Genomic DNA, 57,671 nt, shown 5'->3' on the forward strand with positions numbered 1-57,671 from the left:
CTCGGGGACTGGGCAGACATCGGTAGCTCCGATTTTGTAATTGGAAGAGACAACAAGAATCCAGACCGACGATTAAACAACGCCTCCCGTGCCTGCTGTCAACGGGCGCTTGAGTTATCTACTGCCTGACGCCCTTCGCCGTCCATTACGGTGTGTCGCGACTCCGTCACCAGCCTGTTTGGGCGTGCCCCAACGAGAATAAAAGTTCAATTGATGCGCAATTGCCATGAAGGCTGTTCTCGCCCTCGGTCTCGGGAGGTTAGAATGTGGGAAATCAGGATGAATTAATGACCGAAAAGTCTGCTTTAGAAGCCGAATATGACGCCATCACCGACGCCGCCGCGCATTGGTGCATGCGCTTGCATGCAAGTGATTGCACGGCGGACGAACGACAGGCCTTTCAACAATGGCACGATGCTCATCCGCTGCATGCCTTCGAATACGCGGCGATGCTGGAAATCTGGGACGTGGCCGATCACTTGCCACGCCATGCGCCGCTCATAGCGCCGTTCAGACCGCGTCGCCGGCTGCGCGATTACGCGGTGGCTGCCGCAGTGTGCTTGGCCGCGCTGCCCCTGGCGGCGTTCACCGGCTGGGAAGCGGGCTGGTTGCCGACTGCCTATGAACGGTTCGAGGCCAGCAATGGCCTGCGCCAGGTCACCCTGGCCGATGGCAGCCAGGTTGAGCTCAACCTGGGCACCGAACTGGTCTACGCCGATTACAAGGACCAGCGCCGGGTCACACTGAGCAAGGGCGAGGCGTTTTTCAAGGTCAGCCATGACAGCACCCATCCGTTTGTCGTCAAGGCCGGTGAAGGACAGGTGCGCGTGACCGGCACCCAATTCAACGTGTGGAAATACGAAAATCAGGTGCGGGTGATGCTGCTCGAAGGCTCGGTGCAGATTTCCAGCGACCCGGCGCACGGCAGCGTGCCGCTGACCCCAGGCATGCAAGCCAGCTATCAACCAGGCGATGCCACCCCAAGCGTGCGCCCGATCAACCCCAACGACAGCGCCCTCGCCTGGCGCCAGGGCAAATTGGTCCTGGACAACCTGGCCCTGGCCGACGCGTTACCGTTGATCAACCGCTACCTGAACAAACCCGTGATGCTGGCCGATATCGGCACCGGAACGATCCGCATCGGCGGCATCTATAACATCAGCGAGGTCAACAACCTCGTTCCCTCCCTGCCCAAGGTTTTGCCGGTCTACCTGACCCAGAACCAGGATGGCAATCCCGTCCTCAACTCCATCCCACGTAAAGCGCCCAAGGGCTGAGGCTTCTGCCTGTCCCTGCGGGCCTGATTGCGCCCGCAGTGTCCATTTCTGAAACACCCTCCTCCTCTGAGCGGCCCTGACAGCGCGGCTTCATCGTTTTGTCATACGCAGTGTTACATCACTGATACAACCTCCCGAAAGCATGACCTGCGGGCCGGCCATCGGGCTGGCATCGGCGCGGTGTATCAGCGCTGAAACAGCATGGCCATCACTTAGCCTGCTATGTTTCATATCTATCTGATTAACAACAACAAAACAAAAGCGGCACGCCTTCTGCTCTATTCCTTACAGCGCTGTTTAGGGTCAGCGCAACGAAAAAGGAATGCCGCCGTGATCACACTCACTCAAGGTTCGATGAATGTACTGCTGGTCAGCTGTGTACTCAGCATCGGCGTCAGCGTTCCGAGCTTTGCTGCCGACGGTGTCATCGTGACCGGGCGTGAAGTGCAAGGTCATATGTACGGTCGCGCATCGTTCGGTCCAGACCCCTACCCCACCACTGCCAACGCCAATCCCAGCAGAGAAATCAACAGTGCCACCTCAAGTGAACTCAGCGATTTGGATATCGGCGGCATCAGCAGTGGCTCGAGCATCGCCCGTTCCATACAGACTGCGGGGAACTTGTCTGGCGTGACCTCCACGCAAAGCAGCATGTCGACACTGGGTACCGGTGCAACGGCCGGCCACGGCGCGGGCAGCAGCATGGGCGGCCAGATCAGCAACTCGATCCAGCGCGGCATGGCCCCCCTGAACAACATTGGCAACATGATGGGGGGCAAGTAATGAATCGCACTCTTCTGATCCTCGCCCTGCTGAGCAGCGCCACTGCATGGGCAGACGACTCCGCGGTGATCAACAACAGCGGAAAAAACTACAACGGCAACTTCTCGATCAACCAGTCGGCCGGCATCCAACAGCAAACGGCCAACAACCGTGCCATCACACTGGGTGGACAAGCCACCACCGTCAATATCCAAAACCTGAACGGCAAGGTCGATCCGTCGCTGAACGCCAAGGCCGCGATCGCAGGAACCTCTTTTACCAATGGCAACGGCATGCTGGGCATCAACCAGACAGCCGGGGCGAATAACCAATCAATCAATGCCGTGCGGGTCAGCATCAACCCTGGCCCGCAAAGCATCGACGACAGCGTCCTGTTGCAGCAGAACACGACGACGCTGGCAACCGACTCAGGGTTCACCCCTACCACTGGCAGTCGCCAGGTCGTCACAAGCGACCAGGCCTTCACAGGCAGCCGAGGAGTGATTCAGGTGAACCAGAGTGCAGGGGTGGGGAACCGAGTGGCTAACACCCTGGGCATCACTATCAAGTAAATGCTTGGTAGTACTCGCTAGACCGTACCAACACTTAACCAACTAAATTAGAAGCAAGGAGAAACACCATGAAACCTCAAATGGCTCTGAAACCAATGGTTTTCGCTCTGGCCGCGCTGATGGCTGCTGCTGCACAAGCAAATGGTGGTGGCTGGCATCCGGCCCCTCAACCCACCGGGGTTGTGGCCGCTGTTGTGACAGACGTACAAAATAGCGCTGGCAACAAGTTCGACGACACCAAAACCGAAAACAACGCTTCGGCCGATGGCTCGGTAAACAGCAACAGTGGTAACACTGGGGTCAACGTCCAGGCTGGCAGTGGCAACCAAGCAGACAACTCTGCTGCCATCTCCAGCGCCAAAGGCGACTTCGCGTCGGTATTCGCCGTGGTCGATGTCAATCAAAACAGCTTGCTGAACACCTACTCCAACAAAGGCACGCAAAACAACGCCTCCTTGGACAAATCGCTTAACAGCAACTCTGGCAACCTGGGTTACAACGGCCAGGCCGGTCAAGGCAACCAGGGTAAAAACAACATGGCAATCACTACCGCTGACGGCAATAACATCGCGGCAGCGGCCAACACCGAGCAAAACTCGCTCGGCAACAGCTACCTGAACGCTGCTGCTACCAGCCACGGTTATGGCTATGGCTATGGCGGCAAACCTCAGTATGTGTCCAACAACTCGAGCCTCGACAGCTCGGTTAACAGCAACTCCGGCAACGTAGGCGTAAACCTGCAGTCGGGCTTGGGCAACCAAAGCAGCAACAGCCTGTCCATCGGTCAGGGTTGCAGCAGCTGCGCCAGCGGCGTTCGCTTCTGATCCAACGGGGCCTTGGCAACAAGGCCCTTTTTTATTCCAGTGTCCAACAGGTCATTCGATCATGCGCCTCGCGACCCTCACCCTCCTGATGTTGCTCACCGGCCCAACATGGGCAGGCACGATGGCGATCTCCGCCATGCCCGGCGGTGCAGTCATCTATAAAAAGGTCGAGAGTATCCGTGAGCGTCGGTTCGCCAACCTGGTGGAACAGAAAACCGATTTCAGCTGCGGTGCTGCGGCACTTGCCACCATCCTGCGCCAAGCCTACTGGCTGGACGTCGACGAAGAACACATCATCAAAGGCATGCTGGTCAACGCCGACCAGAACCTGGTACGCACCCAGGGTTTTTCCATGCTGGATATGAAGCGCTATCTCGAAAGCATCGGCATGCGTGCCCGGGGCTACAAGATCGCACCAGACACTCTGGTGACCGTGAAGATCCCTGTGGTGGTGCTGCTGGAAATCCGGGGCTACAAGCACTTCGTGGTGATGCAACGCGCAGACAAGGACTGGGTATACATCGGCGACCCGGTGCTGGGCCACAAACGCTATTCGCGCGACGATTTCGTCAAGGGTTGGAATGGCATCGTATTTGCGGTGTTGGGCGAAGGTTATGACAAGGCCAATGTCCTGCTTGACCCGCCTACCCCTCTCAGTGCCAAGAACAAACTGAATGAATTCAGACCCGTGGGCGATGCCGAGCTGATGGACTTCGGTTTTATCCAAAGCGACTTCTTCTAAGAAGCGCCATTAGGGGCAGGAAGCTCCAGGAGCGAGAGATGAACACTTCCCGTTGGCTGACGGTCTTGTGTCTGGCAGCCTCAATGCCCGCTTATGCTTCATCGGGGTTCAAGCCTATCGAACTGAAAGACTCGGAAATGGCCGAGTTGCGTGGTCGTTATGTGATGCCGGGGCGGATCATCAGCTTCGGCATCGTCATGAGCAGCACCTGGACCAACTCGGTGGGTGACTCGATCACCGGCAAAGCCAGCATGCAGATCGACAAAGCGACCATCACCCCGCAGTTTTACGTACAGACCGTCGGCGTCAAAGGCACGGGCACCAACCAGACCACAGGCACCGGTTCGGTAGTCGGCGGCGCGGGCCTGGGCAGCGGCCAAGGCGTGACCCAAAGCGTGCGTGCGGCCGGCGATGGCAACACCGCTTACAACAATGTCGGCATCAACGTCACCGAAAACGGCCTCGCACCGGGCAACCTGGTGCAATCAGGCCAGGTGCTGGTCGCCGGAGGCGTGGTCACCGGCAGCAGTGCGGCAGGCGATGTTGCCGTTTCGGCCAGGAACGGTGGCTTGCAAATGGCCATTCAGGCCAATAACAACCAGGGCAACAGCCTTCAACAGATCGGTGCTGGCAATGTACTGCAAGGTACGGTGCTTACCGGCAACACGAATTTTGTCAACAATATGACCCAGCTCAACATTGTCATGGGCAACAGCCTGAACAATGGCGCGCTGAACTGCAATCTTGACCAACTCAAAGGCCTACGCACTCTCGGATATTGAACTACGCTGAGCCTCGACACTTTACGCATTAAAAAAGGACGGCTTATTTCATGCATCGATCGCTATCATTACGTGCGGTTGTTTGTTTAAGTACGCTCTTACCTGCGTCCATGTTGTATGCCGCGCCGGACGCCGATATCGAGACGCTCAAACAAGAACTCTTGGAACTCAAACAGCGTTACGACGTGCAGCAAAAGGCCCTGGCGGTGCTGGAACAACGGGTGCGCCAGGTCGAAGACCAGCCGGCGACTCCAGCGCCCAAACGTCTGGCAAAATCCCCGTCGGACTTCAAAAAAGGTGGGACCACCGTCGCAGGTACAGGCGCGGCAGCTGCCTCCGGGGGAGCGGGTGGCGGCGGCAGTTCCTATGGGCAGTCGCTTAAGGACGACTCGGCGCCTGCGCAAAGCGTCAGCAACCTTTACAACGAAGCCAGCGGCTTCTTCGGCAACGGCAAATTCAGCTTCGAAACCGGCATAACTTATGCGCGCTACGACGCCCGTCAGTTGACCGTCAACGGTTTCCTCGCTCTGGACTCGATTTTCCTGGGTAATATCAACCTTGACCGAATCAAGGCGGATAACTGGACGCTGGACCTGACCGGACGCTACAACGTCGATAACCGCTGGCAATTCGACGTCAACGTGCCAGTGGTCTACCGCGAGTCCACCTACCAATCCGGCGGTGCCGGCAACAATGCCCAGGCCACGTCGGAAGCGTCAGTGACCCGCGACCCGACCATCGGCGATGTCAACTTCGGTGTCGCTTACAAGTTCCTCGACGAAACCGCCAACTTGCCGGATGCAGTCGTGTCGGTGCGGGTCAAGGCGCCAACGGGTAAAGAGCCGTTTGGCATCAAACTGGTCAAGCAAACCACCAACGACAACCTCTACGTGCCGGAAAGCCTGCCCACCGGCAATGGCGTCTGGTCGGTCACGCCGGGCATTTCCCTGGTCAAGACGTTCGACCCGGCGGTGTTGTTTGGCTCGCTCTCCTATACCCATAACTTCGAGGACTCATTTGACGATATCAGCAGTGACGTGAATCAGAAGGTCGGCGGCAAAGTCCGCCTGGGTGACAGCTTCCAGTTCGGCGTCGGTGTCGCCTTCGCCCTCAACGAGAAGATGAGTATGTCGTTCTCGGTTTCCGACCTGGTCCAACGCAAGAGCAAGCTCAAGCCAGACGGCGGGGATTGGCAATCGGTGGTCTCCAGCGACGCCAACGCCGGTTACTTCAACGTGGGCATGACCATCGCGGCGTCGGATAACCTGACGATCGTGCCGAACCTGGCCATTGGCATGACGGATGATGCGCCGGACTTCACCTTCAGCCTGAAATTCCCGTACTACTTCTAAACCGCGCACAGGGAAAAGCCCCGCAACGATAAGGGTCGTTGCGGGGCTTTTCGGTTTACCCGCCCTAGCGGATCTGGTGTTTGTGCAACAACCGGTAAAACGTCGGCCGGGAAATCCCCAGCACACGGGCCGCGACACTCAGGTTGTCGCTGTGCCGGTTGAGCACATCGCACAGCGCCTGGCGTTCGGCGCGGTGTTTATAGTCTTCCAGTGTAGCCATCGGCGACGAAATTGCCTGCTGACTCTGCAAACCCAGATCAACGGCTTCGATTTGCCGCCCTTCGGCCAGCACCAGGCCTCGGCGCACGCGGTTGGCCAGCTCACGCACATTGCCCGGCCAAGGGTGGTGCCCCATGGCCACCAGGGCGTCTTCGCTGAAGCTGCGGGGGCGGCGCCCGGTTTCCTGGCTGTAGAAGCGCGCAAAGTGGTTGGCCAGCATGGCGACGTCACCGTGGCGCTCGCGCAACGGCGCCGTGACTACTTGCAGCACATTCAAACGGTAATACAAGTCTTCACGAAACGTACCCTTCGCCACGGCCGCTTCCAGGTCGACGTGGGTCGCCGCCAGCACTCGCACATCCACCGGGATCGGCTGGCTGCCGCCGACGCGTTCGATCTGTTTTTCCTGCAGGAATCGCAGCAGGTTGGCCTGCAGCTCCATCGGCAAATCGCCGATCTCATCAAGAAACAACGTGCCGCCATTGGCCGCTTCGATCCGCCCGATCTTACGCTGGTGGGCGCCGGTAAACGCGCCCTTTTCGTGGCCAAACAGTTCGGATTGGATCAGGTGTTCCGGGATCGCGCCGCAGTTGATCGCGACAAACGGCTTGGCATGGCGCTGGGATTGGCGGTGCAGGGTTTTGGCCACCAGCTCTTTGCCGGTGCCGCTGTCGCCGCGGATCAGGACCGGGGACTCGGTGGGCGCCAATTTGGACAATAACTTGCGCAGCTCGCGGATCGGTCGGCTGTCGCCCAGCAGTTCATGTTCAGGCTCGTCCACCGCGGTGTAGCCCTTGCCCCGCAGCCGTGCCATGCCAAAGGCGCGGCCGAGGGTGACCTGCACCCTGGACACATCGAACGGCAAGGTATGGAAGTCAAAAAACCATTCGCAGACAAAATCGCCGACATTCTGCAAGCGCAACACCTCTTGGGTGAGCACCGCGATCCACTCGGTGCCGCTGCGGCTGATCAGTTCCTTGACGGCTTCGGGCCGCTCCAGGTGATACGGCTGCAAGCGCAGCAAGCCGACATCGCAGGATCGCTCCCCCACGGCCGCCAACGTACAACTGTCCACCTCCCACCCCGCCGCACGCAAACCCGGTAACAACTCATAGCAGTCATCACAGGGGTCGACCACGAGCAAGCGGCGCTGCACAGGTGTAACAATCATGACTATTCCTTGGCGCCAGAATTGCTAAAGTTATTTATAAACAAAGGTTTGTGACGCCCGGCAATTACAGTATCAAAATCTTGACAGTTGCCTTGTATCGTTTTGCTATATGTCTTGGCAAAAAGCCACTCGACCGTCACATCCCAGCAAAAAAGTTGTACCTGCCGAATCGCGTATTCAGCTTTCAAAACAGCCGCTTACATGACGTCAATCACAGAAAGTTGAAAATTGTTGCTCTAACATGTGACCCGTACCCCGCCATCGCGCATCAGTACAAGTAACTCGCCGCACGGTCAGCCCAGCCGACGGCACTCACTTGATTGGGCATTTAGAGAGAAGACCCACATGAACGCCCCGCTCCGCATCAACGAAGCTCTTTTGATCGCAGACCGTGCCTTCCAACCCTTCCAGTGCGTGGCCTGGCACGATGGCAACGGTGCCCTCAGCCTGAGCGTCATCGACCGCACCAATACCCGCATCGGCACTAAACAACTGTCGTCGAGCGCGTATACCGACCCGGCACAACTGGAAGATTTGTTGTTGCAGGCGCGCGCCGAGCTCGATAAAGATGGCTACCAGTTGCAGTCCTGGGCCATGCCGAAGTAATCCGAAACTGCAACTTGCGAGCACCGTGTTGTAAAAGACAGGGCTCGCAAGTTCAGTATTAAACGCCGATGGTCTAACTTGGCGTATCGAACACTTTGTGTGGCACCTTGAGAATAAACCGCTCGATCGCTTGCGCCGCACCGTCTTCGAGATTGCTGCCGGTGACCACATCGGCCTGGCGCTTGACGGGCTCTTCAGCCTGCCCCATGGCAATCGACAATCCGGCCACATGAAACATTGCCGGGTCGTTGCCACCATCGCCGATCACTGCGGTCTGTGCCAACGGCACTCCGAGGTGCGCGGCCAAGGCTTTCAAGGCCTCGCCTTTGTTGGCTTTCATGGCGGTCACATCCAGGTAGATCGGTTGCGAACGCGAGACCTGGGCCAAGCCCTGCACCTTGGGCTGCAATTGCGCTTCCAGCTCCATCAATAATTGCGTGTTGCGACTGGCGGCGACGATCTTGTCGACCCGATCCAGGTACGGTTCAAAACTCTCCACCACCAGCGGCCCATAACCCAAGCCAGCGGTTTCAACCGCCACCATGGGCCCAGGCGGATCGCGCCGCAGCCATTCACCATCGGCAAACAGCCAGACTTCCACGTCCGGCTCGCCGGAAAACAGCGCCAACGCCACCAGCGCCGCCTCCGCCGGCAGCCTGTGCGCGACCAGCACGCTGCCGTCAGGGTTGACCAGTGTGCCGCCATTGAAGCCCGCCACCGGCACGTCGATGCCAAACGCTTCGACCATGTGCATCATGGCCTTGGGCGGACGCCCGCTGGCCAGGCTGAATAACACGCCGGCTTCACGCAAGGCGCGAACCGTTGAAAGGGTGCGTTGGGTCGGGGTGTGATCCGGGCGCAACAAAGTGCCGTCCATATCACTCAACACAAACCGGATGGGATGCTTCGCAGTATCACTCATCCGAGCGAGTGCCAGGCACGGCCATCGCGGGCCAGCAACGCATCGGCCGCCGCCGGACCATCTTCACCGGCCTTGTAGGCCTGGATCCCGTCGTCTTCCTTCCACGCATCGAGAAACGGCTGCACCGCACGCCAGCCGTTTTCGATGTTGTCGGCGCGCTGGAACAGGGTCTGGTCGCCGGTCATGCAGTCGTAGATCAAGGTTTCGTAACCCGTCGACGGCTGCATTTCGAAGAAGTCTTCGTAGGCAAACCCCAACTCAATGTTGGCCATGTCCAAGGTCGGCCCAGGCCTTTTCGCCAGCAGGTCGAACCACATGCCTTCGTTGGGCTGGATCTGGATCTTGAGGAACGTGGGCCGCAGCTCATTCACTTCGGTGTCGCGGAACTGCGCATAAGGCGCCGGCTTGAAGCAGATCACGATCTCGGTATCGCGAATGCTCATGCGTTTGCCGGTGCGCAGATAGAACGGCACACCCACCCAGCGCCAGTTGTCGATCATCACTTTCAGGGCGACAAACGTTTCGGTGCTGCTGTCGGGCGCGACGTTGGCCTCGTCGCGATAACCGGGAACCGGCTTGCCACCAATCTCTCCGGCGCTGTACTGGCCACGCACCGAATTGGCCCGCGCATCCTCTGCGGACCAAGGGCGCACGGCACCGATCACCTTGGCCTTTTCACCCCTCACAGCGTCGGCACCAAACGCCGCCGGCGGTTCCATGGCGACCATTGCCAGCAGTTGGAACAGGTGATTAGGCACCATGTCACGCAGGGTGCCGGTTTTTTCGAAGAAATTGCCCCGGGTTTCCACGCCGACGGTTTCGGCGGCGGTGATCTGTACGTGGTCGATGTAATGGTTGTTCCAGAACGCCTCGAACAGCACGTTGGAGAAACGGCTGATCAGGATGTTCTGTACCGTTTCCTTGCCCAGGTAATGGTCGATGCGATAGATCTGCTTCTCGCTCATCACTTTGAGCAAACAGGCGTTCAAGGCTTCGGCGGTGGCCAGGTCGGAACCGAACGGCTTTTCGATCACCACGCGGCGGAAGTGATCGTCGCTCTCCGTCAACAAACCGGCACTGCCCAGGCGCTGCACCACGTCACTGAAGAAGCGCGGCGCGGTGGCCAGGTAGAACACCGCATTGCCGGTGCCGCTGTCGGCGATTTTTTCGGCGATGTCCGCGTAGGTGCTGTCGTCGAGGAAATCACCCTCGACGTAGCTGATACCTTTGGCCAACTGCGCCCACAGCTGTGGGTCCAGTGCGTTGTCGGCATTGCCCTTGACCTTGCTCGCGGCTTCGGTGCGAATGAAGTCCTCGAGTTTCTTGGCAAAGTCGGCATCGCTGATGGCGTTGTGATCAACGCCGACAATGCGCAAGCCCTCGCCCAGCAGCCCGTCACGACTCAGGTTGTACAGCGCCGGCATAAGCAGGCGCTTGACCAGGTCGCCATGGGCACCAAACAGAAACAGTGTGGTGGGAGGAGCGGGTTCGGCCTTGGGTTTCTTGCCGTTGGCGGTCATTTTTTGGACGTCTCCACGTGACCACCGAAGCCAAAGCGCATGGCAGACAACATCTTGTCACCGTAGGTGCTCTGCTGGCGCGAGCGGAAACGCGCAAACAACGACGTGGACAGCACCGGCACCGGCACGGCTTGTTCCATGGCGGCTTCGATGGTCCAACGGCCTTCGCCGCTGTCGGCAACCGAGCCGGAGTAGCCCTCGAGTTTCGGGTCGGTGGCCAGGGCGTCGGCAGTCAGGTCCAGCAGCCAGGACGACACCACGCTGCCACGACGCCAGACTTCGGCGATATCGGCAACATTCAGGTCGAAACGTTGGTCTTCTGCGAGGTTTTCCGAGTTTTTGGTCTTGAGGATGTCAAAGCCTTCGGCAAACGCCTGCATCATCCCGTACTCGATACCGTTGTGAATCATCTTCACGAAGTGCCCCGAACCTGCAGGGCCGGCATGAATGTAACCGTGCTCGGCGCGGGGGTCTGCGGCGGCCGAGCGGTCCTTGGTACGCGGGATGGAACCCAGGCCCGGCGCCAGGCTGGCGAAGATCGGATCAAGGCGCTGCACGGTCGCGGCGTCGCCGCCGATCATCATGCAGTAGCCACGCTCCAGGCCCCAGACGCCGCCCGAGGTGCCGACGTCGACGTAGTGCAGGCCTTTTTCCGACAGGGCCTTGGCACGACGCACGTCGTCCTTGTAGTTGGTGTTGCCGCCGTCGATGATCACGTCACCGTGGTCCAGCAGGTCGCTCAGTTCATTGATGGTGTTTTCGGTGGGGTCGCCTGCCGGCAACATCACCCACACGGCGCGAGGCTTCTGCAGCCCGGCGACCAGCGCCTTCAAATCGGCAACGCCGGTGGCGCCCTCTTCGCTCAGGCCTTTGACAAATGCTTCGTTACGGTCGTAAACAACGGTGGTATGCCCATTGAGCATCAGGCGCCGCGCAATGTTACCGCCCATGCGGCCTAGTCCAATAATCCCCAGTTGCATGTGCTGATGCTCCTAACTACTAAAAAATGTGTGACATAGTTTATAGCGCAATGAGGCTAATGAGGGTTAGTTCAGAGCGGATCGGTATAGTTTCATGAGAAAAAGTAGCCAGCATTTCACCATTACCGCCGCAAAAGTCACACGACCGCCAAAAATAAAAAAGTTCCCTTGATACATAAAAGAATTCAGAATTGCTTCCGACTGATGCCCAGAACCTCCAATCATGCGTTCTGGCACCGCGATCTACCGGCTATTTGCGAGGTAAGCAATGAGCACAGCACAGATGACCCGCCCGCCACAGACCCTCTACGTCAGCATCCGTCGCGACGAGTTGCGCCAATTGAAGGCCGAACGCGACCAACTGCAACAGGAAGTCTTGCGCCTGCGCTCGCACCTGCAAGGCCAGCTGGATCAGCCTTCCAGCACACAGCCCGCCCTCTGCTGAGCGGTTTTGTAAGGTAACTCCTACAAAAAACTCACAAAGTTTTCACATCTCCTTCACGATACTCGCGCCCGAAGGGCCGCCTTACACAAGGGCGGCCTCTGCTGCGTGCGTCCCTGCGCGTCAGCTGAAAAATTATCGGGTTGGAGCGCTGGATGGCGATGTTCAAACGCAGCACTACGTCTGCGAAAGGTTTTGATTGGGCCGGCCTGGGTTGGCTGTTCCTGTTCTTCTGGTACTTCTCGGGTATTACCCAACTGCTGATTCAACTGACCGGTACTTCCGGTTTCAGTGGCTTTCGCCAAGCCTTCTTCATGAGTGCGTTGTGGTTGGCGCCGATGTTGTTATTCCCGCGCCGTACTCGCCTGCTGGCCGCCTTGATCGGAGTGGTGCTGTGGGCTTGCTCCATGGCCAGCCTGGGTTATTTCTTCATCTATCAGCAGGAATTCTCCCAGAGCGTCATCTTCATCATGTTCGAGTCGAACATTTCTGAAGCGGGCGAATACGCCACCCAATATTTCGCCTGGTGGATCGTGCTGGCATTCATTGCCCACACCGCCTTCGCCATCTTTCTGTGGACGCGCTTGCGCCCGGTTTACCTGCCTCGCGGCCAGTCGATACTGGCAGCGGTAGCCATTGTGCTGGCCGTCGTCGGCTACCCGTTGGTCAAGCAGATCGCCACGAGCGAAACCATGGAACTGGCCATCGACCGCTTTGAAACCCGCATCGAGCCGGCTGTGCCGTGGCAGATGATCGTCGCCTACCGCCGCTACACCGAGCAACTGGACAACATGCAAGGCATGCTGACCAGCGCCAGCCAGATCCCGCCGTTGAAAAACCTCAAGGACAGCATGGCCGGCCAGCCTTCGACCCTGGTGCTGGTGATCGGCGAGTCCACCAACCGCCAACGCATGAGCCTCTATGGCTACCCGCGCAATACCACGCCGGAGCTGGACAAGCTGCGTGACCAGTTGGCCGTGTTCGACAACGTCATCACCCCGCGCCCCTACACCATTGAAGCGCTGCAACAGGTGCTGACCTTCGCCGACGAAGAGAACCCGGACCTGTACCTCAAGACGCCGTCGATTGTCAGCGTGATGAAACAGGCCGGTTACAAGACCTTCTGGATCACCAACCAGCAGACCATGACCAAGCGCAACACCATGCTCACGACCTTTTCCGAACAGGCCGACGAGCAGGTCTACCTGAACAACAACCGCAACCAGAACGCCCGCCAATACGACGGTGACGTGCTGGCGCCATTCGCCAAGGCCCTGACCGACCCCGCCGAGCGCAAGCTCATCGTGGTCCACCTGCTGGGCACGCACATGAGCTACCAGTACCGCTATCCGCCAACCTTCGAGAAGTTCACCGATCGCCAGGGTGTTCCGGACGCTATCACCGATGCCCAGTTGCCGATCTACAACAGCTACGACAACGCCGTGCTGTACAACGACTTCGTGGTGTCGAGCCTGATCAAGGACTACGCCAAGACCGACCCCAACGGTTTCCTGCTGTACCTGTCGGACCACGGTGAAGACGTATTCGACTCCGCCGGCCACACCACCCTGGGCCGCAACGAAGGCAAGCCGACGGCGCCGATGTACACCATCCCGTTCATGGCCTACGCCTCACCGAAATGGCGCGAAACCCACGACTGGAAATTTGCCGGCGACCTGCAACGGCCCTACAGCAGCTCGCAGCTGATCCACACCTGGGCCGACTTGGCCGGCCTGAATTTCGATGAGCTGGACCACAGCAAAAGCCTGGTCAGCGACAGTTTCAAACCGCGCCCGTTGTTGATCGGCAACCCCTATGAGCGCCAGCAGAAAGCGCTGATCGACTTTAGCCTGATCAAACCGAAGACGGCCGAAAACGACGGCGTGGCACTCAAGTAAATACCGCCTTGTAACAGAACGATAACAATCATTCTCGTTTACACCTAAAGTTCCACGCCTCCTTTCGTCTTTGAGCCAAGGCCTTTTCATACTGAGAAGGCCGCAAAGACGACAAGGAGTCTTCCGCGATGTTCGCGCCCTTTACCCGTTCCATGACCGTTACCCTCGGCCTGTTCAGCCTGGCGCTGAGCCCGGAACTGCTGGCTGAAACCGACCCCGAACAGACACCCGCCACCGCCCTGGAGCTGGGCAGCACCCACATCAGCGCCGAAGGCCTGGGCGCCAATACCGAGCATACCGGGGCCTATACCACCGGCTCGATGAGTACCGCCACCCGGTTGAACCTGTCGATCAAGCAAACGCCTCAATCCATTTCGGTGGTCACCCGCCAACAGATGGACGATTTCAATCTCAATACCCTGACCGACGCTTTGCGCCAGACCACCGGCGTGACGGTCCAGCATCTGGATTCGGACCGGGCCGGGTATTCCTCCAGGGGTTATTCGATCAATAACTTCCAGGTGGACGGCATGCTCAATACGTTCGGGCGCATGAAGTCCGACTCGGACACCATCATCTACGACCGTATCGAAGTAGTACGCGGCGCCACCGGCCTGACGACCGGCGCCGGCGACCCCTCGGCGACCGTCAACATGATCCGCAAGCGCCCGACCGCGCAGTGGCAAGCCAAGACCGGCGTCAGCGGCGCCAGCCATGACAACTACTACAGCTACCTGGATGTGGGCGGCCCGCTGGCCTTTGACGGACGGCTGCGCGGGCGCACGGTGATGGCTTACCGTGACAGCCAATCCTTTCGCGACAACTACGCGCTGCAACGGGAAGTCGGCTACGGCATTCTGGAGGCCGACCTGACGGACGACACCATGGTAGCCGTCGGCTTCGACTACCAGAACAAGCATGTGCAAGGCAGCTCCTGGGGCACCCTGCCCTACTGGAACAGCGACGGCAGCAAGGCCCGCCTGTCGCGCTCGGCCAACCTCGCGGCCGACTGGAGCTCCTGGCCCCTGAAGGACAAGACCACCTTCGCCTCCATCGATCACACGCTGGCGACGGACTGGCGCCTGAAAGCCGCCTACACCCATCGGCAAAGCGATACCGACGGCAAGGTATATTACGGCGGCGCCGGTTTTCCGAATGCCGATGGCAGCGGCATGACGGCCTGGACCAACCAGATGGTCGGCACCTCGAAAATGGATGTGGTCGACTTCAACCTGGCCGGCACCTACGCGCTGTTGGGGCGCGAGCATGCGTTGATGCTGGGTTATGGCGAATCCGAGCAGCGCGACACGTCACCCTTCCAACGTTTTGCAACGCCCCAAGGCTACGAGACCATCGAAGACTGGAAACACATGGGCGGCATCGGCAAGTTCCCCGACCGCACCACCGGCCTCAAGGGCGAACACAGCAGCAAAAAACAAAAGGCCGGCTACCTCGCCACACGCTTGAGCTTGACCGACACGCTGCATGCGGTACTGGGCAGCCGCTATGGCAGCTGGGAAATCGAAAGCGCCTCGCCCACGTACAACCTCGACAATCAATTGACCGCCTCAAGCAAATCCAGCCAGACCCACACAGACATGTGGACACCTTACGCGGGCCTGCTCTACGACCTGACACCGGAATACACGGTGTACGCCAGCTACACCGACATCTTCAACCCGCAGGACGAGCGCAACGCCAGCAAGCAATACCTCGAACCAGTGGTTGGCAGTAACTACGAAATCGGCCTCAAGGGCAGCCTGCTCAACGAACGCTTGAACCTGGCCACCGCGTATTTCTGGAGCACCCAGGATAACGTCGCCGAACTCGACAATGCGGCCCCGCCGGACCCGATCACCCGCGAGCAGTTCTACAAATCCGGTGGCAAGGGCAACAAGGTGCAGGGCTTTGAAGTGGAGGTGTCCGGCGAAGTCATGCCGGACTGGAACCTCACGGCGGGCTACACCTACACCCATTCGCTCAACGGCGATAAACAACGCAACAACACTGGCCAGCCGATGAATATGCTGAAGGTGTCGACAGCCTATCGTTTACCGGGCGAATGGCGCGGGTTGACGGTGGGCGGCGCGGTGAACTGGCAGAGCGACTTCTACGACTTCGCCGAGCGGCCGATCGGCGGCCGGGACCAAGAGGGTTACCTGCTCACCGAATCCACCAAGATCACCCAACAGGCCTATACCGTGGTCAACCTGATGTCGCGCTACCAGTTCGACGAGCATGTTTCGGCTTCGATTAACGTCAATAATCTATTCGATGAAAAATATTATGAACGCGTCGGTTTTTATAATGGCGTGTACTGGGGCGACCCGCGCTCGATAACCTTGGCTCTCGACTGGAAACTCTAACCGCCCTCCGCCGAAGTTAACAACATTGTTAACTTCGGGAGTTCTCCACGTTAATACCCACTTAATAAGCTGCCCGCACAATCGCCCCATGAATCTGATCAAGGACCGAGCGGATACCGACCACACTGAATGGGAACACCTTGATGAAACCCTCGATTTTGATGCTTGCCGGCCTGCTGACCCTGACTTCCGCGGCGGCTTTTGCAGAAGGCGGCTCGGAGCGCTCGAAGGAGTTCTACAATAACTTCACCTTCACGCAGCAGAAACTCCACGGCAGTAATGAACAAACTGCCTCCGCTGACGGTAAAACTTTAAAGCGCGACACAGCTGATCAATCCAGCACCGAGGCACAACCTAAAAGTTAAGTTAACTTTTATTTAACTCGCATCCCCCTGTGCCAATCCGCTCTGTTGGCAAAGGTTAACTTGGCGCCATTCAATGGCGCCTTTTTTTGCCTGTGCCTTATTACAGTGGTTTGTTCCAGAACAACATACGCCCATGGGCCGGATCAAATACCGAGTCGTCAAAACCGAACTTGCGGTACGCCGACTGCGCCACAGCATTGCCCTCGAGCACTTCCAGGGTGATCTTGCAGCAGCCACGCTGACGGGCGATTTCCTCGACCTTCTGCAGCATTTTCTGGCTCAGCCCCAGGCCCCGGAACCGATTCATCACGGCGACATCGTGGACATTGACCAACGGGCGACAGGCGAAGGTGGAAAACCCTTCAAAGCAATTGACCAATCCCGCAGGCTCGCCGCCCACGAATGCCAGGACACTGAACGCATGCGGGCGCTTGGCCAGTTCAGCCGGCAGTTGTTGCAACAGGTCGGCGGGCAAGCTGTGGCCGCCCCCCATTGGGTCTTCAGCGTAATGATTGAGCAGCAGGGCAATGGCCTCGGCATGCACAGGATTGGTGTAGCTGGCTTGCAGCACCAGGATTTCAGGGGTATCCATTTCCGTCCTCGATAACGACAAACAAGGGAATCAGTTCCCTTTGAGGAGGACGATTGTAAGCGTGGAGCAGGCGCTAGATGAAGGAGATTAACTACAAATAGCTGCCGGAAGGCGCGAAGGTTACCCGCATCAAAAGCGGCCATAGGACTTGCACCAGGCTTTTTCCTACCCCCCAAAGCGCTGCAATTGCATCTCCTGCAAGCGGCTCAAGGTTCGTCGGAAGGGGAATTCCAGATAGCCTTCGGTGTAGAGGCTTTCCAACGGCACTTTAGCCTCGATAAACAGCGGCACCTTGCGGTCGTAGCATTCATCCACCAGGGCGATAAAGCGCCGCACGCTGTCATCGTGTACTGACAACTCGGGCAATTCGCGATCACCGGCCGCTACTCGCTGGACACCGTCCTCGGTGCCTCGGGCAATCCGTCCCGGTCGCTTTTGTGCGCTCAGGTTGGGGACCTCACCCAACAGGATCGCCTTGAAACGATCACACAGCAGCATGAAATCCATCGCTGCCAAAGGTTGCTCGCACAGGTCGGCATACCGGCACCACAACACCGTGTCGCTGGCCTGCACCGCCACGATGCAGCGATGACCGACACTGATCGGGCCATGGCGCACCGCTTGGCCCTCGCTCAATTGCTCGAACACCGCCGCCAGCGCATCCGGCTGATCGACCCAATAACGTTGCACGCCGACACCCGGGTGCAAGCGATGGTCTTCGCCACCGTCCACCGCCACCACTTGCATGTACTGCTTGATCGCCGCAATGCCCGGCAGGAAACGCTCGCGATTGAAGCCACCGGCGTAGAGCTGTTCGGGCGGTTGATTGGAGGTGCAGACCATCACCACGCCTTCTTCGAACATCACCTGGAACAAACGGCCAAGGATAATTGCATCACCGATGTCACTGACGAACAACTCGTCAAAACACAGCACACGCACCTCTTGGGCCAGCTCACGGGCCAGCGCTTGCAACGGGTCATGGGTGCCGGTGAGCTGGAACGAACGCTGGTGTACCCAACCCATGAAGTGATGGAAATGCTGGCGCCGCGCAGGCACGCGCAGACTCAGGTAAAACTGGTCCATCAGCCAGGTTTTACCCCGGCCCACCGGGCCCCAGAGGTAAACCCCGAGAATCGGCGAACGCCCTTGGTGCAAGGCTTGGTGGCAGGTCTGCAGGGCATCCACCGCACGGCGCTGGGCATCGTCGGCGACGAAGCCCAGTTTTGTGGTGGCGTATTGATAAGCGGCGAGCGGCGAGTCGAAAGTCATGCGCGCCATTATGACTTACAAGGAGATATCCAACCGTGAAATCTTGCCCTGTTCGTTCAAGCGAAAGGTATAGCGCAGCTCCAGCGGACTGCCGGGGAAGTTGCCGGAAACCACATTGCTGACCAATACCTTGCCGGTGCGATGCTGCACGTTGAGCACTTCGACCCTGGGCTGATAACGCTGCGCGGTGTCTTCCATCCAACGTGCGATGGCGGCGGTGCCGACCTGATGCGCGCCCTCATCGAACACGTTGGCGTCGTCAGCAAAACAATGGGCGACGGCCGAAGTGTCGCAGGCATTGGTTGCCGCAATGTAGGCGGCGATGGCCGGGGCCAGATCAGCGTGGGACATGGCACAGCTCCTTTGTGATGAGTTATGACGCCATGCTAAACCAGGGCTGTGTCAGTTTTTGTCAGGAGTGAACGGCGAGGAATGCTGCTGCTCCATCAACTTGCGCCAGCCCCGCAACCAATCACTGCGGCGCCCCGGATAGCGCTCGCCGCGGGACTCGGCGGCAGCCACGCGATCGGTGCGAAAGGTGCGATACGCGTCTCGCAGTTCGCACCAGGCCACGATCACCCGCACCTCATTGAGAAAGCCCAGCGCCAGGGGCCAGATCAGCCGCTGGCTCTGGGTCTGGCTCGCGTCGGCGTAATCGATGTGCAGCTTGGCCTGGTTGCGAATGGCTTCGCGAAACACATTGAGCGGTACGCGGTTTTCCGGGTAGCCGAACCCTGGCGGGCCAGGTAGCAGCGTCGGGTTGCGTAACGCTTCCTGGGCGGCGGGGTCCAGCACGTCGGCAATTTTTGCCAAGGCGTTGGCCGCGGCATGGCTCAAGACATCGTCGCCACGCTGATCCACATAGCGCAGACCAAGCACGATGGCTTCGGTTTCCTCGGCATTGAGCATCAAGGGCGGTAAAAACAGCCCGCTGCGCAACACATACCCAACTCCGGCCTCGCCAAAAATCGGTGCGCCCAGCGCGGTCAATTCGGCGATGTCGCGATACAGCGTGCGCTCGGACACCTCCAACTGCGCCGCCAGTACGGCAGCGGTCACCGGACGCTTCTTGCCCCGCAGAGCCTGGAGCAAAGTCAGTAGACGAGTGGTACGCGACACGTTGAGCCCATCAAAAAAAGAAAGTGGCACAGCTTATCAGAGCACCCTGTCAGAAAATGTCAGCAGCCGCTCGGCCGCCGATTATCCGGGACGAAAAAAAACGGTCTGTCGGCCGTTTTTTTAATTGCGTGGTTTACGCAAGGCTCTTGCTGACCACCTCGAACACATCGCTCGACAGCTCACCGGAAGCTCGAATACGCTCCAGTTCCGCCTTCATCAGCGCCTGCCGCGCGCTGTCGTATTTGCGCCAGCGGGTCAACGGCGCCAATTGGCGCGAGGCGATCTGCGGGTTGAAACCGTTCAACTGAATGACCAGGTCCGCCAGGAAACGATAGCCCGAGCCGTCCGCAGCGTGGAAGTTGATCAGGTTCTGCCCGGCAAACGCGCCCACCAGTGCACGCACTTTGTTCGGGTTCTTGATGGTGAACGCCGGATGTTCCATCAACGCCTTGACCCGCGCCAGCCCGCCCGGCAACACGCTGCCGGCCTGCACGCTGAACCACTGGTCCATGACCAGCGGGTTGTCCTTGAAGTTCTCGGCAAACACCGCCAAGGCCTTGGCTTTTTCCGCCTCGAACGGCGAATTCACCAACACCGCCAACGCGGTCAGGCGTTCAGTCATGTTGTCGCTGGTGTCGAACTGGTCCAACGTCGCCGCCAGCACTTGCGGCTTGCCACTGAGCATCAGGTACGACAGCGCAATGTTCTGCAAGGCACGCCGGGCAAAGTGCTCGGCAGCCGCTACATACGGGGTTTGCTTGGACAGTTCGCGGTTGGCCTGGTAGCGCAGCCACAAACCGTCGAACAGCTGGTCGGCCAGTTGCTTGCGGGCGAATTCACGGGCGGCATGAATGGCGTCGACGTCGGCCACTTCGCTGATTTCCGTCAGGTAGGCCTCACCCGGCAACGAGAGCATTTCGGCGACCATCGCCTGGTCCAGGCTTTCGTCGCTCAATACCGTGCGCAGTGCGTCGATCAGGCGCTGATCCAGCTTCAGCGGCTGACCCGCCTGGTACTGGCCGATCAGCTCCTGCAACACCTGCACCGACAGTTGCTGGCCGGCATCCCAGCGATTGAACCCGTCGCTGTCGTGCTGCATCAGGAACATCAACTGATCACGGGTGTACGCAAAGCTCAGTTTCACCGGCGCCGAGAAACCGCGCAGCAGCGAAGGCAGCGGCTGTTCGTTGATATCGACGAAGGTAAAGGTCTGCTCGGCCTCGGTCACCGAAATCACGCGGGACGTGCCGGCAGCACTTGCCTCACCGGCCAGGCGCAACGCGACAGCAGCACCCTTGCCGTCCAGCAGGCCCAATGCCACTGGAATCACGAACGGCAGCTTTTCCACCTTGTCCGGGGTTTCCGGGCAGCTTTGGCGGAAAGTCAGACTGTAGGTTTTGGCCGCAGCATCGTAGGAATCACTCACCGCCAAGCGCGGCGTACCGGCCTGGCTGTACCAGCGCTTGAACTGGCTGAGGTCGGCACCGTTGGCGTCTTCCATGGCCTTGATGAAGTCGTCGCAGGTCACGGCCTGACCGTCATGACGCTCGAAATAGAGGTCGCTGCCTTTGCGGAAGCCTTCGGCGCCGAGCAAGGTGTGGATCATACCGACCACTTCCGAGCCCTTTTCGTACACGGTCAGGGTATAGAAGTTGGAGATCTCGATAAAACTTTCCGGGCGCACGGCGTGGGCCATCGGGCCGGCGTCTTCGGCGAACTGGTGAGTGCGCAGGTACGCCACATCCTGAATGCGCTTGACCGTGGCCGAGTTCATGTCCGCAGAGAAGCCCGAGTCGCGGAACACGGTGAAGCCTTCCTTGAGCGACAGTTGGAACCAGTCGCGGCAGGTCACGCGGTTGCCCGACCAGTTGTGGAAGTATTCATGCGCGACGATAGCCTCGACCCGCTGATGCGCGGCGTCGGTGGCGGTTTCGGCGCGGGCCAGCACGGCGCTGGAGTTGAAGATGTTGAGGCCCTTGTTCTCCATGGCACCCATGTTGAAGTCGTTGACCGCGACGATCATGAAGATGTCGAGGTCGTACTCGCGGCCGTAGGTTTCTTCATCCCAGCGCATGGATTTTTTCAGGCTGGTCATGGCGTGCTGGCACTTGTCGATATTTTCCGGCTCGACATAGATACGCAGCGCCACGGAACGGTTGGTCATGGTGGTGAAGCTGTCTTCGACACACCACAAATCACCGGCCACCAGCGCGAACAGGTACGCCGGCTTCTTGAATGGGTCTTCCCAGGTCGCCCAGTGGCGGCCGTCTTCGCCAGGACCGCTGGCAATCGGGTTGCCGTTGGACAGCAGCACCGGGTAGCTGTGTTGCTCGGCGATCACGGTGGTGGTGAAGGTACTCATCACATCCGGACGGTCGAGGTAGTAAGTGATCTTGCGGAAACCTTCGGCCTCGCACTGGGTGCAGAACATGCCGCCGGACTTGTACAAGCCTTCGAGGGCCGTGTTGGTTTCGGGGTGGATCTTGACGCTGGTGTCGAGGGTGAAGGTCTCACTCGTGGGCTGCACGGTCAGGTGGCTGTCGGTCAACTGGTAGTCAGCGTCCGTCAATTCCCGGTCAGCCAGGTTCACGCTCAACAGTTCGAGCTGCTGACCGTCCAGCACCAGCGGCGGCAAGCCGGCGCCACGTGCGGGGTTACGGCGCATCACCAGTTGCGCGTGGACCAGGCTGTGGTCCTCGAACAACTCGAAGGTCAGGTGCGTCTCGTCGATCAGGTAGTCCGGCGCCTGATAGTCCTTCAGGTAAATCATCTTCGGTTGTTCGGTACGCATGGGTGGCATCCTTTTACTGATGCACGGCGAGCTGGTAGGCCGTGTACTTGCGAATATTGATGACCCCGGTGTCGAAGATCAGGTATTGGCCCTTGATCCCCAGCAGCGTGCCTTCGGCAATTGGGTTCTTGTCCAGGTTGAAGCTGACGATCTTGGTCGGATACTGCTCGATCGGGTAACGGATTTCGATCGGTTCAATGTCGGCAATCGTTTGGATGGCTTGTAGGCCAAAGCGTTCCTGCAAACTCGCCAGGCCCTCGGCGCAAGACGCGAACAACTCATCGCGCACCTGCTTGAGGTCAACCGATTGCGCATCGCCCTTGAGCAAGGCACGCCAGTTGGTCTTGTCGGCGACCTGGCTGCGGAACAGGTCTTCGACGAAACCGGACTGCTGGCGCGTGGACACCCGCACGATCGGCAGCGCCTGGCTGGCGCCCTGGTCGAGCCAACGCGTGGGCAATTGGGTGGCGCGGGTGATGCCGACCTTGATCCCCGACGAATTGGCCAGGTAGACCACATGGTCGGTCATGCAGAACTGCTCGCCCCACGCCGGATCACGGCAGGTGCCGGCGGCGTAATGACAACGCTCGGGACTCATGATGCACAGGTCGCACTGAGCCAGCTTGGTCATGCACGGGTAGCAATAACCCTGGCTGAAGCTGGTCTTGGTCTTGCGGCCGCAATGGCTGCAATGGATCGCACCCAGGTATTCCAGGCGCACATGGGTGCCGATCAACGGGTTGACCGGCACCTCGGTATCGCCCAGACGAAACGCATATTGAACGGTCGGCTCACCGAGTTGCGCCGACATTTTGCTGACTGCACCGCGACCGATTTCAATCAATGGATCGCGTCCGACTTGAACAGGATGTTCGGCACCGTGGTCGACTTCGATTCACACTCCTGCGTTCCCATGTAGCCGGTGCGCTGGTCTTCCGGCAGGTTCTGGATCTCCCAGGCGATCATCGCTTGCAGCGACAGCTCCCGCTGCTCGGCGGTGAGCTTGCGGCCATCAGACCATTTGCCGATTTCCACGGCGAGCTTGAGGCTCCGGTAGATGTCCGGGGTGATGTTTTCGATCATTTCAGCAAAAGAGGACATTCAGGCTCTTCCTTAACGAATAGTGGATTTGCGACGACTGTATAAACCGCCCAACAAGCCGGTCAGGCAACCGATGGCCAGGCCGCCGACATGGGCGGCATTGGCGATTTCGCCGAAACCGATCATCGAGACCAGCCCCGACAGGCACAGCACCAACCACACCAGCATCATCACCAGCACCCCACGGGGCAGGCGATAAGCCGGGTTGGGCGAGATGAGTTGATAGATCCAGCAATGCCCCAGCAGCCCATACAAGACGCCGGATAAGCCACCAAACAGGCCGGGGCCGCCATACAGGTATTGAGCGAAATTGGAGGCCAGGCTGAACAACAGCGTCAGCCCCAGCAGGTTGATACTGCCCTGGCGCGCTTCAATACGCCGCCCCAGCTCCCAGTACCACATGCCATTCATGGCCAGGTGCAGGATGCCGAAGTGGATCAGCATCGGCGTGACCAGCCGCCACCACTGGCCCGAGGCCAAGGTGTCGGCCAACGGCGTGAACTGGATGTACTCACCCATCACCCGAAACGGCAGGAAGGTCAGCCAGCTCATCGCTTGCAGGTTTTCACCGAGCAAGGTCACCGCGCCGACGATCAGGCTCGCCAGCAGCACCAGCGCTGTCACCGGGCTATGGCGCACTTGCTGAACAAACCCCGGGCGCGTGACCGCTGCCTGCTCCGGAATATCCAGTTGTTGGTCCGGATCGCCGGCCGGAAAACGTTGATACAAGACGCGCACGTCGTCGCTGATGGTCTCGGGCACCCACAACACCTGCTCGCCCGCTTCTTCACTGACGCGATGGGGCACCTGCATGCGTTGCAGCAGTTTGACGAAACCGCCCAGGTCGACGCTCAGCGGCAAGCGTAATACGGGCACGGCACTCATGTAATCACCTCGGGGCGCTCAACGTCGACCCATACGAATTTATGCGGATCGAGGCGGGTTTCCTGATCCAGTCGGTACGCCACCAGCTTGCCGTACAGCACCGCGCTGTAGTCCAGGCAGGCCAGGTTCGGACGGATCGGCGCCGGTTTGCCGCTGCGCCAGTAATGCCCGACGAACAGCACAGGCTCGTCGACGCCGTAGCGCAGCAGGGAGTTTTTTTCAGAAGACGACAACGGTGTGCGCGCCACGGGCTCCGGCAATGCATCGGGCTGGAACACGATGTCGCCGTAGGTTTTCGGGTCCTCTTCCCAGAACTTGGTGCGGAAGAACGAGCGTGTCAGGCCGTCGCCGCCGGTCAGGGTCAAACCGTCCGGCAGACGCATGTCGGTGCCGCGCAACAGGCGATCAAAGGCGTTGCAGGCGAAGCTGCCCGGCACGGCGGCGGCCTGCAGGAAATGCTGATCGATACAGCCATCGGGAAAAGTCGCGCGCAGCGGCTGGATAAACCCGTCATCCCAGCACGCATGCACCACGCGGAAACGCCCGGCGTCGACGAACAGCGGCATGTCATAGAACCAGCCGAGGAAGTCGTGCCAATCGGCCGGGTGATCCTCGAATTGGGTCAGGGTCTCGTGGATCAAGCGCTCATGCCGCGGGGTGTGCTCGCGCACGAACTGCTTGCCGCTACCCGGTGGCGCGGGCGTGGCCCAGCCCAGGGCGTTGAACTCGTGGTTGCCCATGATGCACAGCGCCTGCCCGGCCTCGGTCATGTCGTGGACAATGTGCAGCGCCTCGCGAATCCGCGGGCCACGGTCGATGATATCGCCGAGGAACACCGCCATGCGCGACGGGTGGCGCCAGGTGCCAGCGTGCTTGTGGTAGCCCAACTGGTCGAGCAGGTGCTCAAGGGTGTGGGCGCAACCATGCACATCACCAATCAGGTCGTAGCTACGCGCGGGATCGAGCATCAGTCGCCTCCACCCCCCAAGCGGCTGCCCCAGCCCAACTTGGTGCGGCACACTTCATAGTAGTTGTGGTCCAGCGGGTGGATCAGCCGCAGCTTCTGCGCTTTTTTACTCACGGTGATGGTGTCACCGGGGGCGCAGGTGAAATGGTTCTGCCCGTCGCAGGAGACTTGCGGGTAAATCTGCATGTCTTTGGAAACCACGATTTTCAGCTCACTGTTGCCATCGACCACAATCGGCCGGCTGGACAACATATGGGGGTACATCGGCACGATCACAATGGCGTCGAGCTTGGGGTGCATGATCGGGCCGCCCGCCGACAGCGCATAAGCAGTGGAGCCGGTGGGCGTGGCGACGATCAGGCCATCGGCCTTTTGACTGCACACGAACTGGCCGTCGATATACAGCTCGAATTCGATCATCCGCGTGGATTTGCCGGGGTGCAGCACGACATCGTTGAGGGCGTCGCCCTGGCCGATGGCTTCGCCGTGGCGGCGCACTTCAGCCTGCAGCAGGAAGCGGTTCTCCACCAGGTAATGGCCGTCGAGCACCTTGGCCACTTCGACTTCCAGCTCATCGGGACGAATATCGGTCAGGAACCCCAGGCTGCCACGGTTGATCCCCAGCACCGGCACGTTATGCCGCGCCAGCGCCCGTGCGGCGCCCAGCAGGCTGCCGTCGCCGCCGACCACAATCACCATGTCACAGACTTCACCGAGCATCTTGCGCGAAGAGGTTTGCAGGCCATGGCCCGGGAGGATTTCGGCGATGGTGTCTTCGAGGATCACATGCAGGTGGCGCTCGAGCAGAAACTTTTTCAGCCGGCGGACGGTGTCCAACACCTGGGTACTGCCCAGGCGACCGATAATGCCGATATTGCGAAATTGCTCCATGGGGCTCCTGCGGGATTGGGGTGTGGCAAAAAAGAACGATTATGGGCGAAAGGCCGCGTCAGGCAAAATCCTTTGTCGCCGTGAAGCCTTGATGACAACGCTTCTCAGCCACCCTCCCCTGTGTAAAAGGCTATGCTCGGACCATGACCGTGTTCTCCGACTTGCACAACCTGCCCCGCCAACTGCGCCATCCCGAGGTGCGCGACCTGGCGTGGGTGATGCTCGCCCCGCCGATGCTCGCGCAAACGCCGTGGCCGCAACGCCATCCGCTGGCCGGCAGCGACTGGGTACAGGCGCCCGACCGTCTCGAACACTGGCTGCGGCAATTGGACCAGGACAGCAGCCCCCTGCAGCATTGGCTGAACCTGGCACGCACCCGGCGCCTGGGCCTCTACTACGAACGCCTGTGGCAGTTCGCCGTGCAGCATGCGCCGGGCGTGGAACTGCTGGCAGCCAACCTGCCGATCCGCCGCGCCGGGCATACCCTGGGCGAACTGGACATGCTGCTGCGCGACCGCGAGGGCGTGCATCACCTGGAACTGGCGATCAAACTCTACCTCGGCCCGCAGGACGGCAATGGCCAGGACACCGCGCAGTGGCTGGGGCCGGGCTGTCATGATCGGCTGGATCGCAAGCTGGCGCACCTGGCCCAGCATCAGTTGCCGATTTCGGCACGACCGGAGAGCCGCGAGGTGTTGGCCGCGCTGGGCATCGCGCAGTTCGATGCCCACTTGTGGCTCGGCGGCTATTTGCTTTACCCCTGGCCTGGCCAGGCTGAACCGCCCTATGGCGCTCACCCGCAGCATTTGCGTGGGCGCTGGCTGCATCAGCGTGATTGGCGGGACTTTGTCAGCGCCAGCGCGCCCGGCCGCTGGCAGCCCTTGCCCCGACATGCGTGGCTGGCGCCAGCGCATTACCAGGCAGAAGCGGTGTGGAGCGAAGAACAGATGCTGGAATGGCTGGCGGACCTGGCACCGATGGCACCGGCTCAGTTGCTGGTGCGACTGGTTCAGAACGGCGAGGAGTGGGAGGAAGCCGAGCGGTTGTTTCTGGTGGCGGATCTTTGGCCGAATGTGCCGGGCACTCCCTGACCTGCAAGGAGCGGTTTCACCGACTCGAAGGCTCAGCCCTCATTGAGAAATATCTGTTGCGGCAACCTGAAATCACGCAGCTTGAGCAACGCCAGCGGCCCCGCATCCAATTCAGTGCGCAGGTGCCATGTCAGGTTCAGGCCGTCGGGCGCCTTGAGGGCCAGGCGGTAGCGGCTGTTGCCGTCGTCCAGTGGCGTGACCTGGGCGTTTTCCAGCAGGCGGATCAGGCCCCAGGTGCCGGGGTAGTCGCCAAACAGCCGCTCGCCGGCATGCACGCTGGTCCAGCTGAGGCTCACGCCGGGATAGTCGCTGCGCCCCGGCCAGTTGAAACGCTGCCAGTTTTCTTTCTGGTTGAAGTACTGGTGCCGGTCGCCGTTGAGGATGAAGGTGGTTTGCACCACGTCGCGCACGGGTTTGCCTTGCAGTTCAAAGCTCAGCCCCATGCCGCCGTCGGTGTAGAGCACATCGGCCAGTTCGCTCAGTTGATTGATCGCGCTCAGAAACTGCGGGTTGAAGCGCAGGCCTTGGCTGTGGCGCGGATCGGCTACCCAACGGCTACCTTCCTTGCGCAGCACGCCGCTCAATTGCTGCTGTAAAAACTGTGCGATGCGCCCGGAGTCCGCGCGGATCATCTGCCCCAACATCGGCAACGAGGCGTCGCTGGTGGTGGCGGCAAACGGGTAGCGGCTGGCGAAGGCGGCGTTCCAATGGCTGACGATCGAGCGCTGCCAGTGGCTGTTGAGGCCCGCGGCGGAGGGTTGCAACACGCGTTGCCAGGCCTGTTCCAGCGGCTGCACGAACAGCGTCTGCGCCGCCCCACCCCACTCAGCGCCCAGGCTGGCGGCCAGCAGGGCACCGTAGGATTGGGTGTCGGTGAGGTCGATGCTGCGGCCTTGAAACACGCTTTGTGCCAGGGCCTGGGTCATTTCCAGCGGGTCGGGCGCGGTGCTGATCTGCTGCAGTTTCAAACGCACCCGTGTCACGCGGGTGAGGAAGGCCGGGAGACTGAGGCCGTCCGTGTTGGACTTGTCCAGCAGCGCCAATAACGGGCCGAAGGTCGCCGCCAGCGGCCCCGTGGCGGCCTGGGCCAACGGTTCGATCGCTGGAGCCTTGTCCGGCCCGATCAGCTTTTGCGCGGACTGCACCAGCGAGTCGGCCAGGGCCTGGGGGCGGCTGCCCGCCTGCGCCTGGTAGGCCACGCTGTTCAGCAGCGCGATCAAGGGCGATTGGCGCACGTCGCTCATCAGCGTCAATTGGTCGATTGACTCATCGAGACTCGCGGCCTGCTGCCAGCGCAGGCTGTTGAGCAGATCCTGCCAGGCGCTGGCGTAGTCCTGGAAGTAGCGTTCGGTGAGGCGGGCGCGCAGTTGGTCAGGGCTCAGGCGGGTGTCGACATCGGCGGGTTGGTCGCTGAGCACCCAATCGATTTCCTCGCGGCGCGCCTCGGCGATCGCATCGATAGCTTGGCGCACCGAGCCTTCCCAGGCCTGGCGGGTGAACACGCCGGGCACGCTGGCCTCGGTGGTGAACAGGGCCTGGGCGTCGGTGTCGCCGACCAGTTGCGGCAGGCCCAGGGCCGGGTAGTGATGGGCGGCATCATCGAGCAGTTGTTGGTACAGATTGGCTTCGGCATTGCGTTGACCCAGTTGGCCGAGCAGGACCTGCCGGACTTGCGCGACCAGCCGTGCGTCAGTGTCGATGCGCCAAGCCGGGTTTTCCGCCAGGTGTTCAGCGTAAAACTGCCACAAAGTGGGGCCCAGGGCTTGCCAGAGGCCCGCGCGGGAAGGCTCGACTTCGCCGAGGGTTTTCACCAGCAGACTGGCGTCGGCTTTTGCCGGACGCGCCATCATCAGGTAGGCCTTGAGCTGGTCGTAAGCAGCACGGGCGCGTTCGGCGCGCTCGGGATTGTCCGGGGCCAGCTTGACCAGGGCCGTGAGCTGTTGGCGTAAAGCGGCGACGGCCGGGTCGCGGATCAGGCGGTTGTTGGCTTCGACGTAGCGCGGCCACACGGTTTCAAGCAACACTGGGTTTTGATTCAGGCCGAAGCGCTGATACCACGGAGCGCCGCCTTGAACGCGATCATCCAGACGCGCCAATTCGCGGACCAGTTCATGAAGGGCCTGGAGCTGTTCGTCGCCTTGTGATGCGCGCTGCAAGGTCGACAACGAGCTGTGTAACTGGGCGATCTGCGTGCGGTTGCTGATGAATGACAGCAGCAGTCCTGCGCTCCACAGCATGGCTAGGCCGAAAGCCAATGCGTAGCCAACTCGCGGCACGCTCCAACCCAGCCGGCGGCCACGGGCATTATCGCCGAGTACGCCGTGCCACACCGGGGCCACCGACCACGCCTGTTGTTGATCATGCGGCGAGCGCTGTACCGGCAGGCTGAACCACACCCCCCGCAACGGCACGCCACGGGCAAATTCGCCGGCCAGATGCGCCAAGGTGTGACGCCAACGATCAATGCCCTCGCCCTTTAAATCCCGCGACAGACGCAGCAGAAAATCATCCTTCATCACCGCGTTCATCTGCGCCAAACCCGCGCGACGCAAAGGCTCCAGCAAACGATTCAGCGCGGCGTCCAATGCCGCCGCCGAGAAGCGCGCGGGCAACTGACAGCCCACCGGCTGCGCTTTGCGCGTGTCCTGCGCCCACGCACTGCCGCAGACCTGCCAGAGGGATAACGGCAACTGCCAGCGCAAGTCACGGGCAAGGCGCTGCACCTGGCGTACACCTTTGCCCATCGCGACATCGTCGGCGGCCTGGGTTTCGTTCAGCGCCCAGACGACTCCGTCCAACGCACGCCAGCGGCTCAGCCCACTCCAGCGCTCAGGGAATGATTGATCCAGCGCGGCCTGCGCACTGCCGCCCCACAGCAGGACGGTGCCTTGGCCTTCGAGCCATTGGTGAGCGGCCAGGGTGGGGGCGATGGCTTCGATTTCGGTGGGTTCGCCGATGATGAGCAGCAGGCGGGTTTTGTGGCGCCAGAAGAGGCCGTAGTGCTCGCGTAGGTGCTCGCGCACTTTTACCGCATCTGGCGACGCGGGTTCCCGGGTCAATCGCGAGTTCGGCGTTTGGGTGACCGCCCTCACGACCTGCTGTGCCTGGCGAAGCGCCAGACGATCCAGGCCAGTAAAATGACCGGGCAGAACCAGCAGAGCGCGAACCACACCCCCAGCCCCCACAGCAGCAATTGCTTGAGCGGCATTTTCGGCCAGCCCAGATAGCCGCTGCACAAGCCATACAACAGACCACCGAGCAGCACCAGCAGCGTCATAATCAGCAGATAGCCCAACCCCACGCGAACCAACGAGCCCTTACCCACGTCCTTAACTGTTGCCATAAGGCACCGCCACTCCAATCGCCAATCGTTGGTTTCCATCCTGGCTCAGCCAACCACAGGGCTGACCCGTCGCCCCCGCTTGCAGCAATGCCAGGGACATCCCGATAAACGGCGCCAGGTGCGCCAGCACGCCCCATTGCCCGGCCAGTTGATGTTCGACTGCCGACCAGCCGCCCTCTACAAACGCAGCCTGGCTGGCTCGATCCAGTGCCAGGCAGGTGGTCGGCGCAGATTGCAGTCCGGCGTAACGCTGCATCTGTGCACACAGCTCGACGGGCGACTGGCTTGCAAGGTATTCACCGCGATGCACCAACTGCCGCCCCGGCCAGCTCACTCGCCAGAAGAAACCCGCTTCCCCCCCCAGCTCGCCCTCTTCGGCACTTGCCACCGACGCCACGCCGGCGCACAACAACCAGTCGTCCTCGCCACGGCAATCGCGATGGAAGGTATCGATCAGGTCATCCAAATCAGTCAGGTTCTGTAGCAGCAAACGGGCCTCGGGCAACACCACTCCCGCCCGGACCAACGCCTCAACGAAAGCAGCCTGGCCGCTCTCACCCCCCACCCAGGCAATTGCCCGCAGCTGTGGCCAGCACTCGGACAACCCCGGGAGGGCCAAGGTTAAACGGGCGAGATGCCGTGCCAGTGCAGGTTCACGCTCGCTGATCAAGCTCAGCGACAGTGGGCAACGCAACATGGGCTGTGTAGCGCCGGGTATCGCCAAGGGTGGCGAGACGCTTGTCATCAAGTTCAGGTAGTCTTCTTGCATGTCACCCGCCGGGCCGAGCAACAACACATCCTGCACCGGTAAACCCAGCGAGCGCCGTTGCCACCAAGCCTGCATGGCGGCCTCCAGCGCGCGCAGATACACCTTGCGGTTGAACAGCTCGATCTGCCACACCAACACACGCACCGCCAGGATCAGCGCCCAGCACAGCGGCAGCACCGCGCTCCACAGCCACCATTCCAGGCGCGGTTGCTCCTGGGGCCACAGCATCAGCAAAACGGCCGACTGCACTCCCCACAGCAGTGCCAACCCCAACCACCAACTGCACCAACGCGGCTCGCCCGGTTCGATAACGTCGGGGTACTCAGGCGGACGGTTCATGGCGCAACCACCATTGAAGTGGCCGGCAGGGTGCTGACCAACTGGCAACCACACGCGCAACGATGGCCGTGCAGCGCCACAGGCTTGCCGTCCATGGTTGAACCCGAAGCGCCTTCGATAATGTGCGTAATGCCATGCAGGTTGCAGCGAACTTGATCATCCACGCAGGCCACTGGTTTGCCGAAGGATTTGTAGTGCCCCGACAAAACCTCACCGCCAAACGGGTGCAGTGGGTCGCCCATGCGTACGAGAGGCAGCATCAAACCACCTCGCGCTCAAGTTCGAAAAGACTGCCCGCCTCGCGCAACATGGCGCTGGTCCGCTCAATCCGTTGCCGATAATCGTCCAGCGCGATCTGGCGCTTTAGCTCGGCCGCCACCTGCCCCACGTGAGCGGTCGGTTGCAGGAGCTTCTCGGCACCCGCCAAGAACGGCAACGCCACGCCCCGCGCCTTGTCGATGACCTGATAACCGATGGTCGGCCCACCGATGCCGACGGCCAATCCACCCAGCCCTCCCGCCACGCCTTTTCGCTTGATACCGTATACCGTCGCCCCGGCTATCATCGCCACACCCAACACTCGGCCGGCTACCACCACCGGCGAAAGATACCGACTGTTGTCGTTGCCGAAATAAGTCATGCGGTAAAAGAAATAACCCGCCCACATTTCCCGCGTTTTCAAGGCGTCGTGCATGAACCAGGCCCGCGAGTCGTGAATCTGATCATCGAACAACGCTACCAGCAACGCCATTTGCGGGTCTGCGCTGGGGGTGCCGCGAGCGTCCCGAAACAGTAGCTTGCAGCGCTGCTCACCCGCCGCCTTGATGGCGGCGTGATCCTGGGTCTCATCATCGGAATTGAGCAGATATATCGCGTCGCGCAACAACACGTCGGTGATAGTGCCTGCCAGGCTGCTTTGCTCACGCTTCTGCCCGAGGTAGTCGCTCTTGAATTCGGCTGCGGCCTGGCTGAGCTGGGTCTGGTCGACCTGCGGCTCATAGATCGGCGGGCCGGGGTAGTTCGTCGCAGCTTCGGGGGTTTTCAGCCGCAGGTTCGCGAGATTTTTTTTATGTTGGTCGTAAGCCTTGCGCTCCTCACTGGCCTGATAAGTCGTAGTTTCCCTGGCCTGACTGAAAAAAGGCTGATGTTTGTAGCTGTCGTTACCGCCGTCGCGATCATTGGCAAAACGGCCTATGCGCCAACCGGTGATCCAGCCCAGTTGATCGGCCAGTACATCTTCCACGGGCGCATTCAGCCGCAGTGGCTGGTAGAGCCAAGGGGAGTCATGGGTGGGTTCGTCGGCGTTGATGCCGGGTAGGGTTTTGCGCCAGGCGTTGAAGCGTTCAGATACCAAACGATCTATATCAAACTCCGTGATGTTAGCCTCCGACATAACGCGCCACGATTTCTCTAACTGCAATGTTTTTGGCAACACTAATTCCGGCACCTGCAGGGGGGCACCAGCAGCGAAGGCAACTGCATAAAGGTCATGCAAAACGACCTGCGAAACCAATTCCTGAGTACCGCCGCGGGCCTTACCTTGGTCGTTTTGCGGATAACCGCCGCCAACATCGGAATGCACACCGGGATACACCACTTCATAGGTGTTGTCCGGGTATTGGCCATCCTCGTTACGGATCGAGTCGAGCGGGAAACACGAGCGCTGCTCGAAGCCTGCGACAAAATGTCGGCAACACTTGACCAGGCCAGGAAAACGCTGGGCATCCGGGATGAGTTGGGTATCATCGGCCCAATCCATATGCCCGGCGAAAAAAGGTGCCGCATGGGCGATGCCCACCGAAGCAACGGTGTCCAGTAGCCCGAGAAATTCGACACTTACCGGCAAGCCAATCAGACATTGCAAGGGCTGTTCGGCCCCCGTCGGTGTATCGAACAACTGGCTTAGCCAAGTGACAAAAGTGCGTGCTTCTGCCGCTCCGCGCGAGAAACCGTACACATACAATTTGACCGCCAGTACGCGGGGCTTGGCCAACTCTACTAGCGCCTGCAAGGGCTCGAGCAACTGGCTCATCGTTCGCCGTCGATTGCCCAGACCCAGGCCACTCATCAGTGGTGCTTTCCAGGTGCTCATGGCCTCGACGGCACGCTTCCTTTCAGCGTTAGACACATCCTGATCGGCCAAAGCGGACTTCAGAGCATGTGCCAAAGAAACCAGCGCCCAGTTGATTCGATCTTCACCACCCGTTGCATATTTCAATCCACCCTCGCTGTAGTCCAACTCACCTATCTCCGGAAAAGCGGTTCCAACTCCCGGCATGTAATAAGAGAAATAGCCATTTTTTTCTGCAGCTTCGCCTCTCAGGGCAGCATGAAAGAGCTTGGCAACATTGCTGGGGTGTTTTTTCTTGGTGTCGTTATTATCGTTATTATTAGTACCGTCGAAAAACAGACTAATATGGAGGCTATGGCAACACTCAAAATACTGCTTCCGCCCATTACGATTGACCAGTTGACGAAATCGATTTTCCTCTGCGGTCTGCATCTCATAATTAGCAACCACTTTGGTGATATCACAAGGCAGACGCCCTTCCGAGGGGAACCCTGGCGGCGCCCAAGCAGCTGCCTTTGAAATTTTTTTCATTTCGGACATACAGCTGGCTCCTGCAGACCCTTAGGAACTTTAATCGGATAATTTGATGAGCCATGAGCCCAACATGAAGTAGTCACCTCCACCTGATTACAAGTTAAGAAATGGACCTTAAGATCGCAGGACTCCGTACCAAACCATTGAGGAATATCCACTACTACTCTGTTACGCTGGTAATTTTCTCTATGCTTAGCTTGGGACAATCGGTATCCATCAGTACCTAGAGGAGACCACTTTGAATATGCATACGGATCAGGATCAACCTCCCACTCGATCGTGGCTTTCAAACCAGGCCTCCATACAACTGGCATAATAATGCAACACGACCGCCCACCTCCTCCGTCTGCCCGATAACCATTCACCGAGAGCCAGTTGATAGCCCCCGTAGTATGGTTAATCGCTTGTATATTTCCTCCCACCATCTGACTATCCGCGGAGGAACACCCGAACAACATCAAGCCCAAAAAAACAGATAAACATTTAAATAGCTCTTTGCAAACTATAAACCTCATAACACCCCCTCTCAAACAGCATCAGGCTTATACGCCAAGCTCATCAACCCTACACACAGCCAGGAAGTTTTCATCACGCAGATATCCGACACACCAATAATCTCTGATAACTTTATTTTGATGATCGCTACACAACATCACGGTATCGAACAAAAAAAACCTACCAGCATGCTGAACATGGCAAACTCTCTCAAAGCAATTTTTTAAATGTTTTCCCGATCTTGCGGGCACGTCGAACAGTCGATACACCTTCATAGCTCATGATTTCCTCTTTACGTACTCAGTCAAACTCCCAAAGTAGTTTTCCTGACTAGCCTGTACGGTGACCGAATACAAAGTAGCGAAACGCTGTTCCTGGCTGGATTCCAAGTAATTAAAGTTCCCACCATCCAACAGTTTCTGTGCATCACTGATACAACCAATCAGTTCACATTGCTGATCATCAAGGTCGATCCAGGTCGGTATTGCGATAGTATTTTTCTGCGGCTGCGCAATACCCTCTATCCACTGCGACTGATCATCCCGATCCAGCCAACCCCAGTAGCACGCAACTTTTAAGTATTCGACGCGCTGGACGTCTGTCAGGATCGAAGACATCAACAAGGGAAAGATTCGTGGGTCGTAATAACGCAACAAACCAGACTCCCCACCCCACTTCATTTGCGACAGGGCTTGCAGTGCATGACTCAATGACTTGAACGATAACGGTGAGATCACCACCAGCAAGCGAGCATCGATGGCGCAGTGGATCATCAGTTCTTCCAGCCAGGCTTTGTGTTGCCAATGTGCCAGATCAAGACGCATTAACAGCGGTGCCTGATCCAGCAAGTTCTCTTCCGGAGTACCGCTAAATAATGAAAACCACGGAACTTCAGGCCTCAACGTCTTCAGCGCGGGTACAGCACAGTTGTTCCAATCCGATTGGTCGAGCAGCAAGTCGACCTGTTGTAGACCCAGGCTGGCACATACCTGCTCGATCTGATCTTGCCATTCCGTTGGTGTTGCCATCTTCATATTCCCCATCAACCTTCGCGCATAAGTAAACCGACCGCATTTTTCCGAGCCTTTTCCAGGCACGCCTTGCACACCGACTGCGGCAACTCACGCAAAGGAAAGCGCTGGCTGGTCGTGGTTTCCCAGACGTGTTGGCCTTTAAGGTTGAGCTTGCCCGGGGTGTGGATGTCGATGGCTCCGGTTGGTGTGATGCGGATATACCCGCCACCACACGCCAAGGTGATGCCGTTTTTAGCCGTCAGTTGCAGATGCCCCTGTACGGTCTGCAGGGTGATGTCTTGCTGGGCAATCAGATTCAACACGTCGTTGTGGGATTCGATTTCCAGCGGCCCCTTGCCGGACACCAGGCGCATGCCTTCCTGCTGGGCAAGCAGGGAAATGGCCTGATTCGCATGGACGGACAGCCGTTGAGCGGCAGCCAGGTTGATCTCATCGTTGCTTTGCACATACATCGCCTCGCCGCTTTTGAGCAGCAGGCTTTCAGGGGTTACCGCGCCAATGCCCTTGGGCGCACTGAGTAGGATGGCCGAGGCGTTCAGGTCTTTGGCGTGGTCTTGGAACTGTTGCAGACCATCAATGGCGGGTTTGCGACTGCGATGAGACTGGGCGATTGCCTGCCAATCAGCGATTTGTTGTGTGGCTCCCGCGACCAGATCGGCGGCTGGCGCCATGGTGAGCACATCACCAGAAGCCTTGGCCTGTATATCCGCACTGATGAACAACCCTTTGCCTGCACGAATGCTCCCCCAACTATCCGTGCGCAGCTCAAACCCTTCCCCACGTTTTTTACGCTGACCATCTACCAAATGCCCCAGGTTCAGTTGGCTCTTACCACTGTGCTCAGTACTGACCTTGATATGCTCCCGCCCCCGCGTGTCATCCATCCGCAGCTTGTTATTCGCCGGGGTACGCAGCACGTTGCGTTTGTAGTTACGCAAGGTCACATGATCGACATGCTGGCTATCGTGCAACGCGTGCGCGATGTAGGGCCGGTCCGGGTCGCCCTGCTCGAACGCAATCGCCACTTCGGTCCCTGCAATCAACGGCAGGTGCAGGCCGTGGGTATCTCCGGCGTAGGGGCGGGCCAGGCGTAGCCATAGGCTTTCTTCGCCGGGTTTCCAGGTGTCGCGGTCGAACAGGAAGTTGACCTTGTAGCGCCCTTCGAAGTCGATGTGGCCGTAGGGGTCGTTGGCCTGTGGGCTGGTGACGCGGGCCGGGACGGTGCCGGCGATTTGGGGTTTGGGCTGCAGTGCGGGGCGAAAGCACACGGTGTCTGAATAGGGTATGGCCTGGAAGGTGGCGACCAAGCTGCTGTCGCGGGCGGCGGTGGTGGTCAGGCCGGTGATCACCGCGCCCGGTGTGAAGGCTTCGGGCGCGCCGCCGGTGATGTGCAGCACCTGCCCCGGCGCTAACGTGGCGCTGCTGGTGATGCCGCTGAGTTGGGTCTGGGCGTTGAGGTAATGCTCGTGGCGCAGGCGTGCGTAGAAGTAGCCGCTTTCACTGAGCAGGTCTTCGTCCTGATCCAGTCGGTCGCCGAGGGTCGTGTAGGGCTCGGCGTAGTGGTAGGCCTCGCCGTAGGTGCCGCTGGCGCCGCGGCTCTGGTCGATCTCGCCGCTCAGGTGGGCGCCGGCGTCGCGGGGGTGGTAGGTGCGGATATGCACCTGTTGTTCGACCACCCGGTGGTTCGATTGCAGGTGCCACACCGCGTCCTGCCCGCTGCTGCCCAACCCGGATTGCGGGCGATACGGCAGCGCGATGTCGAACTGGTAGAGGCGCTGATCGTCGCAGAACTCGACCACATCGATACCCAGGCGTTCGTCGCTGGTGAAGCGGTACCAGATACCGACGTCGGCGAGCAGGCGGTCGATGAAGGCCAGGTCGCTTTCGCCGTATTGCATGACCTGCTCGCGCCTGGGGTAGTCGCGTTTCAGGCTGAACAGAAAGTCCTGGCCTTCAAAATCGTGGCGGCTGCGCAGGATGCTTTCGACGATCTGTGGCACGGATTGATGCTGGTAGATGCGAAATTGTCTGCCTTGGCCGAGCAGGGCCAGGCGCGGCTGCAGAGTGAGTTCATAACGGGCCTGGTCGTTCGAGCCGGACTGACGCTTGAAGCCGGTGACCACACCGTGCAAGGTGCGCAGCGGTTTGACCGCGGGCGCGCTGAAGCCTGAGGCCGGTGGTTTTTGCGGGGCGGCGTGCAGGCTGAAACAGGCGTCCTGGCCAAGCAGGGTTTCGGCGGCGAGGTCACGTTCGGTGCTGGTGAATTCCACGCGATAGGTGAAGGGTTGACTCAGGTGTTCGTGGCCTTCAAAGGCCAACACGTCGAGACGGGCTTCGATGTTGCGCACACTCAGGGTGTGCCGGCCATGATCGAAAAGAACCCTCGGCAGTACGCTGGAAGTCATTCCCTTTACTCCTGGACGCGAAAGCCCAGAGAGTAAAGATTTGTTATCGGTGATTAATGTCGGAAGATTCGACTTTACAAGAGCGACACTTCCCGATCTGGTTTTAGAGCCTAAAAACTATCGATATGTCGATAATCCAAATACAGGTGCTGAGCCAGTTCTCGCGCCCTCCCCAACCGAATCGGCCCGCGCTCGATGTCGACCAGCAACCCCGGGCACTCCAGCGATGGCAACGCGGCAATCTCCTTGAGTCGCCCGTCAGTCACCACCAGCAACCGCTGCTGTTCGGTGGGGAAACGCGTTCTGCGTGCCGCCAGCCATTGCGCCGCCTCGCCCAGCGCTGCCAACAGCGGCGTACCGCCACCCGCGCCGAGCTGATCGAGCCAGCCAGCCAGGCTTTTCGCGGCTTTCAGGCCCTGCACCTGCCACTTCGGCGACTGCCCGCTCGCCGTCAGCAATGCCATGCGCGCCCGCTGGCGGTAGGCGTCATCCAACAGTTGCGCCAATAACCCTTTGGCATCGGTCAAGGCACGATGCCGCCGCGTCGACGCCGACGCGTCGACAATCACCAACCATAACTCCTGGGCCGAGCGGCTGCGCAGGTGGAAACGCAGGTCCTCACGAGACTGCGGCCGCCCGCCGAGCAAGGTGCCCGGCCAATTGATCGAGCCCTGCTGCGCGTCGCGCGACTTGCCGTGCCTGCCTTTATCCAGTCGCCCCGCCTTGGGCCGGGCATCCGCCCCCGCGTCAGGTCGGGGGCAGATGCCTAAGGCTTTTTTGGCCAGGCGGGCACGTCTCGGCGAGCGCCCGTGGGCAAGGCCGGTGCGGGCATATCGCCCCACTGGCCTTGGCCGGGTGAAGTATCGGACGCTTGAGGCGCCTGGCCCTCATGGTTGGGCGGGCTGGGCGGCGGGGACTGCGCCTGGCGACGATGGCGCAAAGCAAACTCGGCCACGGCTTCGATATCTTCCTCGGCGATGGCGGTCGCGCCGCGCCAGGCTGCATGCGCTCTTGCGCCACGCAACCAGACAAGGTCGGCGCGCAAACCATCCACGCCCGCGGCAAAGCAGCGTTGGGTGATCTGTGCCAGCGCCTCGTCATCCAATGCAATGGCCTCGAGACAGGCCCGCGCCCGGGTGCAACGCTCGCGCAGGGCGGCCTGCGGTTCGGCCCACAGCGCGCAGAAGGCCACGGGGTCGCTGTCGAAGTCGAGGCGCCGGCGGATGATCTGCCCACGCTCGGCCGGCACGGTTTGCCCGCTCAAGGCCACATTGAAGCCGAAGCGGTCGAGCAACTGCGGACGCAACTCACCCTCCTCCGGGTTCATCGTGCCGATCAGCACAAAGCGCGCAGGATGCCGGTGGGAGATACCGTCGCGCTCGATCAGGTTGGTGCCGCTGGCGGCCACGTCCAGCAACAGGTCCACCAAATGATCGGGCAGCAAGTTGACCTCGTCGACATACAACACCCCACCATCCGCCTTGGCCAGCACGCCGGGTGAAAACTGCGCGCGGCCTTCGCCCAATGCCGCATCCAGGTCCAGGGTGCCGACCAGGCGCTCTTCGGTGGCGCCCAACGGCAAGGTGACGAATTGACCGCTGGCCAACAGGTCCGCCAAGCCACGTGCCAGGGTGGACTTGGCCATGCCGCGCGGGCCTTCGATCAGCACGCCGCCGATCTTCGGGTCGATGGCGGTCAGGCACAGCGCGAGTTTCAGGTCATCGGCACCGACCACGGCCGACAGCGGGAAATGGGGAATATCAGTCATCAGCTGTCTTCTTCTATATCCAGCAACAGGTTTTCCAACGCCTCGCGATACGCCCCCGGCGCTTGCCACATGCCACGCTGCTGGGCTTCGAGCAGGCGCTCGGTCATGTCCCGCAGGGCATCAGGGTTGTGCTGTCGCACAAAGGCGCGGGTGTCGGGGTCGAGTAGGTAGGCGTCGGCGAGCAAGGCGTATTGGTGATCGTCGATCAGCGCGGTGGTGGCGTCGAAGGCGAACAGATTGTCCACGGTTGCCGCCATCTCGAACGCACCTTTATAGCCATGACGCTTCACGCCTTCGATCCACTTGGGGTTGGCGGCGCGGGCACGGATCACCCGGTTCAGCTCTTCCTTCAAGGTGCGGATCTTCGGCACGTCCGGCTGGCTGTGGTCGCCATGGTAGCTGGCAGCCTTATCGCCGCTCAGGGTTTCCACGGCGGCGAGCATGCCGCCCTGGAATTGGTAGTAATCGTTGGAATCGAGCAGGTCGTGCTCGCGATTGTCCTGGTTTTGCAGCACCGCCTGCACCTGGCTCAGGCGTTGGGCGAATTGCCCGCGGGCGGCGGTGCCCTCGTCGGCGCCACCATAGGCGTAGCCACCCCAATTCAGGTAGACCTCGGCCAAGTCCTCGCGGCTTTGCCACAAGCGACCGTCGATCGCGCCCTGCACGCCCGCGCCATAGGCACCCGGCTTGGCCCCGAAAATACGCCAGCCCGCCTGTTTCGCCGCCGCGGCCTCGTCCAGGCCGGACTCAAGCAACGCCTGGCGCTCGCAACGGACCTTGGCGGCCAGCGGGTTCATATCGTCAGGCTCGTCCAGCGCCGCCACCGCTTGTACCGCCGCATCGAACAGGCGGATCAGGTTGGCGAAGGCATCCCGGAAGAACCCGGACACGCGCAAAGTCACGTCGACACGCGGGCGGTCCAGCAGGCTGATCGGCAGGATTTCGAAGTCGTCCACCCGCTGGCTGCCCGTGGCCCACACCGGGCGTACCCCCATCAGGGCCATGGCCTGGGCGATATCGTCGCCGCCGGTACGCATGGTCGCGGTGCCCCACACCGACAGGCCGAGCTGGCGCAGGTGGTCGCCGTGGTCTTGCAGGTGCCGCTCGAGAATCAGGTTGGCCGACTGGAAACCGATGCGCCAGGCAGTGGTGGTCGGCAGGTTGCGCACGTCGACGCTGAAAAAATTGCGCCCGGTGGGCAGCACATCCAGACGCCCCCGGCTCGGCGCGCCGCTTGGGCCCGCCGGCACGAAGCGGCCGCCCAGGGCATCGAGCAGGCCGCGCATTTCCGCCGGGCCGCACCCATCCAGGCGTGGCGCCACGACACTGCGCAGGCTTTCGATGACGGATTTGACGTCCTCCCAACCGGGCTCTTCCAGCTGTTCCAGCGGCCCCGCCAGCGCCTGTTCGATCAACCGTGCAGCGTACAGCTCCAGGCGCTCGCGGGTATCACCGGCGGTGCGCCACCGCTGTGGATCGATGGTTTGCAACACCTCCGGGCAGCGTCCGGTCCAGGGTTCGGCGAGGGCGCAGTCCAGCGGGTCGAAACCCAGCTCGAAGGCCTTGGCCAATACCCGTAACAGGCTCGATTGCGCGCCTCGGCCGTCGCCACGCGGGATACGCAGCAACGCGAGCAAGGTGTCGATACGCAAGCGGCCCTGGGGCGACTCGCCGAAGATATGCAGGCCGTCGCGGATCTGCGATTCCTTCAGGTCACACAGGTAGGTATCCAGGCGCGGCAGCCAGATCGCCGCGTCGGCCTCGCTGTCCAGTTCAAGCTCCTGGTCGATACGGGTTTCGCGCACCAGCTTGAGGATGTCCTTTTGCAGCTCGCGGGCGCGGCGCGGGTCGAGCAATTGCGCTTCGTAGTATTCGTCCGCCAACAGCTCCAGGTCGCGCAGCGGCCCGTAGGTTTCGGCACGGGTCAGCGGCGGCATCAAGTGATCGATGATCACCGCCTGGGTGCGCCGCTTGGCCTGGGCGCCCTCGCCCGGGTCGTTGACGATAAACGGATAGATATTCGGCAGCGGCCCGAGCAGCGCGTCGGGCCAGCAATTTTCCGACAGCCCGACGCCCTTGCCCGGCAGCCATTCCAGGTTGCCGTGCTTGCCGACGTGGATCACGCCGTGAGCGCCGTAGGTGTGGCGCAACCAGAAATAGAACGCCAGGTAAGCGTGAGGCGGCACCAGGTCCGGGTCGTGGTACACCGCGCTGGCGTCCACCTGATAACCGCGGGCCGGCTGGATGCCGATAAACGTCAAGCCCAGGCGCAGGCCGGCGATCATCAGGCGGCCATCGCGGCACATCGGGTCGTTGTGCGGCGTGCCCCAGCGTTCCAGCACCGCCTGGCGGTTGGCTTCGGGCAGGCGCTTGAACATCGCCTCGTAGTCGTCCAGGCCCAGGCTTTGGTGGCACGGGCGCAGGTCGAGGTTGTCCAGGTCGTTGGTGACGCCACCGAGCAGTTCGTGGATCAACGCGGTGCCGCTTTCCGGCAGGACCTGCGGCAGCGGATAACCCTCGGCCTGCAAGGCCCGCAGGATATTCAGCGCCGCCGCCGGCGTGTCCAGGCCGACGCCGTTGCCGATGCGGCCGTCGCGCGTCGGGTAGTTGGCCAGGATTAGGGCGATGCGCTTGTCGGCATTCGGCACCCGCGCCAGTTCGACCCAACGGCGCGCCAGTTCAGCGACAAAGTCCATGCGCTCCGGCGCTGCGCGGTAGCACACCACGTCCGACTGGCTACGCTCACTGCGCCAGGCCAGGTCCTTGAAGCTGATCGGTCGGCTGATGATGCGTCCGTCCAGTTCCGGCAAGGCGATGTGCATCGCCAGGTCGCGCGGGCCGAGGCCTTGTTCGCTGGCCTGCCAGGCGGGTTGGTTGTCCTGGGCGCAAATCGCCTGGATCACCGGGATATTGCGGCGAAACGGCCGCAAATGCGGCGCTTCGGGGCTGGACTGGGCAAAGCCGGTGGTGTTGAGAATCACCGCCGCCCCGACCTCATCCAGCCAGTCCTCGACCGCCGTCAGGCAGCCAGGCTCCTTCAGACTGGCCACTGCCATTGGCAACGGATTCAGGCCCGCCGCCTGCAGACGCTGGCAGAACACATCGATAAAACCGGTATTGGCCGCTTGCAGATGGGAGCGGTAGAACAGCACCGCCGCCACCGGGCACTCAGGATTCCAATCCAACTGCCAGTCGTTGAGGCACGCATGGGCTTTACGCGGGTGATAAATCGCGCTGCGCGCCAGGGTTTGCGGCTCGGCCCAGGCATAGTCGCGGCCCAGGTAAGCGCTGGCCAGGCAGCGATAAAAATCCAGCGCATTACCCAGGCCGCCCTGGCGCAGGAACTGCCACAGGCGGTCACGCGCTGCGGCATCCACGGTGCTGAGGCCGCTGAGTTCCGGGTCGGGGCGGTCATCCCCCGGCACCAGGATCAGCGTGACCCCGCGCTCGGCCAACGCCACCAGGCGCTCGACGCCGTAACGCCAATAGCCGATGCCGCCGTGCAGGGAAATCAGGATGACCTTGGCGTGGCGCAGCACTTCATCGACGTACAGGTCCACCGATGCATGGTTCTGCACCTGCATCGGGTTGGCCAGGCGCAAGCTCGGGTAATCCTCGGGCAACTGCTGGGCCGCTTCGGCCAGCAGCGCCAGGCTGGAATCGCCGCTGCACAGGATCACCAGCTCGGCGGGGGTTTGCCCAAGGTCGGCAATGTTGTCGTCCGCGACGAAACCGCCGGGCTGGGTCCTGAGCAGGTGCATGGGTTAAACGCTGAGGGCGGCGCGCAATTGCGCTTCGAGGCCCGCCGCGTCGAGGTCCTGGCCGATCAGCACCAGGCGCGTGATGCGCGCTTCGTCGGCGCTCCAGGCGCGGTCGAAGTGTTTGTCGAAGCGCGTGCCCACGCCCTGGATCAGCAGGCGCATCGGCTTGTTCGGGATCGCCGCGAAGCCTTTGACGCGCAGGATGCCGTGCTGCACCACCAATTGGCTCAGGGCGTCGAGCAGCAGGGCTTCGTCGGACTGGGGCAGGTCGATGGAAATGGAGTCGAACGCATCGTGATCATGATCGTCTTCGCCTTCGCCTTCGTGATGATGATCGTGATGGCTGTGGCGGCCGTCGATGTGCTCTTCGGAGCCGGCGCCCAGGCCGATCAGCACGTCCAGCGGTACCCGACCGCTGCTGGCTTCGATGATCTTCACCGCCGGCGGCAACTCTTCGGCGACTTCCAGGCGCACGCGGGCCAGGTCGTCGGGGCTGATCAGGTCGCACTTGTTGAGGATCACCAGGTCGGCGCTGGCCAGTTGGTCGGCGAACAGTTCATGCAGCGGTGATTCGTGGTCCAGGTTCGGGTCGAGTTTGCGCTGGGCGTCGACCTGATCCGGGAAGGCGGCGAAGGTGCCGGCCGCCACGGCGGGGCTGTCGACCACGGTGATCACCGCATCGACCGTGCAGGCGTTGCGGATTTCCGGCCACTGGAACGCCTGGACCAAAGGTTTTGGCAGGGCCAGGCCGGAGGTTTCGATGAGGATATGGTCAAGGTCGCCGCGACGGGCAACCAGTTCGCGCATCACCGGGAAGAACTCTTCCTGCACGGTGCAGCACAGGCAGCCGTTGGCCAGTTCATACACGCGGCCGTTGGCTTCTTCCTCGGTGCAGCCGATGGAGCACTGCTTGAGGATTTCACCGTCGATGCCCAGCTCGCCGAACTCGTTGACGATCACCGCGATGCGACGGCCCTGGGCGTTATCGAGCATATGGCGCAGCAAGGTGGTTTTGCCCGAGCCGAGAAAGCCGGTAACGATGGTGACGGGGAGTTTGGCCAGTGTTTTCATCGGATGCCCTTGGGGGCGGGCATACGGGACGATAGGCCCTGCGCGACGCGCAGCAGCAGATTTCGTCACCGGATCACCCCGCCCGGTTGAATTGAAAAATCGGTTGCGAGGCAGGTCTCCTGGCTTGGGGCTTGCGGGTCTTGCGACCGGCGCTGGCTGCGCCTTCCCGCCTTGATGGCAGTGGCGTGGCAGTCAGATAAACCCTTCACAGTTGCGGGGGCAGCCGCGGCTTGAACCGCGTTCCCTTCTTAGCTCCGGCCTGGGCCGAAGAACCTCGAGGGTGCAAGGCTACAGGGGCTCAGTCAATTTGACTACCGTCGCCCTGCATGCTTTCCTACACACCTTGTTTCGGGTGCCCTTCACAGGGTGAAACGGGAAACCGGTGCGTCATAGCGATATGACCAGTCCGGTGCTGCCCCCGCAACGGTAAGCGAGCGAAGCGTCACGGCCACTGTGCTTTGTGCATGGGAAGGCGATGCTTTCAGGACTCAGTTCAAGAGCCCCCTCGCAAGCCCGGAGACCGGCCCGAAAAAAATCATCTAACAAACCCGCGGTGGGCGGGCGCTGTTTGAACCCTGCGTGCCTGGCTCGCGGGTTTTGCATGCGCTCGTGTCACCCTGAACCCCTGAAGGGACGCGCCATGTCGATCATCAGCAGCACCTCGCCTAGCACCAGCAGCACCGCCACCCTGAGCCAACGCCTGGGCGCCGCCATCGGCGCGTCGATCCTCGGCGCGTGCCTGGTGTATTTCGCCGGGTTCTCGCATATCGAAGCGGTACACAACGCCGCCCACGATACCCGCCACAGCGCCGCGTTCCCGTGCCATTGAGACCTGCCGACATGATCAAGCGTATTGCGCAAACCGCAGGTTTCAGTGGGCTGCTGGCCGCCCTGTTGTTGACCTTGCTGCAAAGTTTCTGGGTCGCCCCGCTAATCATGCAGGCGGAAACCTTTGAAAAAGCCCCGGCCGCGACGCAAGTGGTACACGAGCACGCCGCCGGCACCGCTGCACACGCCCATGACGCCGAAGCCTGGGAGCCGGAAGATGGCTGGCAGCGCGTGCTGTCGACCACCGGCGGCAATCTGGTGGTGGCGGTCGGTTTCGCCTTGATGCTCGCCGGGCTCTACACCCTGCGCGCGCCGACTCGCACGGCTCAAGGCCTGCTGTGGGGCCTGGCCGGTTACGCAACCTTCGTGCTGGCGCCAACCCTGGGCCTGCCGCCGGAATTGCCGGGCACTGCCGCTGCCGACCTGGCACAACGGCAGATCTGGTGGATCGGCACGGCGGCCTCAACCGCGGCCGGTATCGCGCTGCTGGTATTCGGTGGCAACTGGCTGCTCAAGGCGCTGGGCGCGGCGATCCTCGTGGTGCCTCATGTGATTGGCGCTCCGCAACCTGAAGTGCATTCGATGCTGGCCCCTGAGGCTCTGGAAGCACAGTTCAAGATCGCCTCGCAACTGACCAACATCGCGTTCTGGTTGGCGTTGGGGCTGATCAGCGCCTGGTTGTTTCGCCGTAACCGCGACGATCGATACACCGCATGACCCTGGTCGTCGGCCTGGGCTGCCAGCGCGGCTGCGAGTTTCAAGCCCTGCTGGACCTGCTGGACGCCGCCCTCGCCGAGGGCGGTATCGAGCGCCATCGCATCACCGCCCTGGCCAGTCTTGATCGCAAGCAGGATGAACCGGGCTTGCTGGCCCTGACCCAATGGCTGAACCTGCCGCTGCACTGCTTCAGCGCGGCGCACCTGGCGATGTATGACGACCGTCTGAGCCACAGGTCTGCCGTCGCCTTTGCCCATACCGGTTGTTACGGCATCGCCGAAAGTGCCGCCCTGGCCCTGGCCGAACAACTCGGCGACGCCCCTGCGCGCCTGTTGGTCCCGCGCAAAAAATCCGCCCGGGCCACCTTGGCATTGGCCTGCGTCGACTGAAACCGCGATAATCGCCGCTTCCGATCATGAGCGTTCCTCATGCTCGCGCGTTTTTTCACAGGATTTGTCCATGACCGTCTACTTCATCGGCGCCGGCCCCGGCGACCCGGAATTGATCACCGTCAAAGGCCAGCGGCTGATCCGCAGTTGCCCGGTGATCATCTATGCAGGGTCGCTGGTGCCGGCGGCGGTACTGGAGGGGCATCAGGCCGAACAGGTGGTCAACAGCGCCGAACTGCACCTGGAACAGATCATCGAGCTGATCAAGGCCGCCGATGCCAGGGGCCAGGATGTGGCGCGGGTCCACTCCGGCGATCCAAGCCTGTACGGCGCAATTGGCGAACAGATCCGCCTGTTGCGCGAGTTGGGCATTGCGTTCCAGATCATTCCCGGCGTCACCGCCGTGGCCGCCTGCGCGGCGCTGCTGGAGACTGAACTGACCCTGCCGGATATCGCCCAGAGCGTGATTCTCACCCGCTACGCCGATAAAACCCGCATGCCCGCCGGTGAAGACTTCGACAGCCTGGCCCGCCACGGCACGACCATGGCGATTCATCTGGGGGTCAATCACCTGGAGAAGATCGTCGCCGAACTGCTGCCGCACTATGGCGCGGATTGCCCGATTGCCGTGGTACACCGCGCGACCTGGCCGGATCAGGATTGGGCTGTCGGCACCTTGGCGGACATTGCCGACAAAGTCGCGGCCAAAGGCTTCAGGCGCACGGCGCTGATTGTGGTGGGTCGGGTGCTGGCCAGTGACAGTTTCAGCGCGTCGTCGCTGTATCGGGCCGGGCATGCACACCTGTACCGACCCTAATCAAAAACATCAAAAAACAAACATAAAACACTGATTTAATTAAATAAACACAAAAAAATGTGGGAGGGAGCTTGCTCCCGATAGCGGTGTATCTGTTGCTTGATAAGTCGACTGACCCGCCGCTATCGGGAGCAAGCTCCCTCCCACACTTAATTTTCAGCGTTAGGTAGGTCGCGTAAGAAGCTGAATTTTAAGCATAAAAAAACGGCGCTCACGGGGCGCCGTTTTTTTTGCTCGCAGCGAACACCTGACTCAGTAGTAGGCGTTTTCTTTCTGCGTATGGTCAGTCACATCACGAACGCCCTTGAGCTCCGGAATGCGCTCCAGCAAGGTACGCTCGATGCCTTCACGCAGGGTCACATCCGCCTGGCCGCAGCCCTGGCAGCCGCCGCCGAACTTCAATACGGCGATACCGTCATCCACCACGTCGATCAAGCTGACCTGCCCACCGTGGCTGGCCAGCCCAGGGTTGATCTCGGTTTGCAGGTAGTAATTGATGCGTTCGTTGACCGGGCTGTCGGCATTGACGTTCGGCACCTTGGCGTTCGGCGCCTTGATGGTCAATTGGCCGCCCATGCGGTCAGTGGCGTAGTCGACCACCGCGTCGTCGAGGAACGCTTCGCTGAAGGCATCGATATACGCGGTGAAGCTTTTCAGCCCCAGCGCGGTGTCTTCCGGCTTCTCTTCGCCCGGCTTGCAGTAGGCGATGCACGTCTCGGCGTACTGGGTGCCAGGCTGGGTGATAAAGACGCGGATGCCGATACCCGGGGTGTTCTGCTTGGACAGCAGGTCAGCCAGGTAATCGTGGGCGGCGTCGGTAATGGTTATGGCAGTCATGGAAACTCCTCACAGGCTTGCTGGCAGTTTACGCCAAAATATTACGCAGATACAAAGCCCCAGTAATTTTGTCGGAAAAGCCTCACCATCGCCGTCAGAGGTTTTCATAGCGGTTCATATCCAGCACACCCTCTTCCACCGGCGTGGTTTCGCGGATGTAGGTCGACAGATCGTGGAAGTACTCCCAGAACTGCGGATGGCTGCGGCGCACACCCCAACGATCGACGATCTTCTCGAAGTGCTGGGCGTCGCGGGCACTTTCCATGGCCGCGACGAACGCCGGCACTTGCTCGGCCGGGATATTGAACATGAAGTTCGGATAACTGCTCAGCACGCCGGGGTAGACCGTCAACGTGTCCAGGCCCGGTTGATAGCGAGAAGCCTCACCCAGCATGAACGCGACATTACTGTGGGCACGGTTGCGCAGCAGGCTGTAGACCTCACGATGACCGGTGCGGGTTTCGATGCGCAGCATGGTCGCTTCCGGCAATTGGTCGATGACCTTGAGCCCCGCCGCCGGGCGCAACGTCAGGCGACTCAGGGCCTGCTCGGCATCGCGCAGCACCGGTTCGAGGCCCGGCCGCGAGCAGTAGGCGCCGGCACAGCGATTGATCGGGTCCGGGCTGGCATTGAGGTCGCCATAACGCGCTAGCAACTGGTTGACGAAATCGCGTTTCGGGTCTTTTTCATTCAGTTTCAGGCCGGTGGGTTTATCGTCGTCGATCGACTCATAGTCCATCCACAACTTGACCTTGCCGCCGTTCTGATACCAATCGTCGAGGAAATCGTCCCGCGAATTGGCCGGCATCAGGCGCAGGAAGTTCTGTTCGGCGCCATTGCGGATCAGGTCGAAGTACAAACGGGTCTGGGCCTGATGGGAGACGTTGCCGAACACGTCAAAATTGACCACCAATTGGTAGTAGGTGCGCTCCAGCAACGGATAGTCGAACAACCACATCGTCTGCGGGACTTCACCGATCAGGCCTTTATTGACCGACGCGCTGTCGAAGTGACGGAAGATGCTCAACAACGCATTGTCGTTGCCGGCCCACAGGGTCGACCAACCGGGCGCCGGCAACTCGCCATAGCGGTAGCGACGCAGCGCTTCGTACTCGTTGCGCTTGTCACGGTACTTGAGCCACAGGCTGAGCACGCTGCCCACGTCGTCGTTCTGCCCGGGCATTGCCAGCAACGGCGTGGCCCGGCCGCGATAGAGCGGATCGGTGATGTACAGGTCGTGTTCGGGGGCCTGGAACAGCGCCCAGAAATTGTCGCGGATCACGTCCGTGGCGATCTGGCCCCGGCACACCGGGCCACGGATGAAGGTGCGGACAAAGTACTCGGCGTTATCGAGCATGAACTGGTAGCGCGCCTGGGCCGGAATCGCCTCGAACGTCTCGAACGGGTTGGCACGACGGCCCGGACCGTAGCCCGGCAAGGCGCTGACCTGCCAGTCGCCGCTGTAGAACAAGGCTTTGACCCGTTCCATTTTCGCCGCGCTGAGCGGGTACGTGATGTGGGTCTTATGGACGATCACCCCTTGTATCGGCCACAGCCGGTAGTAGATCCGGGTACCGGGATCGTCGTTGGGGCGACGGGTATTGATCAGGTCGATCGGCTGCCCGCTGGGGGTGCGCGAGCGTACCCACTGGAAGAAATGCCCCGGCTCACCGCCTTCGAAATACAGATGTGCGATAAACAGGTGTTCAAACAGCCAGCGGGCGACCAGGCTTTCGCGGGCGCCGGGGGCGTTGAGCAGGTTTTCCCACTGCAGCACCTGTGCGGCTTCCTGGGCACTTGGCGCCACGCCCTGCTGGTCAATCGGCGCACCTGAGGCCAGCCAACGTCGCAGGGTCTGGTACTGCTGGTCGCTCAAGCCGGTCACGGCCAGCGGCATGCCTTCATTGGGGTGCACGTCGGCGTAAGTGTCGAACTCCTCTGGCAGCGGGCACATGTTCTCGCGGTTCAGGCCCAGCACGATGTCGTCCGGCAGCTTGCCGTTGGGCTGCAACGGCGCGCGGCTGTGGCCCAGTTCGAGCATGCGCGCCATCAACGCAGCCTGGCTGCCTTGGGCGTCGAGCACGGAAGTGAAGCCTTCGTGCCGCCAGGCAGCCTTGCCGAACGCGTCGTAGAACAGACGCGTCGGCTTGGTCGCCTGACTGCGATCACCATCGTAGACCAGTACCTTGGTCGCCCCCCGCGCCGCGCCCTCGCCACTGCCCAGGTTCAACTGGCAGGCCGAGTCGTAGCAGGCATGGCACGCCACGCACTTCTCAGTGAAGATCGGTTGGATATCACGGGTGTAGGAAAGCGCCGGAGCGGGATCTTGGGCCTGTGTAGTGCTGCCAATCAGCAACAAAACGAAGCTGATGATGATGCGATACGGCATGAGCCTGGTCCCGATATGAAGCCAAAATAGAAAACCCCGCGGATTCTACCGATCTAACACGCGTACCAACATGAACGATATTCATGCAAAACCTGCACATGCTCCAAATCCACACAGGTTTGCTATGATCCACGCCCTCCGTAATGCCTGAACAGAGTAGTCCCATGTCCGATCGTAGCGCTCGTCTGCAAGCCCTTCACCAAGCCCTCAAGGAACGCATCCTGATCCTCGACGGCGGCATGGGCACGATGATCCAGAGCTATAAGCTGGAAGAACAGGACTACCGCGGCAAACGGTTTGCCGACTGGCCGAGCGACGTCAAGGGTAACAACGACCTGTTGCTGCTCAGCCGTCCGGACGTCATCGCCTCCATCGAGAAGGCGTACCTGGATGCCGGCGCCGACATCCTCGAAACCAACACCTTCAACGCCACCCAAGTGTCCCAGGCCGATTACGGCATGGAGTCGCTCGCCTACGAGTTGAACGTAGAAGGTGCCCGCGTCGCGCGCAAGGTGGCCGACGCCAAGACCCTGGAGACGCCGGACAAGCCACGCTTCGTCGCCGGCGTGCTCGGCCCGACCAGCCGTACCTGCTCGCTGTCGCCGGATGTGAACAACCCCGGCTACCGCAACGTGACCTTCGATGAACTGGTGGAGAACTACACCGAGGCCACCAAGGGCCTGATCGAAGGCGGCGCGGACCTGATCCTCATCGAAACCATTTTCGACACCCTCAACGCCAAGGCCGCGATCTTTGCCGTGCAGGGTGTATTCGAAGAGCTGGGCTTCGAACTGCCGATCATGATCTCCGGCACCATCACCGACGCCTCCGGCCGCACCCTGTCGGGCCAGACCACCGAAGCGTTCTGGAACTCGGTCAGCCACGCCAAGCCGATTTCCGTGGGCCTCAACTGCGCCCTGGGCGCCAGCGAGTTGCGTCCGTACCTCGAAGAGCTGTCGAACAAGGCCAACACTTATGTGTCTGCGCACCCCAACGCCGGCCTGCCCAACGAATTCGGCGAATACGACGAATTGCCGGCGCAAACCGCCAAAGTCATCGAAGAATTCGCCCAGAGCGGCTTCCTGAACATCGTCGGCGGTTGCTGTGGCACCACGCCGGGGCATATCGAAGCCATCGCCAAGGCCGTGGCCGGTTACGCGCCGCGCCAGATCCCGGACATCCCCAAGGCCTGCCGTTTGTCGGGCCTGGAGCCGTTCACCATCGATCGCCAGTCGTTGTTCGTCAACGTCGGCGAACGTACCAACATCACCGGCTCCGCCCGTTTCGCCCGGCTGATCCGCGAAGACAACTACACCGAAGCCCTCGAAGTCGCCCTGCAGCAGGTGGAAGCCGGCGCCCAGGTGATCGACATCAACATGGACGAAGGCATGCTCGATTCGAAGAAGGCCATGGTGACCTTCCTCAATCTGATTGCCGGCGAGCCGGACATCTCCCGCGTGCCGATCATGATCGACTCCTCCAAGTGGGAAGTGATCGAAGCCGGCCTCAAGTGCATCCAGGGCAAGGGCATCGTCAACTCCATCAGCATGAAGGAAGGCGTCGAGCAGTTCATCCATCACGCCAAGCTGTGCAAACGCTACGGTGCCGCCGTGGTGGTGATGGCCTTCGACGAAGCCGGCCAGGCCGACACCGAAGCGCGCAAGAAAGAGATCTGCAAACGCTCCTACGACATCCTGGTCAATGAAGTCGGCTTCCCGCCGGAAGACATCATCTTCGACCCGAACATCTTCGCGGTCGCCACCGGTATCGAAGAGCACAACAACTACGCCGTCGACTTCATCAACGCCTGCGCCTACATCCGCGACGAGCTGCCGTATGCGCTGACGTCCGGCGGCGTGTCCAACGTGTCGTTCTCGTTCCGCGGCAACAACCCGGTGCGCGAGGCGATCCACTCGGTGTTCCTGCTGTATGCGATCCGCAACGGCCTGACCATGGGCATCGTCAACGCCGGCCAGTTGGAGATCTACGACCAGATCCCCGCCGAACTGCGCGACGCGGTGGAAGACGTGGTGCTCAACCGCACCCCGGACGGCACCGATGCCCTGCTCGCCATCGCCGACAAGTACAAGGGCGACGGCAGCGTCAAGGAAGCCGAAACCGAGGAATGGCGCGGCTGGCCGGTCAACAAGCGCCTGGAACACGCGCTGGTCAAGGGCATCACCACGCACATCGTCGAAGACACCGAAGAGTCCCGGCAGTCGTTCGCGCGCCCGATCGAAGTGATCGAAGGCCCGCTGATGTCCGGCATGAACATCGTCGGCGACCTGTTTGGCGCGGGCAAAATGTTCCTGCCGCAGGTGGTCAAGTCGGCGCGGGTGATGAAACAGGCCGTGGCCCATCTGATCCCGTTCATCGAACTGGAAAAAGGCGACAAGCCGGAAGCCAAGGGCAAGATCCTCATGGCCACGGTGAAGGGCGACGTGCATGACATCGGCAAGAACATCGTCGGCGTGGTGCTGGGATGCAACGGCTATGACATCGTCGATCTGGGCGTGATGGTACCGGCGGAGAAGATCCTGCAGGTGGCCAAAGAACAGAAGTGCGACATCATCGGGCTGTCCGGCCTGATCACCCCGTCCCTTGATGAGATGGTCCACGTCGCCCGCGAAATGCAGCGCCAGGACTTCCACCTGCCGCTGATGATCGGTGGCGCCACCACCTCCAAGGCGCACACGGCGGTGAAGATCGAACCCAAGTACAGCAATGATGCGGTGATCTACGTGACCGACGCCTCGCGCGCGGTGGGTGTGGCCACGCAGCTGCTGTCCAAGGAATTGAAGGCCGGTTTCGTCGAGAAGACCCGCCTGGAATACATCGAAGTGCGCGAGCGCACCTCGAACCGCAGCGCACGCACCGAACGCCTGAGCTACCCGGCGGCGATCGCCAAGAAGCCGCAGTTCGACTGGAGCGTTTACACGCCGGTCACGCCGACCTTTACCGGCGCCAAGGTGCTGGACAACATCGACCTCAAGGTGCTCGCCGAATACATCGACTGGACCCCGTTCTTCATCTCCTGGGACCTGGCCGGCAAGTTCCCGCGCATCCTCACCGATGAAGTGGTGGGTGAAGCCGCCACGGCGCTGTATGCCGACGCCCAGGAAATGCTCGCCAAGCTGATCGACGAGAAGCTGATCAGCGCTCGCGCGGTGTTTGGTTTCTGGCCGGCCAACCAGGTGAACGATGATGACCTGGAAGTCTACGGCGACGACGGGCAGCCCCTGGCAACCTTGCACCACCTGCGCCAGCAGATCATCAAGACCGACGGCAAGCCGAACTTCTCCCTGGCCGACTTCGTCGCGCCCAAAGACAGCGGCATCACCGACTACGTGGGAGGGTTTATCACCACCGCGGGCATCGGCGCCGAGGAAGTGGCCAAGGCTTACCAGGACGCGGGCGACGACTACAACTCGATCATGGTCAAGGCCCTGGCCGACCGCCTGGCCGAAGCCTGCGCCGAATGGCTGCACCAACAGGTGCGCAAAGATTACTGGGGTTATGCCAAGGACGAGCAACTGGACAATGACGCGCTGATCAAGGAACAGTACAGCGGCATCCGCCCTGCCCCCGGCTACCCGGCGTGCCCCGACCACACCGAGAAAGGCACCCTGTTCCAACTGCTGGACCCTGAGGCCCGCGAGATGCATGCCGGCCGCAGCGGCGTGTTCCTCACCGAGCACTACGCGATGTTCCCGGCGGCTGCGGTCAGCGGCTGGTACTTCGCCCACCCGCAGGCGCAGTACTTCGCCGTGGGCAAGGTCGACAAAGACCAGGTGGCGAGCTACACCGCACGCAAAGGCCAGGACCTGGCCGTGACCGAGCGCTGGTTGGCACCGAACCTGGGTTACGACAACTAAGCACGCGCAGATTGTCTATGCTTGCCTCACACATCTTGTGTCGAGGCACGTATGGACGATCCAGCCAACAACAAACCGCCTACCCTGTGGCAGATGCTGCACAGCGTCGTCGCCGCCGCCTTTGGCGTGCAGAGCGGCAAGAACCGCGCCCGCGACTTTACCCATGGCAAGCCCAGCCACTTTGTGGTCCTGGGCATTCTGTTCACAGTGGTGTTTGCCTTGACGCTGTTCGGCATCGTCAAGCTGGTGTTGCTGCTGGCCGGGGTCTAGTGCAGCAGCAGACGCATGCTGAAGGGGTAACCATAGGACGCAGGCTTGCCCAGGGCGGACAGTGCGCGGAAATTTACCGTCGGCATGGGCCCCAGCAAGCGCCGCGCCTGGGCGGAATCGATCAGTTGGAATAGCGCCTCCTGGCGGTCGCGCCCGCCGTGAGCGACGATGTCCACGCCCTTGGCATCATCATTGATCAGCACCATCGCCCACCCGCCCACGGTGAAATGCCCGGCGACCAGGGACGACAACTGCCCGTTCAGACGCGCCTGCAAGATCTCCGGCGAACTGTTGACCGCACTGAACAGCGCGTCCTTGCCAGGCACGCGCCCGCTGTCCCGAAACGCCTGCATGGCACCCAGCGCCATCTGATCGTTGGCCGACCACACCAGCGCCGTGTGCGGGTAACGCTTGAACAGCTGCGTCGCTTGCTCGAAGGCGCGCTCGCGGCTCCACTCGCCATAAACCAACTGACGCAGGCGCACCTCGGGGTGTTCGGCCAGCGCCCGGTGCATGCCCTGCTCTCGCAACAGGGCAACGGGAGTGGTCTTGATGCCGGAAAACGCCAGCAGGTCGAGGGATTCGCCGGGCGCAACACGGCCGTGCTGGCGCAACATGTCCTTGAGCATCAGGTAGCCGGCCTCTTCGTCGTCGGCGACCAGGCTTCCGATCAGATCGATGCCCGTGCGGGCGCCCAACAATTGCACCTGGTCGGCGGTCAGCGCGCTGTTCACCACCAGTAATTTCACCCCACTGCCCTGGGCCATGCGCAGAATCTGCGGGGCGACATACTGCTCATTGACCAGCACCAGATAATCCGGCCGCTCGCGGCCTTGCAGTTCCTCCCGGGCCTGGACCAATGTGGTGTGAAGATCGCGCTCGCCATAGCGCACGCGCAAATCCAGGCCGAGGTCCTTGGCCGCGGCCTGCATGAATTGCGCGTAACTGACCCAAAAGGTTTCCGTCGACATGCCCGGGTTGAGAAACACCACCGACGCCGCCTGAGCCACGCCACAAAATGCTGGCCCCAGCAACCACACACACGCAAACAGAACCTTCACCATGGTTATTCAAGCCTTGAACATTGACCGCCATGATACTGGCAATCGGACAGTCATTCGAGGCTCAGTCAACGCTGTTTACTGGTGGCCAACCCAGAACACCGCCGTCCCTACCACGAGAATGATCAGAAATAGAATGGCCCAGGCATCCACGGTACTGTCGGGTTTACGGGCTTTTGTCGGATGGCTCATCGCATCGCCTCTTGTCGGTTTTATAGGTGATTGCATTCAGACTCGCCCACAGTAAAGTTGATGATTGCCCGCATGACAAATGCGTGTATACCGACAATCGTTCCCATTAGTCGATTTGGTTCTTTGCATATACTCAAACATCACTTTTGCGCATAAACGCAAACTGGTATCGTGCCCCGGCTCCGTTGGGAGTGCGCGGCCGTGCGCGCAGATTTGCCGAGAACAGGACCTATATGTACGTATACGACGAATACGATCAGCGCATCATCGAGGACCGCGTCAAGCAGTTCCGTGATCAGACCCGACGCTACCTAGCAGGTGAACTGAGCGAAGAAGAGTTCCGCCCTCTGCGCCTGCAAAATGGCCTTTATGTTCAGCGCTTTGCGCCGATGCTGCGGGTGGCCGTGCCCTATGGCCAACTGACTTCGCGCCAGACACGCATGATGGCCAAGATTGCCCGCGACTTCGACAAGGGCTACGCCCACATCAGTACCCGCCAGAACGTGCAGTTCAACTGGCCGGCGCTGGAAGACGTGCCGGACATCCTGGCTGAACTGGCCACCGTGCAGATGCACGCCATTCAGACCAGCGGTAACTGCCTGCGCAACGTGACCACCGACCAATTCGCCGGGGTTGCCGCCGACGAACTGATCGACCCGCGCCCCTGGTGTGAAATCGTCCGCCAATGGACCACGTTCCACCCAGAATTCGCTTACCTGCCGCGCAAGTTCAAGATCGCCATCAATGGCTCGACATCGGACCGTGCGGCGATCGAAGTACACGACATCGGCCTGGAGCCGGTCCACAACGCCGCCGGCGAGTTGGGCTTCCGTGTACTGGTAGGCGGTGGCCTGGGGCGTACCCCGGTGGTCGGCGCGTTTATCAACGAGTTCCTGCCGTGGCAGGACCTGCTGAGCTACCTCGACGCGATCCTGCGGGTCTACAACCGCTATGGCCGTCGCGACAACAAATACAAGGCGCGGATCAAGATCCTGGTCAAGGCGCTGACCCCTGAGGTGTTCGCGCAGAAAGTCGACGCCGAGATGGAACACCTGCGCGGCGGCCAGACCACCCTGACCGACGCCGAAGTCCACCGCGTGGCCAAACACTTCGTCGACCCCGAGTACAAAGCCCTGGGCAATCAGGACGCCGAACTCGCCGCGCTCGACCAGCAGCACCCAGGCTTCGCCCGCTGGC

Annotated in this window: 50 protein-coding genes and 2 riboswitches (2 of these 52 only partly in view); of the genes, 20 read left to right on the plus strand and 30 right to left on the minus strand. The window is 60.9% G+C overall.

Features of this window, described 5'->3' with window-relative positions; genetic code table 11:
* Positions 1-20, minus strand: the 5' end (the start) of a protein-coding gene (locus MOQ67_RS18175) for an Ldh family oxidoreductase (protein WP_198717860.1). It extends 1,015 nt beyond the left edge of the window; 20 of the gene's 1,035 nt are visible here — the first part of the coding sequence; its start codon is at positions 18-20; its stop codon lies off the left edge, out of view.
* Positions 21-287: 267 nt separating this feature from the next.
* On the opposite strand from MOQ67_RS18175, the gene MOQ67_RS18180 reads away from it, so the two are divergent.
* The 7 genes from MOQ67_RS18180 to MOQ67_RS18210 all read left to right on the plus strand — a co-directional run bounded on the left by MOQ67_RS18180 (position 288) and on the right by MOQ67_RS18210 (position 6,311).
* Positions 288-1,277, plus strand: a complete 990-nt coding sequence (locus MOQ67_RS18180) for a FecR family protein (protein ID WP_198717859.1) — start codon at positions 288-290, stop codon at positions 1,275-1,277.
* A gap of 330 nt (positions 1,278-1,607) precedes the next feature.
* Entirely contained in the window at positions 1,608-2,060 is a 453-nt protein-coding gene (locus MOQ67_RS18185; RefSeq protein ID WP_026140202.1) for a hypothetical protein, read from the plus strand.
* Positions 2,060-2,611, plus strand: coding sequence for an adhesin (locus MOQ67_RS18190; RefSeq protein ID WP_079443640.1), 552 nt, complete (start codon positions 2,060-2,062; stop codon positions 2,609-2,611). Before MOQ67_RS18185 ends, MOQ67_RS18190 begins: the two co-directional genes overlap by 1 nt.
* Before the next feature lie 68 nt (positions 2,612-2,679).
* Positions 2,680-3,435, plus strand: a complete 756-nt coding sequence (locus tag MOQ67_RS18195) for a hypothetical protein (protein ID WP_046483704.1) — start codon at positions 2,680-2,682, stop codon at positions 3,433-3,435.
* 61 nt (positions 3,436-3,496) lie between these two features.
* Positions 3,497-4,177 carry a C39 family peptidase gene (locus tag MOQ67_RS18200; protein WP_017848391.1) on the plus strand — a complete coding sequence of 227 codons (681 nt, stop codon included), beginning with the start codon at positions 3,497-3,499 and terminating at the stop codon, positions 4,175-4,177.
* A gap of 38 nt (positions 4,178-4,215) precedes the next feature.
* Positions 4,216-4,959 (plus strand): hypothetical protein, encoded by a 744-nt coding sequence (locus MOQ67_RS18205; protein ID WP_046483706.1) that lies wholly within the window; start codon positions 4,216-4,218, stop codon positions 4,957-4,959.
* A gap of 50 nt (positions 4,960-5,009) precedes the next feature.
* Positions 5,010-6,311, plus strand: a complete 1,302-nt coding sequence (locus MOQ67_RS18210; RefSeq protein ID WP_026140201.1) for a hypothetical protein — start codon at positions 5,010-5,012, stop codon at positions 6,309-6,311.
* A gap of 64 nt (positions 6,312-6,375) precedes the next feature.
* Here MOQ67_RS18210 and MOQ67_RS18215 read toward each other — a convergent pair whose 3' ends face one another.
* Positions 6,376-7,701, minus strand: a complete 1,326-nt coding sequence (locus MOQ67_RS18215) for a sigma-54 dependent transcriptional regulator (protein WP_017848388.1) — start codon at positions 7,699-7,701, stop codon at positions 6,376-6,378.
* A gap of 345 nt (positions 7,702-8,046) precedes the next feature.
* On the opposite strand from MOQ67_RS18215, the gene MOQ67_RS18220 reads away from it, so the two are divergent.
* Entirely contained in the window at positions 8,047-8,307 is a 261-nt protein-coding gene (locus MOQ67_RS18220; protein ID WP_017848387.1) for a hypothetical protein, read from the plus strand.
* 73 nt (positions 8,308-8,380) lie between these two features.
* Here the strand turns inward: MOQ67_RS18220 and MOQ67_RS18225 are convergent, their stop codons facing one another.
* From MOQ67_RS18225 to gnd, 3 genes are read right to left on the minus strand one after another with little or no spacing between them, the layout of a single operon-like run.
* On the minus strand, positions 8,381-9,229 hold the full coding sequence (locus MOQ67_RS18225; protein ID WP_057005230.1) for a Cof-type HAD-IIB family hydrolase: 849 nt from the start codon (positions 9,227-9,229) through the stop codon (positions 8,381-8,383).
* Positions 9,226-10,749 (minus strand): glucose-6-phosphate dehydrogenase, encoded by a 1,524-nt coding sequence (zwf, locus tag MOQ67_RS18230; RefSeq protein WP_046483711.1) that lies wholly within the window; start codon positions 10,747-10,749, stop codon positions 9,226-9,228. Before zwf ends, MOQ67_RS18225 begins: the two co-directional genes overlap by 4 nt.
* Positions 10,746-11,729, minus strand: a complete 984-nt coding sequence (gene gnd, locus MOQ67_RS18235) for a phosphogluconate dehydrogenase (NAD(+)-dependent, decarboxylating) (protein ID WP_017848384.1) — start codon at positions 11,727-11,729, stop codon at positions 10,746-10,748. The genes zwf and gnd overlap by 4 nt, the downstream gene beginning before the upstream one ends.
* 268 nt (positions 11,730-11,997) lie before the next feature.
* Here gnd and MOQ67_RS18240 point away from each other — a divergent pair, with 268 nt between their 5' ends.
* The 4 genes from MOQ67_RS18240 (at position 11,998) to MOQ67_RS18255 (ending at position 16,800) form a co-directional block, all read left to right on the plus strand.
* On the plus strand, positions 11,998-12,174 hold the full coding sequence (locus tag MOQ67_RS18240; protein ID WP_155678519.1) for a DUF6026 family protein: 177 nt from the start codon (positions 11,998-12,000) through the stop codon (positions 12,172-12,174).
* A gap of 152 nt (positions 12,175-12,326) precedes the next feature.
* Positions 12,327-14,069: a phosphoethanolamine transferase CptA gene (locus tag MOQ67_RS18245; protein WP_017848382.1), complete on the plus strand. Its 1,743-nt coding sequence runs from the start codon at positions 12,327-12,329 to the stop codon at positions 14,067-14,069.
* Between the two features lie 128 nt (positions 14,070-14,197).
* Positions 14,198-16,435, plus strand: coding sequence for a TonB-dependent siderophore receptor (locus MOQ67_RS18250; RefSeq protein WP_198717858.1), 2,238 nt, complete (start codon positions 14,198-14,200; stop codon positions 16,433-16,435).
* A 143-nt stretch (positions 16,436-16,578) separates the two neighbouring features.
* A complete protein-coding gene (locus MOQ67_RS18255; protein ID WP_046483715.1) occupies positions 16,579-16,800 on the plus strand; it encodes a hypothetical protein in 222 nt (73 codons plus the stop codon).
* A gap of 100 nt (positions 16,801-16,900) precedes the next feature.
* Here the strand turns inward: MOQ67_RS18255 and MOQ67_RS18260 are convergent, their stop codons facing one another.
* The 10 genes from MOQ67_RS18260 to MOQ67_RS18305 form a co-directional block, all read right to left on the minus strand.
* Positions 16,901-17,392 (minus strand): GNAT family N-acetyltransferase, encoded by a 492-nt coding sequence (locus MOQ67_RS18260; RefSeq protein WP_017848379.1) that lies wholly within the window; start codon positions 17,390-17,392, stop codon positions 16,901-16,903.
* Between the two features lie 165 nt (positions 17,393-17,557).
* Positions 17,558-18,664 (minus strand): cell division protein ZapE, encoded by a 1,107-nt coding sequence (zapE, locus tag MOQ67_RS18265; protein ID WP_198717870.1) that lies wholly within the window; start codon positions 18,662-18,664, stop codon positions 17,558-17,560.
* Between the two features lie 15 nt (positions 18,665-18,679).
* A complete protein-coding gene (locus MOQ67_RS18270) occupies positions 18,680-19,015 on the minus strand; it encodes a nuclear transport factor 2 family protein (RefSeq protein ID WP_017848377.1) in 336 nt (111 codons plus the stop codon).
* Between the two features lie 51 nt (positions 19,016-19,066).
* Positions 19,067-19,783, minus strand: coding sequence for a helix-turn-helix transcriptional regulator (locus tag MOQ67_RS18275; protein ID WP_026140198.1), 717 nt, complete (start codon positions 19,781-19,783; stop codon positions 19,067-19,069).
* Between the two features lie 133 nt (positions 19,784-19,916).
* Positions 19,917-22,574 carry an aminopeptidase N gene (gene pepN, locus MOQ67_RS18280; RefSeq protein ID WP_177031475.1) on the minus strand — a complete coding sequence of 886 codons (2,658 nt, stop codon included), beginning with the start codon at positions 22,572-22,574 and terminating at the stop codon, positions 19,917-19,919.
* Positions 22,575-22,587: 13 nt separating this feature from the next.
* On the minus strand, positions 22,588-23,418 hold the full coding sequence (locus tag MOQ67_RS18285; protein ID WP_017848374.1) for a DUF2797 domain-containing protein: 831 nt from the start codon (positions 23,416-23,418) through the stop codon (positions 22,588-22,590).
* Entirely contained in the window at positions 23,415-23,675 is a 261-nt protein-coding gene (locus MOQ67_RS18290; protein WP_017848373.1) for a YeaC family protein, read from the minus strand. Before MOQ67_RS18290 ends, MOQ67_RS18285 begins: the two co-directional genes overlap by 4 nt.
* A 12-nt stretch (positions 23,676-23,687) precedes the next feature.
* Complete coding sequence (locus MOQ67_RS18295) at positions 23,688-24,560, minus strand: rhomboid family intramembrane serine protease (RefSeq protein ID WP_017848372.1); 873 nt, start codon at positions 24,558-24,560, stop codon at positions 23,688-23,690.
* Positions 24,557-25,528 (minus strand): metallophosphoesterase, encoded by a 972-nt coding sequence (locus MOQ67_RS18300; protein ID WP_046383153.1) that lies wholly within the window; start codon positions 25,526-25,528, stop codon positions 24,557-24,559. Before MOQ67_RS18300 ends, MOQ67_RS18295 begins: the two co-directional genes overlap by 4 nt.
* Positions 25,528-26,418 carry an NAD(+) kinase gene (locus MOQ67_RS18305; protein ID WP_003217892.1) on the minus strand — a complete coding sequence of 297 codons (891 nt, stop codon included), beginning with the start codon at positions 26,416-26,418 and terminating at the stop codon, positions 25,528-25,530. The genes MOQ67_RS18300 and MOQ67_RS18305 overlap by 1 nt, the downstream gene beginning before the upstream one ends.
* Positions 26,419-26,561: 143 nt before the next feature.
* Here MOQ67_RS18305 and MOQ67_RS18310 point away from each other — a divergent pair, with 143 nt between their 5' ends.
* Positions 26,562-27,509: a DUF1853 family protein gene (locus tag MOQ67_RS18310; RefSeq protein ID WP_198717857.1), complete on the plus strand. Its 948-nt coding sequence runs from the start codon at positions 26,562-26,564 to the stop codon at positions 27,507-27,509.
* 32 nt (positions 27,510-27,541) lie between these two features.
* Here the strand turns inward: MOQ67_RS18310 and MOQ67_RS18315 are convergent, their stop codons facing one another.
* The 12 genes from MOQ67_RS18315 to cobW form a co-directional block, all read right to left on the minus strand.
* On the minus strand, positions 27,542-30,568 hold the full coding sequence (locus MOQ67_RS18315; protein ID WP_448675536.1) for an ImcF-related family protein: 3,027 nt from the start codon (positions 30,566-30,568) through the stop codon (positions 27,542-27,544).
* A 29-nt stretch (positions 30,569-30,597) separates the two neighbouring features.
* Positions 30,598-30,852 carry a hypothetical protein gene (locus MOQ67_RS18320; RefSeq protein WP_198718810.1) on the minus strand — a complete coding sequence of 85 codons (255 nt, stop codon included), beginning with the start codon at positions 30,850-30,852 and terminating at the stop codon, positions 30,598-30,600.
* Positions 30,839-31,849, minus strand: a complete 1,011-nt coding sequence (locus tag MOQ67_RS18325) for a hypothetical protein (protein ID WP_104904544.1) — start codon at positions 31,847-31,849, stop codon at positions 30,839-30,841. Before MOQ67_RS18325 ends, MOQ67_RS18320 begins: the two co-directional genes overlap by 14 nt.
* Before the next feature lie 107 nt (positions 31,850-31,956).
* On the minus strand, positions 31,957-32,220 hold the full coding sequence (locus MOQ67_RS18330) for a PAAR domain-containing protein (protein WP_079443631.1): 264 nt from the start codon (positions 32,218-32,220) through the stop codon (positions 31,957-31,959).
* The gene (locus MOQ67_RS18335; protein WP_104903041.1) at positions 32,220-34,571 is read right to left on the minus strand and encodes a T6SS phospholipase effector Tle1-like catalytic domain-containing protein; all 2,352 of its coding nucleotides are present in this window, start codon (positions 34,569-34,571) and stop codon (positions 32,220-32,222) included. Before MOQ67_RS18335 ends, MOQ67_RS18330 begins: the two co-directional genes overlap by 1 nt.
* Positions 34,559-35,080, minus strand: a complete 522-nt coding sequence (locus MOQ67_RS18340) for a DUF3304 domain-containing protein (protein WP_104903040.1) — start codon at positions 35,078-35,080, stop codon at positions 34,559-34,561. The genes MOQ67_RS18335 and MOQ67_RS18340 overlap by 13 nt, the downstream gene beginning before the upstream one ends.
* 258 nt (positions 35,081-35,338) lie before the next feature.
* Positions 35,339-36,094, minus strand: a complete 756-nt coding sequence (locus MOQ67_RS18345) for a DUF4123 domain-containing protein (RefSeq protein WP_104904543.1) — start codon at positions 36,092-36,094, stop codon at positions 35,339-35,341.
* An 8-nt stretch (positions 36,095-36,102) separates the two neighbouring features.
* Positions 36,103-38,499, minus strand: a complete 2,397-nt coding sequence (locus MOQ67_RS18350; RefSeq protein ID WP_448675537.1) for a type VI secretion system Vgr family protein — start codon at positions 38,497-38,499, stop codon at positions 36,103-36,105.
* A gap of 110 nt (positions 38,500-38,609) precedes the next feature.
* Positions 38,610-39,212, minus strand: a complete 603-nt coding sequence (locus MOQ67_RS18355) for a vWA domain-containing protein (RefSeq protein WP_232925654.1) — start codon at positions 39,210-39,212, stop codon at positions 38,610-38,612.
* A 53-nt stretch (positions 39,213-39,265) separates the two neighbouring features.
* The gene (locus MOQ67_RS18360; protein WP_104903038.1) at positions 39,266-40,267 is read right to left on the minus strand and encodes an ATP-binding protein; all 1,002 of its coding nucleotides are present in this window, start codon (positions 40,265-40,267) and stop codon (positions 39,266-39,268) included.
* On the minus strand, positions 40,267-44,028 hold the full coding sequence (gene cobN, locus MOQ67_RS18365) for a cobaltochelatase subunit CobN (RefSeq protein WP_198717380.1): 3,762 nt from the start codon (positions 44,026-44,028) through the stop codon (positions 40,267-40,269). The genes MOQ67_RS18360 and cobN overlap by 1 nt, the downstream gene beginning before the upstream one ends.
* Before the next feature lie 3 nt (positions 44,029-44,031).
* Positions 44,032-45,099 (minus strand): cobalamin biosynthesis protein CobW, encoded by a 1,068-nt coding sequence (cobW, locus tag MOQ67_RS18370; protein ID WP_448675538.1) that lies wholly within the window; start codon positions 45,097-45,099, stop codon positions 44,032-44,034.
* Between the two features lie 92 nt (positions 45,100-45,191).
* Positions 45,192-45,391: riboswitch (cobalamin riboswitch) on the minus strand.
* 41 nt (positions 45,392-45,432) lie between these two features.
* Positions 45,433-45,642, plus strand: a riboswitch (cobalamin riboswitch).
* Between the two features lie 97 nt (positions 45,643-45,739).
* Here cobW and MOQ67_RS18375 point away from each other — a divergent pair.
* From MOQ67_RS18375 to cobM, 4 genes are all read left to right on the plus strand, one after another.
* Complete coding sequence (locus MOQ67_RS18375; protein WP_017846597.1) at positions 45,740-45,928, plus strand: CbtB domain-containing protein; 189 nt, start codon at positions 45,740-45,742, stop codon at positions 45,926-45,928.
* 11 nt (positions 45,929-45,939) lie between these two features.
* Positions 45,940-46,644 carry a CbtA family protein gene (locus tag MOQ67_RS18380; RefSeq protein WP_079444077.1) on the plus strand — a complete coding sequence of 235 codons (705 nt, stop codon included), beginning with the start codon at positions 45,940-45,942 and terminating at the stop codon, positions 46,642-46,644.
* Positions 46,641-47,033, plus strand: coding sequence for a cobalamin biosynthesis protein (locus tag MOQ67_RS18385; RefSeq protein WP_104903036.1), 393 nt, complete (start codon positions 46,641-46,643; stop codon positions 47,031-47,033). Before MOQ67_RS18380 ends, MOQ67_RS18385 begins: the two co-directional genes overlap by 4 nt.
* Positions 47,034-47,103: 70 nt before the next feature.
* Complete coding sequence (gene cobM / locus MOQ67_RS18390) at positions 47,104-47,850, plus strand: precorrin-4 C(11)-methyltransferase (RefSeq protein ID WP_104903035.1); 747 nt, start codon at positions 47,104-47,106, stop codon at positions 47,848-47,850.
* Between the two features lie 252 nt (positions 47,851-48,102).
* Here cobM and nfuA read toward each other — a convergent pair whose 3' ends face one another.
* Together nfuA and MOQ67_RS18400 are read right to left on the minus strand one after the other, a co-directional pair.
* Entirely contained in the window at positions 48,103-48,687 is a 585-nt protein-coding gene (gene nfuA, locus MOQ67_RS18395; protein WP_003190728.1) for a Fe-S biogenesis protein NfuA, read from the minus strand.
* Between the two features lie 94 nt (positions 48,688-48,781).
* Positions 48,782-51,076 (minus strand): fatty acid cis/trans isomerase, encoded by a 2,295-nt coding sequence (locus MOQ67_RS18400; RefSeq protein WP_198717953.1) that lies wholly within the window; start codon positions 51,074-51,076, stop codon positions 48,782-48,784.
* Between the two features lie 164 nt (positions 51,077-51,240).
* On the opposite strand from MOQ67_RS18400, the gene metH reads away from it, so the two are divergent.
* Both metH and MOQ67_RS18410 read left to right on the plus strand, forming a co-directional pair.
* On the plus strand, positions 51,241-54,951 hold the full coding sequence (gene metH, locus MOQ67_RS18405) for a methionine synthase (RefSeq protein ID WP_198717954.1): 3,711 nt from the start codon (positions 51,241-51,243) through the stop codon (positions 54,949-54,951).
* 51 nt (positions 54,952-55,002) lie between these two features.
* The gene (locus MOQ67_RS18410) at positions 55,003-55,221 is read left to right on the plus strand and encodes a DUF2970 domain-containing protein (protein ID WP_017846603.1); all 219 of its coding nucleotides are present in this window, start codon (positions 55,003-55,005) and stop codon (positions 55,219-55,221) included.
* Here the strand turns inward: MOQ67_RS18410 and MOQ67_RS18415 are convergent.
* A complete protein-coding gene (locus tag MOQ67_RS18415; protein ID WP_017846604.1) occupies positions 55,218-56,285 on the minus strand; it encodes an ABC transporter substrate-binding protein in 1,068 nt (355 codons plus the stop codon). The genes MOQ67_RS18410 and MOQ67_RS18415 overlap by 4 nt on opposite strands.
* 422 nt (positions 56,286-56,707) lie before the next feature.
* On the opposite strand from MOQ67_RS18415, the gene MOQ67_RS18420 reads away from it, so the two are divergent.
* A protein-coding gene (locus MOQ67_RS18420; protein ID WP_017846606.1) for a nitrite/sulfite reductase crosses the window boundary here: on the plus strand, positions 56,708-57,671 show its 5' portion. The gene runs 695 nt beyond the window's last position; 964 of the gene's 1,659 nt are visible here — the first part of the coding sequence; the start codon lies at positions 56,708-56,710; its stop codon lies beyond the right edge, outside the window.

It is taken from the genome of Pseudomonas sp. LY-1, assembly GCF_053502595.1.

What these genes read in the sequence shown, in the direction of transcription:
- MOQ67_RS18180 (WP_198717859.1), top strand. Translation starts at nt 288, where the DNA reads ATGACCGAAAAGTCTGCTTTAGAAGCCGAATATGACGCCATCACCGAC.
- MOQ67_RS18190 (WP_079443640.1), top strand. Translation starts at nt 2,060, where the DNA reads ATGAATCGCACTCTTCTGATCCTCGCCCTGCTGAGCAGCGCCACTGCA.
- MOQ67_RS18195 (WP_046483704.1), top strand. Translation starts at nt 2,680, where the DNA reads ATGAAACCTCAAATGGCTCTGAAACCAATGGTTTTCGCTCTGGCCGCG.
- MOQ67_RS18200 (WP_017848391.1), top strand. Translation starts at nt 3,497, where the DNA reads ATGCGCCTCGCGACCCTCACCCTCCTGATGTTGCTCACCGGCCCAACA.
- MOQ67_RS18205 (WP_046483706.1), top strand. Translation starts at nt 4,216, where the DNA reads ATGAACACTTCCCGTTGGCTGACGGTCTTGTGTCTGGCAGCCTCAATG.
- MOQ67_RS18210 (WP_026140201.1), top strand. Translation starts at nt 5,010, where the DNA reads ATGCATCGATCGCTATCATTACGTGCGGTTGTTTGTTTAAGTACGCTC.
- MOQ67_RS18215 (WP_017848388.1), bottom strand. Translation starts at nt 7,701, where the DNA reads ATGATTGTTACACCTGTGCAGCGCCGCTTGCTCGTGGTCGACCCCTGT.
- MOQ67_RS18220 (WP_017848387.1), top strand. Translation starts at nt 8,047, where the DNA reads ATGAACGCCCCGCTCCGCATCAACGAAGCTCTTTTGATCGCAGACCGT.
- MOQ67_RS18225 (WP_057005230.1), bottom strand. Translation starts at nt 9,229, where the DNA reads ATGAGTGATACTGCGAAGCATCCCATCCGGTTTGTGTTGAGTGATATG.
- zwf (WP_046483711.1), bottom strand. Translation starts at nt 10,749, where the DNA reads ATGACCGCCAACGGCAAGAAACCCAAGGCCGAACCCGCTCCTCCCACC.
- gnd (WP_017848384.1), bottom strand. Translation starts at nt 11,729, where the DNA reads ATGCAACTGGGGATTATTGGACTAGGCCGCATGGGCGGTAACATTGCG.
- MOQ67_RS18240 (WP_155678519.1), top strand. Translation starts at nt 11,998, where the DNA reads ATGAGCACAGCACAGATGACCCGCCCGCCACAGACCCTCTACGTCAGC.
- MOQ67_RS18245 (WP_017848382.1), top strand. Translation starts at nt 12,327, where the DNA reads ATGGCGATGTTCAAACGCAGCACTACGTCTGCGAAAGGTTTTGATTGG.
- MOQ67_RS18250 (WP_198717858.1), top strand. Translation starts at nt 14,198, where the DNA reads ATGTTCGCGCCCTTTACCCGTTCCATGACCGTTACCCTCGGCCTGTTC.
- MOQ67_RS18255 (WP_046483715.1), top strand. Translation starts at nt 16,579, where the DNA reads ATGAAACCCTCGATTTTGATGCTTGCCGGCCTGCTGACCCTGACTTCC.
- MOQ67_RS18260 (WP_017848379.1), bottom strand. Translation starts at nt 17,392, where the DNA reads ATGGATACCCCTGAAATCCTGGTGCTGCAAGCCAGCTACACCAATCCT.
- zapE (WP_198717870.1), bottom strand. Translation starts at nt 18,664, where the DNA reads ATGACTTTCGACTCGCCGCTCGCCGCTTATCAATACGCCACCACAAAA.
- MOQ67_RS18270 (WP_017848377.1), bottom strand. Translation starts at nt 19,015, where the DNA reads ATGTCCCACGCTGATCTGGCCCCGGCCATCGCCGCCTACATTGCGGCA.
- pepN (WP_177031475.1), bottom strand. Translation starts at nt 22,574, where the DNA reads ATGCGTACCGAACAACCGAAGATGATTTACCTGAAGGACTATCAGGCG.
- MOQ67_RS18290 (WP_017848373.1), bottom strand. Translation starts at nt 23,675, where the DNA reads ATGTCCTCTTTTGCTGAAATGATCGAAAACATCACCCCGGACATCTAC.
- MOQ67_RS18295 (WP_017848372.1), bottom strand. Translation starts at nt 24,560, where the DNA reads ATGAGTGCCGTGCCCGTATTACGCTTGCCGCTGAGCGTCGACCTGGGC.
- MOQ67_RS18300 (WP_046383153.1), bottom strand. Translation starts at nt 25,528, where the DNA reads ATGCTCGATCCCGCGCGTAGCTACGACCTGATTGGTGATGTGCATGGT.
- MOQ67_RS18305 (WP_003217892.1), bottom strand. Translation starts at nt 26,418, where the DNA reads ATGGAGCAATTTCGCAATATCGGCATTATCGGTCGCCTGGGCAGTACC.
- MOQ67_RS18310 (WP_198717857.1), top strand. Translation starts at nt 26,562, where the DNA reads ATGACCGTGTTCTCCGACTTGCACAACCTGCCCCGCCAACTGCGCCAT.
- MOQ67_RS18320 (WP_198718810.1), bottom strand. Translation starts at nt 30,852, where the DNA reads ATGGCAACAGTTAAGGACGTGGGTAAGGGCTCGTTGGTTCGCGTGGGG.
- MOQ67_RS18325 (WP_104904544.1), bottom strand. Translation starts at nt 31,849, where the DNA reads ATGCTGTGGCCCCAGGAGCAACCGCGCCTGGAATGGTGGCTGTGGAGC.
- MOQ67_RS18330 (WP_079443631.1), bottom strand. Translation starts at nt 32,220, where the DNA reads ATGCTGCCTCTCGTACGCATGGGCGACCCACTGCACCCGTTTGGCGGT.
- MOQ67_RS18335 (WP_104903041.1), bottom strand. Translation starts at nt 34,571, where the DNA reads ATGTCCGAAATGAAAAAAATTTCAAAGGCAGCTGCTTGGGCGCCGCCA.
- MOQ67_RS18340 (WP_104903040.1), bottom strand. Translation starts at nt 35,080, where the DNA reads ATGAGGTTTATAGTTTGCAAAGAGCTATTTAAATGTTTATCTGTTTTT.
- MOQ67_RS18345 (WP_104904543.1), bottom strand. Translation starts at nt 36,094, where the DNA reads ATGAAGATGGCAACACCAACGGAATGGCAAGATCAGATCGAGCAGGTA.
- MOQ67_RS18350 (WP_448675537.1), bottom strand. Translation starts at nt 38,499, where the DNA reads ATGACTTCCAGCGTACTGCCGAGGGTTCTTTTCGATCATGGCCGGCAC.
- MOQ67_RS18360 (WP_104903038.1), bottom strand. Translation starts at nt 40,267, where the DNA reads ATGACTGATATTCCCCATTTCCCGCTGTCGGCCGTGGTCGGTGCCGAT.
- cobN (WP_198717380.1), bottom strand. Translation starts at nt 44,028, where the DNA reads ATGCACCTGCTCAGGACCCAGCCCGGCGGTTTCGTCGCGGACGACAAC.
- cobW (WP_448675538.1), bottom strand. Translation starts at nt 45,099, where the DNA reads ATGAAAACACTGGCCAAACTCCCCGTCACCATCGTTACCGGCTTTCTC.
- MOQ67_RS18375 (WP_017846597.1), top strand. Translation starts at nt 45,740, where the DNA reads ATGTCGATCATCAGCAGCACCTCGCCTAGCACCAGCAGCACCGCCACC.
- MOQ67_RS18380 (WP_079444077.1), top strand. Translation starts at nt 45,940, where the DNA reads ATGATCAAGCGTATTGCGCAAACCGCAGGTTTCAGTGGGCTGCTGGCC.
- MOQ67_RS18385 (WP_104903036.1), top strand. Translation starts at nt 46,641, where the DNA reads ATGACCCTGGTCGTCGGCCTGGGCTGCCAGCGCGGCTGCGAGTTTCAA.
- cobM (WP_104903035.1), top strand. Translation starts at nt 47,104, where the DNA reads ATGACCGTCTACTTCATCGGCGCCGGCCCCGGCGACCCGGAATTGATC.
- nfuA (WP_003190728.1), bottom strand. Translation starts at nt 48,687, where the DNA reads ATGACTGCCATAACCATTACCGACGCCGCCCACGATTACCTGGCTGAC.
- MOQ67_RS18400 (WP_198717953.1), bottom strand. Translation starts at nt 51,076, where the DNA reads ATGCCGTATCGCATCATCATCAGCTTCGTTTTGTTGCTGATTGGCAGC.
- metH (WP_198717954.1), top strand. Translation starts at nt 51,241, where the DNA reads ATGTCCGATCGTAGCGCTCGTCTGCAAGCCCTTCACCAAGCCCTCAAG.
- MOQ67_RS18410 (WP_017846603.1), top strand. Translation starts at nt 55,003, where the DNA reads ATGGACGATCCAGCCAACAACAAACCGCCTACCCTGTGGCAGATGCTG.
- MOQ67_RS18415 (WP_017846604.1), bottom strand. Translation starts at nt 56,285, where the DNA reads ATGGTGAAGGTTCTGTTTGCGTGTGTGTGGTTGCTGGGGCCAGCATTT.